This is a genomic window from Acanthopleuribacter pedis (assembly GCF_017377855.1).
In the GTDB taxonomy this organism is placed as follows: Bacteria; Acidobacteriota; Holophagae; order Acanthopleuribacterales; family Acanthopleuribacteraceae; genus Acanthopleuribacter; species Acanthopleuribacter pedis.
In genome coordinates this window covers 173,015-230,685 of the sequence record NZ_JAFREP010000007.1, presented here as the reverse complement: position 1 = coordinate 230,685, position 57,671 = coordinate 173,015, and the positions used below count along the sequence as shown (strand labels likewise).

Genomic DNA, 57,671 nt, shown 5'->3' with positions numbered 1-57,671 from the left:
ACGCGCCAAATCCAAGGTGTTGTCATTGGGGATGGTATCGTCGTCGAGCGACATCTGTAACAGCACCGTTTTGGGGGCGCCGTTGGCGAGGTTACCGCTCCGCATTTCGGCACCGTAGTTAAAGCCGTCGGCATCGTCCAAAATCGTTTGACCCACAAAGAAGTACAACTCGGCGAGGAAGGAACCCTCGGGAATGCCGAACGCACCCAAACCGGCCGCGATCTGCGGACCGAACACCTGGGAATTCCGCAAAAGCGAAGCAATACGACCGCCGGTCACGTTGAAGGCCGCCACGCCAATGTTGGTCTCCGTGGCGACAAAAGGCGCCGCGGAAACGCCCCCCAGCGATTGCCCCAGAAAGGTCAAACCGAAGGTGGCCGCATCAGCACCGCCGTCGCCGTTAAAATCCGTATTGCCGCTGGTGATCACCCGCGTCAAGGTGTAGAGGTTGCTGACCGATTGGCGAATGTTGTCGCGGGACAACAACAGGTTACCGAGGTTCACGAAGTTGGCGCCGGAGGGATCTTCGATGCCGTCGGGGCCGGGAAAACCGGTCGCGTTGTCGATCAAATCAAGACCGAAGGTCAGGTCGCCGTGCAGCCACATATCGATGCCGATCACGCCGACCCCGTTGGAACAGGGACCGTTGGCCAAACCGAACATGTCTTCCTTGGAACGCGTGATCGCGTGCTGGAAAATCATCATCGGGGTCGCGGCCTGGGCGCCGAGCGGCATACAGGCGATGAACGGAATGGTCACCTCGCCGCGCGAAAGCGGCAACCCGTCGGCGCCACCGGGCGCAAAAGGTTCGGAAGTGGGATCACCAATCCAGCGGGGCGCCTGGAAGGCACCGATGTACACCGCGCCGATGGCGTCGTGGGGGACGGCGCCGGCACCAATCGCGTTAAAGAAGGCGTCAACCGCGGCGCTGCCTTCCACGGCTTGTAAAATTTGAATCGGCGTATCGCGTTTCTGGACATCGCGCCGAACCGCGGTCATGGTTTCGAAAAGCGGTTGCGTGGTAAAAGAAAAAACCAGCGGAATGTAGCTGCGTTGCAAGCCGGTTACGGCCTCCGCGGCTTCCCACAAGGGTTGAAATGCCTCGCGCAAGGGTTCCAGGCCGGCGGCCTCACTGTCGCCGAGCCCGTCCACGGCGGAACGACCCTGGTCGTCGACCAACGGAAAGGCGTTGCGTGTCAGCAGGGTGATGGCCTGGGCCTCAACCGGGAAGTTCTCCTCGTTGTCGCCGATTACCCCATTGGTCATCACCACCACGTGCGTACGTCCTGGCTTCAAAGGCCTTACGGGACGCGCGAAAATGGTGGGGTTCCCGGTCGTTGGATCAACGACCACGGAATAGGTCATCTCGCGAATCGGATTAATCGCCTGCCCGGTCTGGGCGGCGGCGAGGTCTTCCAGATCAACAACCAACAAGGTTTGGGCGTTGACGGTTTCAGCACGAATGCCGCCTTCCATCGGGATAATCAAGGGGCCCGAGGTGGAAAAACCCGAAAGCGAGTTGAACTGGGCGATCAGCGTATCCACGGCGGGATCGTTCAGGGAAGGCACGGCGTTTTGGCCGGTGTCCGGGTCGCGCAGCAAGTCGTTGGGCAGCGGGATACGGGTCGGGTCGCCGCCGAGGGGATCAAACAAGGCAAAGGTGTAATCGGTAAAAATCTGCCGCTCTTGGAGTTCAATATCCTCGTCGTCGTTGGAGCAGCCCCAACACGCGAGGGCGACCAATGCCGCCAAAAATAGCTGCCGTAAACGCAGGCTCATAGAACACTCCATCAAGTTAATCTCTATTAAAATCGCGATTGTCAAAAGGTCTGGTTCCGCTTCGATCCAGACCGAAACCCTCGGGGCACCTCGTCCGGTCGCGTCGCACAAGACAACCGTTCGCAAAGGTAGCGCGTGAATCGCTTCGAGGCGCGGTAACATCGTTCATTTGCGGAACGTTGGATTTAACCGAGAAGCACGATCAGTGCGAGGGGTTTTGGCTAAAGATCTGGAGCGAAATGGCTTTAAAAAGCGAGCCGGGGTTGCGCCCGACCGCACCAGGTGGTGCGCTGAGCATTTTTAAGGCCGTTGCAGCCCAGCGGCTTAGCTAAAACAACCGTGACTTTTCGCGGTTCTTAGGTTTAGCGTCACTATAACCTATGACAATCGGCCCTGACAACACCCGCTTGAACAATTCCCCAAGCCCTCATCAAACGCGCTCAACCCCTGGGGCCGTTGACTTTGCCGCGATTGAAGGAAGCTTCAAAAACGGCCTAAAGCCTAGAACCGCAAAGCCTTGAAAGCTAACTGGTCAGGCCAGACAGCCTATGCCGGGTGACGATGAAACCGTGCCGATGACCGCCGCATCGATTTCTTTTTTTCGACAGTCGCGCACCAAATCCTCGGCCGCATCCGCGCACAACGCAAACAACAGACCACCGCTGGTCTGGGGATCAAACAAAACCGGCGCGTGCTTTTCGAGCACCGCGTCTTCGATTAACCCGTGCTCAACCACAAAAGCACGGTTGGTCCGCGCCGCGCCCGTTTTCGCCCCGACCGCAACCGCTTCATCCACCGCGGCGAAACGCGGGATCGCATCAACCCGAACCCGCGCGCCCAAACCGGAACCCGCCAACATTTCCACCAAATGCCCGAGCAAGCCGTAGCCGGTAATGTCGGTGGCCGCGTGGATCGGAAACTTTTTGGCACAGGCGGCGGCATCGCGGTTGAGCCGTTTCATCGAAACAAGGGCATCCTCAAGCGCCGTGGCGGGCAACAGGTCGCGTTTGACCGCCGTCGCCAGAAGCCCCGTGCCGAGGGGTTTGGTCAGCACCAGGGCATCGCCGGCCCGCGCGCCTTGGTTGCGCCACACCTGATCGGGTGCCACCCGGCCCGTGATCGCGTAGCCGAACTTAATTTCTTCATCGCCGACGCTGTGCCCACCGACCACCAAGCAACCTGATTCGGCGATTTTCTCGGTGCCCCCGGCCACGATCTGCTGCAACAGCTCGAGCGGCCAGGTCTTGTAGGGGTACATGACCAGGGAAAGCGCGGTCAGCGGTTGCCCGCCCATGGCGTAGACATCCGACAAGGCATTGGCCGCGGCAATCGCGCCAAAATCGACCGGGTCGTCGACGATCGGGGTAAAGAAATCGACGGTTTGCACCAGGGCCGTTTCCGTGTCCAGTTGGTACACGGCGCCGTCGTCGCGGTCTTGATAACCCACGAGCAAACGTTCATCGATGCCTGGCCGCATCGCTTTAAAGACATCACCCAAAACCTTGGGCGGAATTTTGGCCGCTCAACCGGCGGAGCGGGCCGCTTGGGTCAGACGATAGTTCACCATGGCCGGTCCTCCTTGCGCCGTTTGAAACGGGAATTGGGTTCGCTTGATCGCGCTTCTTAGGTTAAATCCCTATGTTGTAGGCGTAAGCCGCCAAACCCACCAGCACCACCACAATGGTGATGGCGCCGACAATCAAAATGTTCTCAATCTTTTTTAACTGCATAACACCCAGCTTAACCAATTTGCCCGGCCTCGCAACAGAGACGACACGCGGGCGACCCCCATGTTACCACTACCCTACCCGCAACCAACCACCGGTTTTGCGACCCTTAGCCTGGCCCGCATTTCTCACAAGGATTCGTCGCGAGAAGCAGCAAGCCTTGTGAGAAATACAGGCTAGATCGGCAAACGCACGATGAACTCGGTAAAGGAACCTTCTTCCGAATTCACATAAAGCTGCCCGTTGTGGCCCTGGGTAACGATTTCGTAGCTAATCGAAAGCCCGAGCCCGGTGCCGTCACCGGTGGGTTTGGTGGTGTAAAAGGGCATGAAAATTTGGTCGACGGCGTCCTTGGGAATGCCCAACCCGTTGTCGCGAATCACCACATCCACCGAATCCGTGTTTTTGCGGGTTTCCACCAGCAGCCGCGGCTTGAAGATCTCGCCCAGGTTGTTTTTCTTCTCGCGCAAGGCGTAGCAGGCGTTTTCCACCATGTTGATGATGACGCGGCTGATGTCGTTGGACATCACCTCAACCTCGCCAACCTCGGGATCGTACAGCCGTTCCAGGTCGACATTGAGCTGGGGATAACGGGAAATCACACCGTGGAAGCCGAAATTCACCGATTCTTCCACCAGTGAGTTCATTTCCTTGCGTTGTTTTTCGCCGACGCCGGTACGGGAGTGGTCGAGCATGCGTTGCACGATATCCTCGGCGCGGTGGCCGTGGTGGGAAATGCGCGAGGCGTTTTCTTCCAAATCGGAAACCAAATCGTTGATCTCCTGAACCGTTTCTTGATCAAGTTGGTCCATGTGGTCGGCCAGGCTTTCTTTGAGTTCTTCGGCCAGGGAGATGGAGAGCACCGAGAAATTGTTGATGAAGTTGAGGGGATTGCGAATTTCGTGGGCAATGCCGGCCGTGAGCGCGCCGAGCGAGGCCAATTTGGCCTGGGTCACCATTTGTTTTTGCGCTTTGAGAATCGCCTCGTTTTTGTACTGTAACTCTTGCAGGGTACGCGCCTTGTCCAGGGCAGAGAGGACGTGGCCGCGCAGGCGGAACAGCTTACGGGCGTCCAATTCGGTGAAGGCGCTGGGATCGTGATCATTTTCGAATACCAAAAAGCCCTGTTTTTTCTCGTCAATCACCATCACCAACACCATGCTGGATTTGCTGAGCGGTAGTTCGCGCATGCGCTCCGGCACATCTTTGAGTTTGGTGTTACGGGTGATGAACACGTCCTCGTGGGCGTGGTTGATATCGCGAACGTAGCGTTGGTCCAGTTCGTCAAAAGTAAGCGCAAGCGCGGGAACTTTTTCGGTGCCTTTACCGGCCCAGGCCACCGGCTTGTAGGAAGCGCCGGCGGCATCGAGCATCCAAAACTTGGTGCGTTGCGCCTGGGGGAAAATTTGGAAGCCTTGGCGCAGAATGGTCGCCAACAAACTGGGCAGATCGGTTTCCTGGTTAATCACCTGAACAATTTGGTCCAGGGTCTTTAATTCAATGTTACTGAGTTCCAACTCACGGGTACGGTCCTGAACCAATTGGTCCAAGTTGCGGTTGATGTGAACCAATTTCTCATGGGAGGCAATTAAATCGCGGTGCAATTCCAACATTTTCAGGTGGACGCCGACCCGAGAGATCAATTCTTCCTGGGAGATGGGTTTGGTGAGAAAGTCGTTGGCACCCGCGTCAAAACCTTCCACGAGATCGCCAACCTGGTTTTTGGCGGTCACCAAAAGAATGGGTAATTCGTCGGCTGAATATTCTTCGCGAACGCGTTTACACACCTCGTAACCCGATTGTTCCGGCATCATGATGTCGAGCAGCACCAAATCGGGCGGAATTTCGGAAAAAATGATGTCCAAGGCCTCGGCACCGGAGGAAGCTTTAAAAATGGTAAATTTGCGCTCCAAAACCAAACGGTTCACCAACACGCGTTGGTTGACGGGATTGTCATCAACCACCAGGATTTTAAAGATGCCGTCCCCGGTAATTTCCATTTCGAAATCGCGGCTGCGCATCATCGCTTCTTCTTCAAGCGAAGCATCAAGGTTGTTCACCTTGGAAACCGTTTCCAAGCCGGGCAAGGTATATTCGGACAGGGGAACGGTGGAAATCGGCAGCCGCACGGAAAAACAGGACCCGCGACCGACCTTGGATTCCACCTTGATTTCCCCATTCTGAAGCTCAATAAGCTGCTTGGTAACCGCCAAACCGAGGCCGGTACCACCAAACTTCCGCGAGGTGGAGCCGTCGCCCTGCTCGAAGCTCTGGAAAATGCGTTCGAACTGGTCGGGATTGATGCCGACACCGGTATCTCGAACATCAATCCACAGATGTTCCCCATCACGACGCGCACCGATGCGCACGGATCCCCGCTCCGTAAATTTAATCGCGTTCCCCACCAGGTTATAGAGAATCTGCTGTAAACGGTCATTGTCGGCAAGCACATAAGGACAGTCGGTCGAGAGTTCATTAATAAGAACGACATCCTTATCGCCGATCAAGTGTTTCGACAAATTAAGCACCATCGAAACAGACGAATAGACATCCTGAGAAGAGAGATTCAATTCAAGTTCGCGGGTCACCATCTTGGAAAAGTCGAGAATATCGTTGACGAGGTTATTCAAACGAATACCACTTGAAACAATCATCAATAAATTATCACGCTGGTCATAGGAAAGTTGTCCAGTAACCCCATCCAGCATCGACTTAGCAAGGCCAATCATACCGTTCAAGGGTGTTCTTAATTCGTGCGACGTGTTAGCAAGGATTTCATCTTTAATCTTATCAACCCGTTTCAGCCGGTCGGCAACCAACTTCTCATTAAGTAACTCTTGTTCGCGTTTCTGAATCTGAATTTTATAATCACGCTCTCTTCGTTTAACAAAAGCCGTCGCAGCGGACACACCCAAAACGAGATAAACCGAATAAGCCCACCAAGTCAAATAAAAAGGAGGAAGCGATTTAATCTTCAACACAAGTTCTTTTTTTGACCAAACCCCATGATGATTAGTCGCTCTAACACGCAATTGGTAAGAACCAGCAGGCAATTCGGTAAAAGTAACCAACCGGTTTTCTGGCACAGGAAGCCATTTATTAGCATATTTTGTCATTTTATATTCAAAATCGACCTTGCTCGGATTGTTATAATCATCGGCCGAAAACCGAAAAGCAACCACAGATTCCTTATGCGATAACTCTATGGGAACAGAAGAGTCAAGTACTTTGTTATTCTCTGCAACACTTGCATTAAAAACCTCAAGATCAGTAAAAATCACCTCGGATTGAAAATCGGAAAGCAAAACATCTTCAGGCTTAAAGTAGTTCATACCGAGATCACCACCAAAATAGAAAGTGCCATCGCTTGCACGCAAAAAAGAACCTGCCTGAAAATCTTCTCCTTGAAGACCGTCTCGTGAATCGAAAGCACGTATATCCCGTGTTCTCGTATTGTATTTGGCAATCCCGTTCGCTGTACTCACCCAGAGCACATCTTTTCCTTCTGGTAAAAGGCCACAAATATTGTTGTCTATGAACCCTTCTTTTTCGGTCACATACTCAATTCGCTTTATATCGACGCCATTTTCTTTAAAAATAATTCGATTTAGACCTCCACCATAAGTGCCAACCCACATTTCCTGGGGGTTTAAGGATGCGAAGGCGTCCACCATGGAATGGGACAGCCCAATCCCCTCCTCAGGGCCCCGTATCGGTGGAACCTGGCGAAAATCTAGGCCACCGGATTTAACCTGGTAATACAACCCCTCATTCAAGGTTCCTATCCACAAGCGATTCCTTTGATCCATTTTTAGATTGAAAGTATTCACAGTTTTCGAATCATTTTGAACCTTTCGAAATTTCCGCAAATCTATCGCTTTAAAATCCTGAGAACCCGGCTCTCGAAGAAACAAACCTCTTCGAGTTGCTACCCACAATCGTCCATCAGGACCTGAAAGGATCTTGAAAACCGTTAATAAAGTTTCATCGGTTTTTGAAGATAGAGGTATTTGGGAAAACTTCTCAGATCTTGAATCATAAAATACAAGACCACTTCCAGATGTACCTATATAAAAGTCATCGTTCTCGTCCTGATAAATCGAGCGAATCGATTCCCTTAGTGGAAATTCTTGCTGACCAACTAACGCGGTTCTATAAACACGACCAGTTTTCGGGTCAAGTAAATTAATATCAGAACCGCAACCGATCCAAATCATCCCTCGTCGATCTTCATCAATTGACCAAACTTTTTTAGACGACAAGCTGTTATTAATATGTGGATAACTAGTCAAAAGGTTAAACATCTGTCGAGAATAGGAATATTTGGATATCCCAGATCCTGTAGTTGCAATCCACACTACCCCAGAACGATCAACCAACAACTCAACAACATTGTTACCCGAAACGCTACTTGCTTCAAATCGATCCGCACGATAGTGTTCAAAGGTCCCCTTCTTTCGTCTATAACAAAAAAGGCCTTGCCGGGACCCAATCCAAAGATTACCAACATCGTCTTCTCGGAACGAAGTAAATGAAAACTCACCTGCTTCCTCAAAGTGAGAAAACAAGGATAATCCTTTAACAAAACGATCTCTGGAGGGTTGAAATAAATATAAACCCTGGTCAGAGCCGATCCAAACCAGTCCGTTTTGATCCTGATACATCGAGTTAATCAAACGAGGCGCTATATCAATATGCCCCTCCGGCATCTCTCTTGTAACTAGGACTTTTTGAGTATCAATGCCCGACAAGATCACGATACCGTTATTTGTTCCCAACCAAAGGGAGCCGTCTGGCCGCTCCAAAATCGATTCCACTCGGTTGTTTCGCACAACGCCCTCAGCCAGAACATTGTGCCCTGAAAAAACCTGCTCAAATTGGTCAAGCTGTTCTCGGTAGAGATACAGCCCGTTCATAGTTCCTACCCATAATCGTTCTTGAGAATCGAAATATAGGGTACGGATAGATGCAGCCTTGTCACTAAAGGACATAGGGTAACGTTTAAAAGATCCTGATAAAGGATTAAACCTATTTATCCCTGAAGATAGGGTTCCGATCCATAGAGAGCCAGACTGAGTTCCTGCCAAACAGGTGATATAATTGCTCGATAGACTCTCAGTATTCCCAAATTCACTTCGGTAGTCCTTAAAAATAGAGCCGTCATAACGATACAAGCCGGTGGGCGACCCGATCCAAATAAACCCATTAGGACCTTGAAAAAAAGACGTCGCGCTAGAGGGCTTAAACCCCTGTTTTCCATCAAGTCGCTGAAATAAAACAGTGGTATTTTTTGCGAAACTGAAACCAGAAAACAAAAGGACAAGGTGAAAGAAAAACAGCCTAAAATATAGACAAACAGCCTTTTGATGCATAAACACGCAACTTCTTCATTTTGAGATCAGAAGGACTCAATCTTGGAGATAGCACCTAAAGACACCATGCCCTTAACGGGTTGTCAACAACTAAAAAGCTCTTCCAGAGCGATCAACCTCTGAAAGAGCTTTCCTTGGATCATCGGACTTTATAAAGAAATCAGTCGACTATCGGGACATCGTTAGTCGGAGGCCCGAAGTCCTGGGAGGCAACCTCGAGTGCTTCCGCTGAAAAGGAAACGGAGTCATCGGTGTCGAAACGGCTGACGGATTGTGCTTGTTCGCTACGGGGGGCGTTCTGGGACGCGCCTTGGACCTGACCCTGGCTGCTCACCGCGTTTGGATTAAGAGCGGATAAGGCTAAAGAAGAATTTTCGATCATGGCAACTCCTTGAGGACGAGACGATGGTTAGTGTTCGCAACATGATTTCAATCGACGGCAATCAATGCAGGATAAGAGCAAACAGGAACCGAGATTTTCGAAAATTGTGCCAACGTTATGAGGAAACGTCAAACAGTTTGATTCCTATTCCGTCGATGAACGATGCGTTGTGAGCCTTGGAAGCATCGGGTACTCTCCAACTCGGTGGACAGAAGTGACACAGGTCACATCAATCAAAAAACCTGTGTCGGGTCGACCCACCAGAAACAGGCTTTCCGAACGTGAACGCCTGGTTGTTCCTGATGTACCCATCCTATCGACGCTTCCCGAGGAAAACTTGACACCCCATCAAAGTTCGCGACACACCACTTCGACCGCAAATCTCGAAAAACCGTTTCAGGACAAGGCGTTAGAACCCTGACAGGTTCGTCGCTTTTTTTACCATTCTTCGATAAAAAAAACGGAAAAGGTCGTCCTTTTCTGGCTGAGTTGCCGTCAAAAGCGTGCTTTTTTACGATTCATCGCGACTTTGCCCGGCGCGAGAAGGCAATCAAGTTTCACTCCAGACTTGAGCTAGGTCACATTACAGCACACATGCGACCTTTTTGCCATATCACGACGCCGTCTTTTTCCCTCTTGTATAACTTTTGTCTAAAACGCGAATAATCAACTTGCCAAATTATCACACCAAGATATCCCCATCTAGCCCGCATTTCTCACAAGGATTCGTCGCGAGAAGCTGAAACCCGTGTGAGTACGAAGATTACGACCGAGAGACGGCACAGGCGTAGCAGCGCTACGGCGAAGGCGGCTCGACCGAGTAAGCGAAGTAATCGCACGGGTTTCAGCTTCGCAGCAGAACGCCTTGTGAGAAATGCGGGCTAAAGCGGTCCCCACCCACTATTTGGTAGGAACCACCAAACACCGAACCGCAAACAGGCTGTACAACACCGCTCGCGACAGCCCTCCCCCGGAAGGGTGCACCGGCAGGACCCGCCGGCGGCCTTTTTCCTTACCCGACACGCGGGGCCGCGATTCAAGCGGTTGCGCCTGCATCAATGGCCGGCGATCCCACCGAGGCAGAAGCCCGCCGCAAACCCGCCCTCAGGTGAGGCTGTTGTGAACAAGATCACCCCACACCCGGCCAAACCCTGCTCCCCGACCGCTTGATCCATCCTCCGCCAAGCTTGCGGTTGGTTTTTGCCCCGGCCTCCGTTAAAATAAATCTGTTTTTCCGTAGAGACCGCCCCGACCCCGCATCGCTCCCTGTTTCCGCCCCTTGCCCCTATCGACCTGAAATAAAGAAAGATGTGATTCATGCTCGATTCAAATCGCTTCTTGGTCATCCACCGCGATACCGCGAAGGCCCAACAAGTCAAAACTGTTTTGGAGCGCGCCGGGTTTCGTGCCGCCTGTATCCATTCCGGTATGGAAGGCGTGCCTAAATTCGAAACCTTCAAACCCGGTATCGTTTTGATCGAAACCGGTCTCACCGATATGCCGGTTCCGGTGTTGGTGCAGGCCCTGCGTGAAATGCACAAAGAGTTCCCTATTTGGTTGCTCAGCGACGATCCCAACGAGGCAACCCTCGACGAGGCCCGCGCCATCGGCGCCTACGGCGTCTTGCAGTGCCCCATTTCCGTGCGCGATTTACCCCGCCTGAACACCCAAGAACTCGAGGATCTCTCCGACATCAGCGACGAAACCCTCAACGATTTCGTCCCCAATCACATCTGGCAGGAACAACCCACCGCCCAACACCACACCCGCCTGATCGCCACCGAGGTCATGCAACGCGGCAGCCTGAAACACAAGGGCCACCTGGTCATCATCGGCGATTTGGAAGGCGTCAAAAACCTCTACGTTGACGGCGATCTCAGCATCCAGGGCAGCGTGCGCGACTGCCACATTCGCTGCCGCGGTAACCTGCTCATCACCGGCGCCCTCAGCGACTGCCGCGAACCCGGCGTGTTCGCCCGCGCCAACCTCAGCGTCGGCCAGATCCAAAACGCCCACGTGGTAGCGGGTAAAAACCTGTTCCTCAAACACCACTGCATCAAAAGCGCGGTTTACGTCATGCAACACATGGTGGCGTTCGGCGAAGATTCCCGCTTGGTGGGCGGCATCATTCGCGTCTGCGAACACATCGGCTTCGCCATCGTCGGCGACGCGGAACAAACCCACACCCAAATTGAACTGGCCCCGCCCCTGCTCCACGAATCCTGGCAACGCACCAAAAAACACTTTTGGAAACACGCGGTTTCGATCAACAACAAACTGGCCAAAACCAAAGGCAAGGCGATTCGCAAGCACCTGGAAGATCCGCGTTTTTACGTGATGCAGGCGGAACTCATCGCCTCGCGCGTTTACCCCGGCGTCAGCATTCGTATCGGCAAATTCGAAGACTACATTTTTGAGTCCTACCGCGAACCCACCCGCATTTTTGTCGGGCTCAAGCACAAAAAAGCCTTCGGCATTTGCGCCCGTCCCCGCAAAAAGAAAAAAGCGCACCTGCTGAAAAAGGAAGCGTGATGTGGCTCGGCCTCTTGCTGCTGCTGCTCCAACAACCGCCAACCACGCTCAAACTCCCCGGGCACGCCACGCCGACCCATTGTTTAACCCCCGCCGACGGCATCTGGTGGGTCCGTCAACCCGACGGCGCCTTACCGGAACCCTGGCACAGCGGCGAACAAAAGGCCTACACGCCGGCGACGGAACTGCTTTTTATCACCGGTGACGGCAGGCAAACGCTTTACGGCATAACCCGCGAGGGTTTGGTAAGCCTGCGCCCGGAAGCGGGACGCCTGGTCCCCGATCAGCAGCTCATCCCCTTTAAAACGCCGCTAAAGTACACCCACCCCTGTCTGATCGCCCCGTCCTTCGCCTTGCTCTCACGGCGTTGGACATTGATCCAAAACGGCAACCGCCTGCTGGTGCTTGCCCTGGAAAAAGACGGCCCACGCTTTGAAACAACCGCCGTCCCCATGCCGGAAAACGACGACCCCGACCAGCAGCAGTTCCTCCAACCGGTTTTTCTGCAGCGCGGCACGCTGTTCTATGCAACCGGACCCGCCGCGGTGAAGGTGCTTACCTTTGACAAAAGCGCTGAACAGATCACCCTCACCGCAAGCGAGACGCCCTTGCCCGCGACCCGGAGCCTGGAACAAGTGGTGCCCATCTGGCTTTCCAACCAAAAGGAACCCTATTGGCTGAGTTACGGCGGGGAGTTTGGCAAACTCAACCAGTTCGGTTGGCACCTGGATACGACGGACGGCCGTCGCCTCGCCGCCGGCGAAGGCATTTTGGTCAAACACCTGCTCTTGGATAGGGCGCCGACACCGCGCCTGCTGGTGTTCACGGTCGCCAACCAACTCACGGCCCATGCGATGTCGCGCCTGCGCGGATTCACCAACTTCCACTGCGATACGGTGGTTTTTGAACCAAGCAAAACCACGCTCGGCCAATTCACATTCAAAGGTTCCAAGGACGACGATAAGCCGCGCCGCCCGGTCGCGATGCTGCCCGTCCCCGACCGCAACCAAGACGGTTTTGAAGAACTCCTGATCTCCGATGCGCGCAGGGACGCCCGCGTTTACCTCAGCAAGCCGGACGGTAGCTTCGAAAAAAACCCCGAAAACGTGGCGCACCAAGCCTTCCACCGGGCGATTCACAACGGCGACCGCCTTTGGCTGGCGTGGCGCCGTGAGGACCACTGGTTCCTCCAGCAGGTGTCACCGTGACCGCCGGCCTGCTCCTCCTGTGTTGCCTGTGGCTGTCGCCCGGGGAAAGCGCGCTCATTCCGCGCGGGGACCGCGTGTTTTTCCAGGAAGCGGACGACCTGGTGGTGCTGAATCCCGCCGCTGAACCGATCCGCCAGGTGCTTGCGCAAACACAACTGATCACCGCGGTAGGCGACGGCTTGATCATTCGCGATAAGGATGGGTTCCAGTTCTACCTCATTGTGGACGGAAGCCGCACGCCCCTTCCCGATCCACCCGCGCCGCCCTTAATGATTGAATTGCCGTGGGTGAAGGGTCCGGCCTTTTTGAGCCGGGACGCACTCCACGTCTTGCACCAAAACCGCTGGCAGCGCTTGGCCGTCCCAATTTGGTACGACTTCACCGCGGCGGTCCCGGCCACGGGTGCGCTCCAGGGTTTGGTCGGCCGCTTTCCGCTGATCACCAACGGAAACGGTGGCTCTTGGCTGGTTTACCAACCCAAATCAGGCGAAACCCTGGTTTGGCGACCGAGCACCGGCAAGGTCCGACGGGCCCAAACCAAGGACGATTTACGGTTGGTCACCATCGGTAATCAGACGCTGTGGTTGGGCGCCCCCAACGACCAGTGGGTTTCCCAGGTGAACTGGGCCGATCCCGACAGGTTCGGTGAAAAAACCCGCGTTCCAGGGCTCAATCGCTACAGTCCGCTGCTCGCGGCCGCGGACGGCGTGTGGCTGATTGGGTTCAGCGACGGTTGGCGCGACATGATGGCGGCCTGGAAATCGGGTCGCACCGATGTGACGCTAAATTTCCTCCAAGAAAACTACGGACAACCGAGCAATCAAACGATCAAACTCAGCGAGATGCCCTTGCACCTAAAGCTTTCCACCTCCAACAGCGGTTCGCCGCGAACCAAGGTGCAACCGAGTTTTTCAGTGGTCCCCGTGTTGAAAAACGGCGAGGTGGCGGTGGTCGACAGCGAACAACTCGCCATTTACCGCGCGGGCCGGGCCACGCCGATCCTGCGCACGCGGCGCGGCGAATGTGCCCTGCCCGCGTTAATTTTCTACCGCGCGGACCGCTACATCGCGGTGGATCGCACGGGCCAAACCACGCCCCTGGAGGCGTCACCATGAGTTGGCATGAATCCGAAATTGTCGTGCGCTATGCCGATACCGATCAAATGGGCGTGATTCACCACGCCTCGCACCTACTTTATTGTGAAATGGGCCGTATCAACTTCTGCGAGCACCTGGGTCTGCCCTACCACGTGCTGGAAGAGGCGGGTTATTACCTGATGGTTTCGGAACTCACCGGCCGCTACCGTGCCCCGGCGCGTTATGGGGAAAAACTGTATATCAAAACGGGCATCGCGGTGTTGAAACCCAAGCTGATTCAATTCAAATACGAAATTCGCAACCGCGAGGAAAACCAACTGCTGTTCACCGGCACATCCAAACATCTGTTTAGCCAAGGAACCAAAGCCGCGGTGCGGTTACCGGCCGAGTTTTTCGCTTTTTTTGAAAAAGCCTACCCAGCCGAGAACCCATAAAAAAAAGCGGCAAAACGCCGAAACGTTTGCCGCAAAGTTGCGTCCCCTTCGCAACCAATTTTTGGTTATGATGGGATGTTATTTTTGAAGATCATGATTGATGCGATCCATGAAAGAAGGGCGGATGATTAACCCTTGCCACGCGGGAAAGGGTAGCGAAAGAACTGATCCCCCATGGGATTCCAATACTCGGGCATGATGTAGTAAATGCCGGTTGTGGGGACCCCCAAAGGATCGGACACAACCGCATTGGGAACAGCGGCTTGGGTTTGTGAAACGGGTGCGGATTCTGCCGAAACAGCGGCGGGTAAAGCGGTGGGCGGGGCGGTTACAAGCGCGGTCAACAAGCTTGTCAAAGCAACAAACATGAGCAATCTCCTGTGGCTTAAAAAGAGTATGTGATTAAGTTAAACAAAGCTTTGTCTGAACCATCGAATGATCGTGTTTCAGCGTACGTGTCAGCATTAACACGCGGATATTAAAATACTCACATTGATTCACGTAAACCTTTCAACAACATCAAAAACATACAACAAACCCATTAAAACCAGCGCCGATAAGTTAGTATGTAAATATCCCTTAAGCGATGAAAGAAACGACCGCACCAAGCCTCACCTCGAGTTTTCAGCACCGACCCCCGGCCCGAACGCCTTGCGCGCTGGGCGATTCGCCCCGCCAAACCACTTTGGCAAAACATCGCACTAATCCTTTTTGCTATGATGGGCGTATGCATTTCCCGGGTACAGACTTAACCACGGTGACCGGTGTTTCGCCCCCTGTCCCTTCTTGAGCGGCAATCACGCCGTGCCGACCAACACGGCCGATTCAACGCCCATCAAGGACCCCGGCGTAACCGGCCGACTTTATTCCATCCCTTCCTACCCATCCCCATTTTTATGTGATCGGAGCAGCATGGCGTCTCTTTTTTCCATCAGGTGCTTTTTTTGTCACGCCCCTCGATGCTCGGCAGACCTTTGGCGTGCAAGCCGGACTGACGACCGACATCAAACCAAGTACGACGAGGTGATTGGTTGCTACTAGAAATCAAAGACTTCTCGGTCTCATACGGCAAAAACCGAGTGTTGAACAACATCAACTTAAGTTTGCCCAACGCGGCGGTCGGTCTCCTGGGCCCGAACGGCGCGGGCAAAAGCACGCTGATTAAAGCGGTTCTCGGTTTGATCACGCCCGACAGCGGCAGCGGTCGCTTCCTGGATTTCCAGTTGGGAAGCAACGACCGCCGCATTCGCCAATACGTGGGCTACATGCCCGAAAGCGAATGTTTGATTCCCGGCTTCACGGCGGTGCGTTACGTCTCCTACGCGGCCCAACTCAACGGGTTACCCAAACGCGAGGCGTTCAAACGCGCCCACCAAGTGCTGTACCTGGTCGGCCTCGGCGAGGCCCGTTACCGTGATCTGAGCACCTACAGCACGGGCATGCGCCAGCGGCTGAAACTGGCCCAAGCGATTGTCCACGATCCCTACCTGGTGTTTTTGGACGAACCCACCAACGGGCTCGATCCCGAGGGTCGCGAGGAAATGCTCGACCTGATTCGCCAGATCGCGGAAATCGAAGATCGCTGCATCGTACTGAGTTCTCACCTGATGCGCGATGTCGAACGCTGTACGGATTACATCGTCATTATGGACCAAGCACAAATTAAGTGTTCCGGTTACCTCAAGGACCTGTGCGCCGGTCAAGCCGACCGCTTCAGCCTGCGGGTCGCGGGCGACGTGCAAAAAGCGGCCGCCATTTTACAAGAACAAGGGCTCAAGGTCGGCCATGTTCACAAGCGCGAACCGGTTTTTGAGGTCACCCTGCGCGAGGGCTACCGTGCCCGTGATTTGTTCAAACACCTTGGCGCGGCGGAAATTCAAATTCGCCAAATGAAACCGCGCACCTTCACGGTCGAAGAGATCTACCGCAAACACGTGGCGATTGGAGGTCAAGATGGAAGCCAAGAGTGAAATTTACTCGCAGGGTTACCGCAAATGGGAAGGCGAACGCAAACAACAAACGCCGCCCTGGTTCCTGATCGGCGAGGCCGGATTGGCCAACCTCTTCGAATCGTCGGGTAAAAAAACCAAATTTTTCTTTTTCTCGCTGTTCCTGTTTTACTACCTGGGCTGTTTCGGCATCACCGTCCTGCGCCTGCAAGCCGATAACCTGCGCTCGGTACCGGCCATCGCCCCTTTCGTCGAGGCCTTCGCGGGACTCAACTTGGATTACCCGGAAATTTGGTGGCACGCCTACATGCTGGCCAACCCCACCGCGGCGTTTGCCTTCATCGCCATGATCATCTACGGCGCCCAACTGATCTCCAAGGACAAAGCCGCCAACGCCTTGCAAATCTACTTTTCCAAAGCGGTAACCCGCTTTGACTACATCCTCGGCAAATTCTTCGCCATCGGCTTGATCATGGCATTGGCCACCCTGGTCCCCAGCGCGATCATGCTGGTTACCGGTCTGGTGGTCACCCCGGACTTTATGAAATACATCAGCCAAGCCTGGTACGTCCCCTTCATCATTACGGCCTTTTGGCTGCTGTACACGGTGACCTATGGCTCCGTCATCCTGGCTTTTTCGGCCTCTCAAACCAGCAGTACCCGCACCTCGGTGCTGTTTTTCGGCTTTCTGATGGTGGTCGAGTTGGTTCCCCTCCTGATCAGCAAACTGATGGGCGCAAGCGATTTTATTACAGCACTTAGCTGGAGCGATTCCATCAAAGGTATTGCCGACGCCTTGCTGGCCCAAGAAGCAGCCGACGGCGGGTTGCTCTTTTGGCAAAGCGTGATGGTAACGGCCTACACGGTCGCCGCCATGGTGTTTTTGTCACGCCGAATCGAACCTGTAGCGGTGGTGAGCTAATGGAAGCATTTCAACAACAAGGCCGACACACCATTGAAATTAACAAGGTCTCCAAATGGTACGGCGACGTCTCGGCCCTCAACGACGTCTCCCTCACCATCGGTCCCGGCGTTTCGGGCCTGCTCGGCCCCAACGGCGCGGGCAAATCCACCCTGCTTAAGTTGATGAGCGGGCAACTGGAGCCCAGCCTGGGCAGCGTGCACATCCTGGGTCAGCGCTTCCAAAACAACCCCGGCCTGTTCCACCACATCGGTTTGTGCCCGGAACAAGACAGCCTGTGGGAAGAATTGAGCGGCCCCTCGTTTTTGACGGCAATGCTGGAACTCCAAGGTTGGCCGCACCGCGACGCCCACAAACGCTCCCACGAGTTGATCGGCCTGTTTGATCTGACCAAGGCGGGCACACGCCGCGTCAGCGGGTATTCCAAGGGCATGCGCCAAAAGCTACGCATCGCCCAGAGCTTGGCCCACCAACCCAAGGTGCTCTTTCTCGATGAACCCATGAGCGGCCTCGACGCCACCAGCCGTACCCTGGTCGCCGACATCGTGCGCGAACTGGGTGAAACCGGCGTCACCGTGGTCATCAGTTCCCACGTCTTGCACGAGGTTGAAAACATCACCAAGGAAGTGATCATCATCAACCAAGGTTCGCTGCGCGCGCGCGGCAACGTGTACGAGATACGCGAGTTGCTGGCGGATCACCCGCTCCAGCTCGAGCTGCGGGTCAGCGATCCGCGCCGCTTCTCGCGCGCCTGCATGGCCAAAAACCACGTGGTCAAGGTGGAACTGGATCCCAACGAAAAAGACCGGGTCCTGGTTTTCACCCAGCACCAAAACCAATTCTTCCAAGACCTTTACGAAATTTTGGAAGCGGAAGATCTGGCCATCACCAGCCTGCACGCCGAGGACGAGGATATGGAAGCCGTCTTCAACTATCTCATTAAGTAAGGGAGCCTTGCATGAGTACGACCGCCGTCCCCGAACCCCGTCACGCGCTTGCCGCCGGTCCGCAAGCCAACCTGAACCCCGTCTACCTCACCCTAACCCTCGCCAAACTCACGGCCAAACGCATCCTGTCCCGTAAGTTGTTTTGGATCATGTTGATCCTCGGCCTGGGCCCGACCACCATCGCCGGTTTTTGGGTGGTGGTCAACTTCTCGCCGGATATCGGCGTCCACACCCGCCCCTACGGGATGTTCCGCGACATCTTGGGCCAATACTTCCAAGGTTTTTTCCTGCCGGTTCTGGCGCTGGCCATGGGGTTGGGGGTGATTTCCGAGGAAATTGAATCCCGCAACATCACCTTCACCTTGGTCCGTCCGATCCACCGCATCGGCATTGCCGCCGGGCGCGTGCTCGGTCACATGCTGGTCGGCTGGCTGATCCTTATAACCGCGATTACAGGTAGCTACCTCGCCAACATCATGTTCCAAATCGACGAACTCTTCGCCACCCTACCCCATCTCTTGAACATCATGTTTGTGCTCTGTTTCGGCTTTGCCGGTTATCTCTGCACCATCGCGATGTTCGGTACCTTCTGGAAGAAACCCGCCGTCTTCATTTCGATTGTGTTCCTGCTGATCGACTGGTTCTTCGCCAACCTGCCCAACAAAACCCTACTGTTTGTCAGCATTCGTTACCGCATGATGAACAGTTACTGGGAACCCTTGCCGCGCTTCACGCCCAGCCTTCAGGACATCACCACCGGGGTCGCCTCGCTCAACGCGCTGATCGTCCTCGCGCTTTTCGTGGCGGTCCCGCTCGGCATCATGGCCTTCCGCCTCAGCCAATTTGAAATCGTGCTGTCCGGCGGGACGCAGGAATAGCGGGACGCGGGAATAGAGACCAAAAAAACGAGACCGACACAACAAAAAAAGCGCTTGGCTCCGAGGAGTTCAAGCGCTTTCTTGTGGGATGAGACCGACAATTCAAAGGAATCACCGGTTTGAATCGCAACCCCGTGTGAATGGGCCATTCACACGGGGTTCACTTTGTTCGGACACCAGTTCCGCAAACCGTGGCGAGGGGTCACTTACGGGGAAGCGTTTTAACCAAATTTAGGTTGTGGCGTCTGCTGGCTGCGGGTTGTTGAATTGTTGTTGGCCGGCGGCGTAGTGTTTGGCGAAATGTTCACGCATGCCGGCCACATCAAAGTCCAGCATGTTACCGCCGGTCTCGAAATGCTGGGTGAAGGTTTTGCCAACAGCATAGGTGAGGGCGCCGGCAAAGCCGGGCAACGCGAAAAAGCCCAGAGCAGGTCCGATCACGGGCAGACCGCGCAGCAAAGCGCCGGCGGAGCCAAACGCCAAAGCAGGTGCACCTACGCTGGCAATCAAACCGGCGATGATTGATTTTCCGAGATCTTTGCGGAAAGGAACCTCGTACAGCTCAGACAATTCGTGGATCATCTTGAGTTGAACAGCGGTCAAACCAACGAAGTCGACAACAGGGATGGGGAATAACCCAACACCGGCAGCCCACAGAACGTTGCGGCTCACGACGCCGTTGGCCTTTTCCTGGTGAGGACTGGCGTAGCTTACATTATCTTGAGTGTCTGTCATTTTTTGCCTCTGATTCTGGAAATGTTAGGGAGGCCGAGACCTCCAACTGACCGAACACGATTCAGAACCCCACCAAAAACCAAGAATGCATCGCAAGAACAGGTCGTCAGTGAGAAGGAAACAGAAACTTAGGAATGAATCGCGATGAGCGGATTATACCATGCAAAATACCGCGAGATATCACAAAGGCGCAAGAATCGCCCGCTCAAAATTACTAGCAAGTACAGATAATTCCTTTACTCACAAAAGAAGACATCCCTGCACGATTGCAACCAACCAGGAATCACAACCCACTTCAGAAAAACTCGCAACAACACGAAGAAGGTACAGGGGCCTCGGCCGCGGCGAATCATCACCCTAACCGAAACCCGTCGCGTTAGGGTTTGATGCCCGCGTAGGTCACGGGACGTTCGCCGCTCGCGGCGCCGTAGGTTTGTTGGAAAAATTCGCGCATGGCTTCCGGGTCGAAATTCAGAACGTTGCCGCCCGCTTCGAAATGCTGCACAAACACCACCCCTAGCGCGTAGGTCAGGACGCTGGAGGTCGCGGCACCGGCAATCGCACCGGAGACCGCGCCAACCACCGGAATCATTTTAACCAGGCTGGCGGTGCACGCATTAATCGGGGATGAAACCAAAGCCCCGGTCAAGACCGCGATCAGGGTTTCCACCCGCGACTTGCGAAAGGGTAGATCGTAGACTTTGGCGAGTTCCGAGATCATTTTGACCTGGACCCCTCCGACCAACAGCAAATCCACCACACCCAATGGCAGTAAACCAAGCGCGGTGGACCCAAAGGAGTAACGGTTAACAACTTGCATTGCCTTTTTTTGGCGTTCTTCAACATCGACCGATTCTTTTTGCTTTTGACTCATCATCTTCCTCACTATCCATTACAACGAGAGAATGTCGCTTTTTTGTTCATTGGATTCACGTTTATTACCCATTACTCAATACGCCAATCTTCAACATAACTACCGCGCAGGTACTTGGGATAACCGGGGTCAACACGGTATTCCGTCATATCAAAACGTACATAGGCGTTGTCGCGGAAGAAGTAACATTTGTTGCCATTCCAAGTATCCACCGCATCAATTCGCTCAAACGGGAGCCCCGCCCAATAGGGTTGCAATGGACGCGGATAGGATTCGTCTACCGAGCCGTCGGTCAAATCAATGCGCACATACTGACCCCCGGAGAAGAGGTAAGCGGTCCCGTCGCCCCAGTTCACCGCGGCGTCAATATGACCCAGCTCGAGGCCCGGCCAGTAGGGATTACCGTATTCATCAAGCGCATTAATCTGCTTGGGATATCCTGGCTCAATGGCGTTGTCATCCATGTTGAAACTGAAGAATTCGCGCCCTTTGAAAAAGTAGATTCGGTTGCGGCGATGGGCCGGACCCGGATCGTTTTTATGCCAGGTAAAGGATGCGTCAAAATGAAGGCGGTCGGGCATGTCGGGCCATAAGGTGCTGTAGTCCCCCGTTTCCTCCACCTTGTTCTTCTCAAGATCGTAGCGCGAATAGACCGAACCCCGCACAATGAACAGATCGTTGTCTTTGAAGAACAGCGAGGAAATTTCCTCGAAGGTCACGGCTCGGTGATAGGCCTTGGACAACGCCTGCGCCTTGTCAGGATCGCCGATCAAGTTCCAAATCCCAACCAACTCCATTTCGATAACCTTGGGGTTGTCCTTGATGGAGGCCACCCACGCATCAAACCCTTCTTGGCTCAGGGAACGCAGCGCGCCCAGCTTCAATTTGTCACCACCCTCGCCAATCACAACCACATCGGAGTTGGATTTCAGGTTCTCGCGAACCTCGCTCAAGTGCTCTTGTTCGGAAACCGAGCCGGTGGTGGTTTTCATATTGAGTCCCTGGCGGATTTCATTGGAAGAAACCTGAGAACTCTCGCGCATTACCAAGGTGATCATGGCGCGACCACCCACCCAAACCCGTTTTACCGCGTGGGTGCCGAATCGGTTAAAAAAGCGGTCGTATTCCCGCTTGTGTTTGGGGTCAAAAGGAACGGGAATATCGATGTCAAAAATGGCATCATCCAAGGTATACAAATCGGGAATGTAAATCTCGTAAAGCGGAATGAAATTTTGGTTCACCGCGTAAGAGACTTTTTCATCGGTTTTGAGTTGCGCAATTTGGGACGCATTCATATCCACGGAAAAGGAGCCGGCCTCCGCGGCAACGGTGCTGTCGACCTCGAGCTGCTTGCTGAGGTGTTCGAAAGACTCGCTAATTTGGGTTTGTCCCAGGGCCGCGTTGTTGGGCATGGGCGGCGACGGGTTGACCTCGATGTTATCCGGCACCCCGTAGCACAGCCCTGTATCAACACAAGAAAACTGTTTCAGTTGCTCACCCAACCGCCAAACATGCGCCTTGAGTTCGTAGGGTTGACCTGGCCACAAACATAAACCACGGCCGATCAATTCAATACCGGGTACCATTTGTTGAGAGGGCGTTGTTGAAACCGTATCAGACATGATAAACCTCATTACTAGGTGTTAATGGGATGGGTAACCAAGGTGAAAACCGGCGGTCACGGGCACAAAACCAACCCACAAACACCGTTCGAGGAAACCAACTTAGGACGGGACATGGACTTAACAACGGGACACCAAGGTACGCGCCATGTGGACAAATTTAAGCTGAGCCAGCTTGCCGATGGTTTTGACACGGAAAGACTCATCCAGCGCTTGGGCCCGTTTTTCCCCAATCCCCTTGAGCGCGGTCACCGGACAGTTGGGCAACGCCTGAAGCGGGGTCGCTTCAAAGTCGGCGTCCAAATAACGGGCGTTGAGGGTGTTGTCGGGTAAGCTGGGATCGTCGGCATGGGCGACGGCTTCACACAAGGTTTCGGCCACCTCGGTCCAGGAAAAAGACGCAAATTCGGCCACGGTGTGGACGGCAAATACCTCGCGCAATATCTGAGCATCCCGATCCGATACACCGTAAACCGCATCGGTGGGTCCGGCGCAAATTTCGCCATAACTGGTTTGGCGATAAGCCTTGACCACCAGGTCTTTTATTTCCCAAGTGGCCGGGACCGACGCTTCTTCAGCCGATTCCTCCGCTGATTCTTCAGCCGGTTCCTCCGTCGCTTCTTCGGTAGGCGCCACCGCTGATTCTTCAGCCGGTTCGTCCACCGTTTCTTCAGCCGGTTCGTCCGCCGTTTCCTCAGCCGGTTCGTCCGCCGTTTCTTCAGCCGGTTCGTCCGCCGTTTCTTCAGCAGGTTCGTCCGCTGATTCTTCAGCCGGTTCGTCCGCTGTTTCTTCAGCCGGTTTGTCCGCTGTTTCTCCAGCGGGTTCATCCACCGTTGCTTCAGCAGGTTCCACCGCTGATTCTTCCTCTGATTCTAAAATCGTTTCTTCAGATGACACCCGGGGGGCCGAATCGGCGTCTTGGACCACGGCGGGCTCATCGGAAGACGCCGGCGAGCCCTCGGCCCCGGCCATGCCCTCCCGGAAACGACGGCCGAATTCTTCATGCATGCGGTCGACATTAAAATCCAACAAAGTGCCGCCGGACTCAAAGTGCATCACAAACAACGAACCCACCGCGGTGGTCAGTGCAAAACAGGCGGCGGGACTCACCAACAGAAGCGGCCCCCAACCGACTACCGGCAAAAATTTGAGCAGCGAGGCCAGCATCCCGAAAGCGACCACATTGTGAACCCCGGCGGCAAGTAAACCGGCAACCAAGGACTTGGCCAAGCTGGGATAAAAAGGACGGCCGTAAATCCCGGCAATTTTCTCAATCATCAGGACCAGCAAGGCGGTGAGCGCCACAAAATCAAACACCGGGCCGGCAACGACACCAACGCCGACGGAGGCCAAAGCAAATTTTCGCACCAAACCCAGAGACTTGCGTTCGCGTTCTTCCGCATTCATCTCAAAGCCTCCGCAAAGCGGTTTTTTTGTCATACAAGGAATTTCGCGTCCATTATGTCATTGCGCCGCTCAGGATTCAAGCGAGGATTCAATTAGAAGCCAATCCTAACAGGAACCAAGAATTATCTATAAGTTATTCAAAACAAACATGGTGCAACCATCCAGCCCGCACTTCTCACCAGGAATTCTACTACGGGGCAAGCCATGCGATGACGTGGGGGCGGCCTTCCGCATTACTCGGTCGGGCCGCCTTCGCCTCAGCTGCTACGCCGATAGGTCGGACCCCGATAGGTCGGACCCCGAATGGTCGCACCCCGATAGGTCGGACCCCGAATGGTCGCAACCCCGCGCCGGCTCTCGGTCGTAATCTTCGTACGCACAAGGCTTTCTGCTTCTCGCGACGAATCCTTGTGAGAAATGCGGGCTAGCGAAAAGGCCCCGCGCCAACCGCCGCCCCATCACTGAAAGTTTAAAAACCGCGGTTGCGCGCGGGCAAACGAGACGTCCCCACTCAGCAACCAAAACCTTTCGCCATATTCCTGCGAAAAACACCAAGCCCTTTTTACCATTCGCCAACTCCCAATCGCGGGACTAGCACAACAACAGACCCAAGTGATTCATTTAAATAGCCTTAACTCTCCATTTCAAGTTTTGGCAAGCTATTCGCTTTAAGCCGCGGTGTGTTGCTACCGGAGGTTTCCATGGGTGTTTTTTCACGAATCGGCGAGATCATTAACGCCAACATCAATGCGATGCTGGATAAGGCCGAGGACCCCAACAAAATGGTCCGATTGATGATCAACGAAATGGAAGATACGCTCACCCGCGTCAAATCATCCGCGGCCGAGGTCATTGCCGACCGCATTCGTTTGTCCCGCGAACGGGACGAATTACGCATGCGCGCCGAGGACTGGGAGAACAAGGCCACCCTTGCCGTCACCAAGGGTCGCGACGATCTGGCCCGTGAAGCGCTGGAACAAAAACTGACCTACGATCAGCGCGCCGCCGAGGCCGGCAAAAAAGTCACCGAAATGGAAGACGTGGTCCGCAAGTACCAACTGGATATCGAACGCCTGGAAGCTCAGCTCAACAGTGCTTTCCAACGCCAACGCGAGTTACAGGCGAAAAACAAGCAGGCGCGCAACCGCAAGCAGGTCGATTCCTACCTCAACACCCAAGATGCCTTCAACAAATTTGAGCAGTTTAACCGCCGCTTGGACCGTCTTGAGGCCGAAACCGAGGTCATGGGCTACGGGCAAAACGAAGAGCAGAGCTTGGAACAAAAGTTTGCCGAGCTGGAACAATCCTCGCGCATTGAAGCGGAATTACAAAAACTCAAAAATCTGAAAATCAACATCAAACCGACCGAACAAAAAGATTAAAACGGCGGCGCGCCCAAAACAGGCGCGCGCCCTGAGGCGGCACATTATGTTATCCCATTTGGCCGGCGCGGTCCTCATCGCGGCGTTGGCGGCCCCTGCTGTGATGATTGTAACGGCCTGGGTTTCCATCAATTGGTTTGCCGGCAAAGCCTACACCGAAATACCGGCGCAGGAGCAAGGCGCGGTTCGCATCGCAGAACCGACCACCACCCCCTTCTCCTCGCCGGGTTCCCCTTAAACCACGGACCCATGTCCCGAAACCCACTTAAGCCGTAGGGTTTACCTGTCAGATAGGCCGCCCGCCTTTTTCCGTGGCACGCCACCACGGCCGAAGCGAACAGCGCCCGATCAAGCCTTCCGAAAAGACACGGGTAAACCCCACGGGTTAAGGCGGCTTCTCTTTCTCCAATTCATTTCTTGCCTTGTCACGCGCACCTTTCTAAATTGGAAGAGAGAAGCCGCTTCTTTTTTACCTAAATTGAGCGATTCTTGGCGGCGCACTTGAGCAACCTGTTGGGCTGCAAGGTGTCGTAAAAATGCTCGACGCACCTTCCAGGTACGCGTCGTGCGCGACCCCGGTCCGCTTTTTCCAACACCCTTCGCGCCAACCCTCGGCGCGTCCTGCGCCGATACTTGCACAATTGCATCCACCCGAATCGGACACTTTAGGTTTTAACGAAAAGGCACGATTTCACCCAACATAATCACACGCTTTAGGTTGCACCACGCTTAGGATCCAACCAATCGAGGTACCTCAATGGAAGATATTTTTCCCTTTATATTCTTGATCAGCGTTGCAGGCATGTTTTTCGCCTACAAAACCACCAAGTTGGTTCTGGAAACCAAGTACGGTCCCATCGAGCGTGGCGACAAGTCAGTTGACTTGCCCAAAAAACAGCGCGGCAAATCCTCAAAACTTGAGGACGGCGATCAGTTCGACCGGCTCCAACAGCGCTCGGCCCAGCTCAACCAACGGCTGCAAAATTTAGAAGAAATCCTCAAAGCCGAGCGCAAACAAGGCAATTAAGCCGCATTTGAGGTACCTCGCTTACGAGGATTCGTCGCGAGAAGCTGAACGCCTAGCCCGCATTTCTCACAAGGATTCGTCGCGAGAAGTTGAAAGCCTTGAGTGTACGAAGTTTACGACCGAGAGGCGGCATAGGGGCCCGACCATTCGGGGTCCGACCTATCGGGGTCCGACCCGGGGTCCGACCTATCGGGGTCCGACCCGGGGTCCGACCTATCGGGGTCCGACCCATCGGCGTAGCGGCTGAGGCGAAGGCGGCTCGACGGAGTAACGCGGAAGGCCGCCCCCTCGTAATCCCATGGCTTGCCCCGTCGCAGAATTCCTTGTGAGAAATGCGGGCTAGTGAGCCATACGGGTTAAGCCCATTCACGGTGTTGGCACTCGCCGATGTAGCCCAAACCGGCGGCGGGATTCTCAAGGACCTGGCGATTGATGGCCGGATACAGCCGCACCTCGCCGACCTGTGCCAGGGGTAGCCAGGTGAAGGATGCGGCACTGGTCTCCGCGGGGTTGAGCTTGGGTTCACCCGCGAGGATCTCCGCGCGAAAAACGACATGGAGCGTTTGCGGAATTTTGGGTTGGGCCATCATATCGGCCACACAAAACAGCGCGCCGAGTTGAATGTCGAGGTTCAATTCTTCCTGGAACTCCCGTGTCACCGAGGCCGCCAGCGTTTCGCCCTCGTGCAAACCGCCACCGGGTATGGCGTACACATCGCCTTTCGGATAGTGGTAAACCAACACCAGTAACCGACCGTCGCGAATGATTAGTCCCGCGCCACGCACACGCATAGTTCCTCCAGCCCATGTTCGGCGGACAGGGAAGGATCCCACGCCAACCGCTTCGCCCTTGATGGTTTGGCCCATACTACAGGGTTCCCCTCTGAAACGGAACCCGGTTGATGCGCGGATCCGGCCGGAAATGTGCAAATCTGGGCGGCGCTCGACCCTTAGCCCGCATTTCTCACGAGGATTCGTCGCGAGAAGCTGAAAGCCTTGTGCGTACGAAGATTACGACCGAGAGCCGGCGCGGGGGTCCGACCAATCGGGGTCCGACCTATCGGGGTCCGACCTATCGGCGTAGCAGCTGAGGCGAAGGCGGCTCGACCGAGTAACGCGGAAGGCCGCCCCCTCGTCATCGCATGGGTTGCCCTGTAGCAGAATTCCTTGTGAGAAATGCGGGTTAGGGTTTGGACTGCAACAGAGGACGGGTCGGACGTGGCCCCCGCGATGAACGCGGGTTAAGGACCGGCCTGGTTTTTCACCAGGATAAAGGCCATCTGGTAACCTTGCTCGGCTTTCTGCCAATGGACCTCGATCACCACGGCTTCGCCAAACTGAGCGCGCCATATGATCCGGCCCGGCCCTTCCAGGCGCATCGCCTGGGGTGCGAACGCCGTTTCTTCAAATTGCTGTTCCCAGAGTTTGTGAAAGTTGGGTCCTTCAATCACAATCGCGGTGACGAAACCGCGGGGATTGGTTAGATAGGTGTAGTCGAAGGGGCCGTCGACACGGAAACGCGACTCGCGTCGAATCTCTTCTGCCACAAATACCTGGTAGTCCAGGCCGGGCGCGGCTTTTTCAGAAATCGGCTGCTCCGGTAAATGGCGGCGTTTCACTTGTTTTAACGGAATGTTTAGCGCATTTTGAACGACGGGCAGGACCAGGGCGTTGAAATTGGGTAACGCGCGTTTTCGCATCAACGCGCGCAAGCTTTTCGGGTCCTCGGGGATCGGTTCCGGCCCAGATTTCGCGCGCCAAATCTGCAGACCTTGAAACACGCCGAACACTCCCGCGCTAACCAGTGCCAAAATGAGAAACATCCCAAAAACACGTGCCGGGGATCGCTTCGGCGGCCCTAAGTCCCTAACCCCGCGCGGTTCACGGGCGGGCACCGGTCGGCTAACGGGCGACCCCGCGACCTGCTTGGGCACGGGCCGCTCGGCTTCCCCGGGGGAAACATCCCGCTGCGCGGCGCGCGCTTCCGTCTTTTCGACCGCCCCACGCGCCTGCTCCATCTGCTGCAACCATTGATGCGCGGACATCACCACCTGCCCACCGTCTGCAACATCGATCAGGGTTTGCGCATGGATCTGGTGCGCCTCCTGCATCGCCTTAACCCGCGCTAAATCATAAGGCCCCTTGCGTTCCGAGCCCTGCAGCAAATGCACCGGTCCTTGCGGTACCCGGTCAACCGGCTTGTTGAAGGAATTTAACAACGACGACACGTCCGCCGCGGCGGCGTCTTCAGCCGGATATTCAACCGGGGTATCCCCTTTAATCTTCCCGGTTTTAAACAACAAACCCAATTGTTCCAATTCAAACGGCCCTTGGCTACGATCCGCTTCCTGTAAAAAGAAGTGGGTCGGCAAAGCACCGGCCACCGCGGGCTCGGCCTTGCCCGGCGCGGGTTTGGGTTGTGGCGCGGCTGCTTTTTTCGCTTTTTTGGGCGGGGCAAGATTGTCGATTTGGGCAAAGGGAACCGCGCCGGCCCCGTCCGCCTTGAGGGAAACCTTGGTTTCCTCGCTTATTTTGCCGCTGTCAAAGTATTGCTGAATCTTTTGACGCGAAAACGGTCCGTAGTACTTGCCTTTTTTTTCGAGGTACCAGCCTGGCTTCGCCATGGAACGCCATCCCTCACTGAACGTCGCGTTTCATTCGTTACGCGGGGTTCTTGCAAACACTGAATCCCGCTCGTGCACCGAGGCGCACGAACGGGACCGCCGAAACACCCCGGGGTGTTTCGGCATTTCCACGAAGTTAGGGTTGGGGCACCACTTCCAGGTTGGCCGGCGCAAGCACCGCGGTCCCGTATTTGGGTGACCCGCTCGGGGCAAGCACCATGCCACCCTTGCGCGATTTCCCGCTCATCGTGGTTTGGATATGGAACACCCGCACGTTGTCCAGGTGTAACACGTTGTTGGTTAGCTGGGTGAAAATCGCCAGCGAGGTATTTTGCAGGCCCGGCGTCAACGACAGACCGGCGCGATTTCCCTGCTTGGCGTTGGTATAAGGCCACCAGAAGGAAGCGTTTAAGGTCGTATCGCGATAGGCCGTCGCAATGGTCGACGTCTGGAAGGCGATGCCGGTGTCGACTTGGCTGAACTGGCCGTCGATCACGGTGCCAACCCCAACCGTCGCCGTCGCCGCATTGGCGCCTTCCGAACCCCATAACACTTCAAAACCGAACAAGGTCACCCCGTCGGCGGGAACATTAAAGGGCGGGGACACAATCCCGGTTTGTTCAACGCCCGGCGTCGCCAAGGAATCGTTCTTCAACCCGTTGCCAAACAGCGTTGAACCGAATTCGGTCGACCCCGTCCAGTTGGATTGCCCGTCGGCATCGTCGGTAAATTGCAAGGTCGACCAACCCGGGGGTACCGTACCGGCGTCAAAGGTTTCGAACAACAAGGGCGCCTCGGTAACAACCAACCCGTAATCCGTCGCCGGTGTACCCGTGCCGTCAAAGTAGCTGACCAGAATGAAGTAGGTCCCAGCCGGAAAGACGCGGGCCACGTTTTCGTCCCCGGTCGCGGTTGCACTGAACATGGAGTTGGAGAAGGAGTTGTTGTCCGAAACATTGTAAAAACTGAAGGATTCATAGGGTCCGTTGGTGACAATCAGATCGAGGTCGACGGTTGAATTGTTGGGAGCAACCCCAATCACCAGCGCGGTCGGTTCGTCCAAGGTAAAGGTGTAGATATCCTCGAAATCATCGCTGAAACCGTTACCGTAGACATTGACCGGCGAGGTGCCCGCCTCGTCCAAGTTACCCACCACGTTAATGTTCCATTGGTCGCCGCTTTTGCGCAGAACCTGGGCGGTGGCAAAGGTATTGTGCGGCTCACTGGTTTCCATGATCAGGTTGCCGGAGGTTTGCGCCGAACTTTGCGCGGTGATACCCGACAGGTAGTTCCGCTCGGGCACCAAGTGATCCCCCCATAAGGTGAAACCGGCCCAGGTGGAACCATCGGCCACGGCACGAATCCAAGCCCCGTTGCTCAAGGTATCCGCGTTGGGGAACAAACCGTCCAAAACCGCGGTAAATTTCGATTTGGCGTTGACGGCCATGGCGGCGCTGCGCTGGAGCACGCGCCCGTCGGCGGACATCGCCTCAAAAACAATGTTCGCCGCGCTATCGCCGAGGTTGGTTGCAACCAAGGCGGTGAAGGTGGTGCCCTGCATTTGGAAATGCGGGTAGATCAATTCTTGGCCGCCTTGGGTGTTGCCCTGCAACCCGGTGAAGGTATCGTTGGCCGAGGTGACCGGTGTCCCAAACAACTCGTAACCAATTAATGGCTGATCCCCGGATACTTCTACCCAGGAGGTGCCCGCGGGAACCCGATCCTGGTTGTTCGCATCAAAAAGCAGCGTGATTTTGCCGCCCGCGTCCAGGGGTGGCTGTTGGCTCGAACGAATCACGTTGCCGGAAGCATCGTAGTAGGTTTCGGTGATGGTTGCGGCGCCGGTGCCGACATTAATGTAAACCATGCCGGTCCAGAACTGGCCGGTATCGGTGGCAACGTGCAAGAACTGCAGGGTATTGCTGCTTTGGTCGTTCAACCCCAGGGAGGCAAACTGGCTGCGGTTGGGCAAACGGGTAAAATACTCCATCGCCGAAACCGAGGCCTGACTGCTGTTGATTTCCGCCCAAATTTGATCGCTGCCCAGTTCAGGGAAATAGTCCTGAATCGCCCGCGACTCACGTCCGTAGGCCAGATTCAAACCGTCAATGCCGGCGGCGTCGCCGTTCGGTTGGCGGGTAATCGAGGTCACGGCCGCGTTATCGCCCACATTAACCGAGGACAACACCGTTTCAAAGTTAGTGGTATCAACCGCGATATGCGGCATAAAGGTGCGCGTGTTGCGGCTGTCCGCGGCCAGATAGGCCGAACGTACGGTTGCATTTTGGATTTCGGCGTAAACCACCAGGGGCACGGTGCTGCCGATTTGGATCCAGGTCACCTCGGAGGCCGCGCTACCAAAAACCTCGGCCGAGTTCACCCACAACTTACCAAAAGCGGGGATGGAGGTGAGGTCGGCCGCGCGCGCGATCACCTCGCCACTGTCGTTAAACCCGTAGACATCAATATAAACCGGCACGCCGCGGCTGTTTACCACACCGAGCCAGGTTTGCTCGGAACCGTCGGCGGCGTTGCGCACCTCGGCGACGGTGTTGACATGGGTCAACCCCGTCCCACGAACGGTTGAACCCAGTAGCCGGTTAAAAATGATGTCAATCCCGGGTGTGGTTTGATCGGCGACCGTGGTCACCAACGCCATGGTGCTGGGATCGTCCGTATTGGGATCGCTGCTTTCATCGGCACCATTGTAAAACTCGGTCAGACCGGGGAATTCACCAATCACGCGGTTTCCGGGAACCTGACGATCCGAACGAATCGGCGGGCTGTAGGCGCCGTTACTGCTTTCGGATATATCACGCACCTCGACGCTGTACTGCCCGGGCGGCAGCAGCCCGATGTCGTACGTCCCGGTACCCGGCGTTGCAATACGCGAGGCGGCGTTTTGGAACACGGTATCGGAACCACCGGAACGGTCGCGCGCAATCACGTTGACCCCGTCCGCGGGGGAACCGCCGTCAGGCATCACCACACGACCGGAAACAGCCGACATCCCGGCACCGCCCTGGGCATGGGTGCCGTAAAGCGCCAAAAAGGCGGACATGTCGTCGCGGGTTAACCCCGTTTGCAGCGCGGTCCGTGAACCATTGCTCACAACCCAGTACATAATTTCGACGGTGTTGGCGGGGGCACGACCAAAGCTTTCATACTGCTGCCCACTGGAATCCAAATCGCCGTTGACAATGGAGTGACCCAAACCGAGCAGGTGACCAAACTCGTGGATCATGATACGGCGCACGCCTTGATCCTGGAAGCTGCTCATGGCGGGGCCGCCGAAAATAACAAAACCCACACCCAAGTATTCGGAACGCGCGGTGGTATGGGACGCAAAAGCCAACACCTGGCTATCGGAACCAAATTCTTCAAACAGCGCGCCGTCTTCATCAAAGACGATGGTGTTGCGCCCGGCCGCGATGGCCGCGTTCAGTTGCGCCAAAGTCGCGATGTCTTCCGGGTCTTGCGCGCCGGCCTGAATTTGCAACGTGCTGCCGGGTACCGCGTTCCAGGTCGCAAACCCCTCGTTGGTAAAGCGGTTGACGACTTCGTTGTTGTAAGCGGTGGTTAAGTTACCCGATTCCACATGGAAAACAAAGGGTCGCGAGGGGTCTTGCTTGAGACCACGACCATCGGGCAGGTATTCGACAGGACCGCCGGCAATAAGCAGCGCGGCGCAAAGAAGCAACAGGGGGACAATGGTCTTTTTCACACTCATTGGTCACCTCCCAGGCGCGTCGGCGCGGTAAAGGCACCACGCACCAAATCGCGAACCATCGCTTTGAGCGCGGTTGCTGAAATCCCCTCCGCGCGTTTGCCACTGCTGGGCAGGGGGGTTTGCTGGGCGGCCAGAATCAGGGATTGGTGGGGACTGTTTTGGTCGGAAGCCTTCATCTCGGCAAAAATATGGGCGTTGGAAAACCCGTTGTACGCCTCTTGTTCGCGAATCACAAAAAGGCCCTGGGCCAAGCCGACCGGCAAGCACAATCCACTTTTGCTCAGACCACCGAGGAAGATCAGGTAGGTTTCGCCTTTGCTGTACTTGGGAACACCGATTTTGTCAGCGGAAATAGGAAAGTGAACACCGTTCACCGCATTCCCCAATTGTTGAAACACAAAGGTTTGGGATTGTTTGCCTTTCAGCGAATCAAGAATCTCAAAGGTGTAGCGCACCGCGGGTAAGTCAACCTCGCCGCGGCTGTCTTTCACCGTAATGTGTTCAATTTCCAAGCAACGGCCTTCGAAAATATGGGTCGCGGTTTTCGACAAATCGGCAACATTTACGGCGGCAACCGTGGTTGCCTGTAGCGGTAATAACGCAAAAAACAGCAGGCACAAGCCCAACCGGCAAAACCTCATTCTGTCCTCCAGGAAGATTCGGCAGAACCCGACGGCGCCAAGCACGGGCCGGCCGCGCGGGTTCACATCATTCGTATCAGTCCCCCACCTTCCATTCCGGGGCGAAACCCGCGCCGTTCCGCGCGTTTCCAGCACCTACCGGCAAGGAAACCACGCGGTGGGTTCGTTCGACCCACCCGGCGGATGAAACGATCATCGGCGTGCCGGGAATAGGGATCGGCAACCAAGCGGCGCTGCCGCAACCCAAACGGTCAATGGTAAAGGGGGATGACTTCATTATTGTACTGCAAAACAGCGCCGTCCACAGCAAGCACGCACATTTCCTAAGGCGTTGAGGCGCCAAGACCCGAGAACAACCCGGAACCAAGCGTTCACATACTTCCAGCAGAACCCGCATAAACAACGCATATTCACGAGCTTACAATCATTACCCAAAGTGTCGACGGGACGCAAGACGAAGATCGCAGCGAAGCGGCGTGATGAGCACTAGGAATATTGGCTAAAGATCTGAAGTAACAGGGCTTGGAGGAAGGCAGGCCGCACCGCCGGGTGCGACGAGCATTTCCACAGGCCGTTTCAGTTCAGAGGTTTAGCTAAAATCACCGCGGAAGATCGCGCATCTTAGGTAAAAGTCCCGCGAAAATCGAAAAGGTGCGCCCGTTTGGCCAAGCCCCTTTGTTCCGCTCGGCCAAATCTGCAAAGTAACGGTAGCCCTTGCCTTCACGCGGCGGTATGATGACGCCGAATCCCCTATCCAACAGGCCCGGCCCACGTGGCCCCCATTCAGCCACCTCATCCATCGCGGGAGCGGGCCAAGCGCACAAACAGGAGCTCACATGAAAGGTATTGTTCTGGCCGGCGGCTCGGGAACCCGTCTTTATCCCATCACCATGGGCATCTCAAAACAACTGATGCCGATCTACAACAAACCCATGATTTACTACCCGGTTTCGGTGCTCATGCTCGCCGACATTCGCGATATTTTGATCATCACCACCCCGGAAGACAGCTCCAGTTTTCAGCGTTTGTTAGGCGACGGCACCCAGTTTGGCGTCAACTTCACCTACGCGGTTCAGCCCGAACCCAAAGGTTTGGCCCAGGCTTTCACCATCGGGGCCGATTTCCTCGGCAACGAAGGCGCCTGCCTTATTTTGGGTGACAACATTTTCTATGGTCACGATTTCACCAAGGACCTCGCCGCCGCCTCCGCCCAAGAAGAAGGCGCCACCATTTTCGCTTACTGGGTCGCCGACCCCGAACGCTACGGTGTGGTTTCCTTTGACGACAACGGGGTCGCCACCAAAATCGTGGAAAAGCCCAAACAACCGGAGTCCCCGTTCGCGGTACCGGGTTTGTATTTTTACGACAACAGCGTGGTCGACATCGCCCGCAACCTCAAGCCCTCACCGCGCGGCGAACTGGAAATCACCGACGTCAACCAAATCTACCTTGAGCAGGGCAAGCTAAAGGTCCAAAAACTGGGCCGCGGCTTGGCGTGGCTCGACACGGGCACCTTTGAATCCCTGGCCCACGCCTCAACCTTCATTCAAACGATTGAGGAACGCCAAGGGCTGAAAGTTGCCTGTTTGGAAGAAATCGCCTACCACAAAGGTTGGATCAGCGCGGAAGACCTGGAAAAACGCGCCGCGCTCATGGCCAAAAACAGCTATGGCCAATACCTGAAAGCCTTGTTGACGATGCCGGATTTCGAATAACGCCCTCGCCAGCGCAGGCCGCGCGCAAAACCCTATGCCGAACGCACCATCCCGAACGGGATCCGGCCACCGAAACCCGGACGCCGCCCACCGGATGTGCCGGCATGTTGGTGGTGGTTGCGCCGCGGTCGGCGGTCGGTGCCTTACTCGTCTGATCCGCCGGCAGGGTCGGGCTGATTCGGCGTGGACACGCTCGGTTCGTCCACACCCGCGGTTTCCGGCCGGGTTTCCGCTTTCCCGGAAGACGGCTCCGACACCGTGCTGTCCGGGGTCTCCGACCCCGTCGTTTGCGCGGGCTCGGGCGGCGTTTGTAAAGGAATATCGCGGTGTTCCGCCGCTTCATTATCACCCCGCACCACCTCAAAACGGGTGCCGCCCAAGTGCTGTTGCGCGGATGTCGTGACCACGATTTGCCAGGTACCGTAGGGCTCGGCCGGAAAATGTTCTTTGAGGCTCCACGAACGAAATCCCGCCTCACGGCCGCCGACAATCGGCAACTCGATTCGGTCGGTCAGCTTGCCGTTCCAATACCAGGTGTGGTAAATCGGCTCTTCCAACCCACGCGGCGCGCGAATCGCCGAAAAAACGTAGATCCCACCCGCCAAAAAATCGGGGGTGAAGGTCGTGGATTCAAGCGGTTCCGCGATTCGCGCGGCCGCATCAAGTGATTTGGCGGGGTACAGCACCGTCGCGCGAAAGTTGGTCGGCGGAATAATCGGGCGTAATAGCCATACCGATAACCCGATTACCAGTGAGATGCAAACCGCCGTGCCCACGCGTTTGAACCAGTGCCCGGAAACAGCCCGGAAAAAACTCGGCAGGGTAATCAGCATCATGATGGTACAAGCGATGACGAGGCTGGTGGTCGTGGTTAAAAGCATAAGCTGAGGTAGCGAAACAAATATGACCAAAAAAGAAACAAACCCGTGTAACAGCGCGCGAACCCAGCGGCGCGCCACCAGCGGGAAATAAACCGCATCCAAAACCGAAATGCAGGCCAACAGGATCACGAATCCGGTGAACAGCGCGTGCGACGTATTCCATGCCGTATGAAAAAACAGAAAAGGAATTACGAAGAACAGCGTCTCCTGGTGCAGGCTTTGCGCGGTAAAACCAACCACGAAGTCCGGTAGCGCACGGCCCCAAAACCGCTTTACGATCTGTGACACCCAGACTTCGGCTTCAAAAAACAGCCATGTTAGGAGCAGGAACACCAGAATCCCGGTCGCCATTTCCTTTTGACGATCAACAAACAAAAAACTGCAGACGCCGGCGATAAAACTGATGACCGGCAACCAGTGTTGGCGGCGCCGGCAAAAGCGGTAGACCTTAATGAACCAAAGTCGCGCCCGACTTGCGCCGGCCTTGGGTACGACACCCTCAAGGTCGACATCCTCGACCCCTCCCGACGCCGCGGAAGAACGTCCGTCTGGCGATGATTCCATTGAGTGACCTTTTGTGGCCGCGGTCGGAAGTTTCGCGATAAACCCGAAAACGCCTAATATGAAAGGGGCCGACCGAGGCAGGTGTTTTTTTCAAAAAGCCTTACCATTCTAGGCCGCCCGATGGGACCCTTCAACGAAAACCAGGGCGAAACCGCTCGAAAAACGCGGAGCGGACGGCAAAAAAACCCGGATGCGGGCACAAAAAAAGGATGCCTCGGCATCCTTTTTTGCGCGATATGTTCGGGGACACATCGCCATTGGTTGAGTCAAACACGTGCGCTTAGCGGACTTCCTTGTGAACGGTGTGACGCTTCAAGAAAGGATTGTACTTTTTAATTTCCAACCGGCTAGGCGTATTGCGACGGCTTTTGGAGGTGGAATAACGTGAAGGCGGTTTGCCTTCTTTGCGCGCTTCCGTGCATTCAACCAGGATGTTAATGCGGTTACCTTTTTTTGCTTTAGCCACGGTGGTGTCCTTCGAAATCGCACAAAGTGTGCGGTGTTGCTAAGGGAAGCGGAGCTTCCGCGGATGCAGCCACATGCGGCCGCGAAGCGTGATCATAGCTTTTGCCCCCAAAGAACGCAAGAAAAAATAAGAAAAAACTTCCGGGCTCGCGGTCATCCCCCGGCTCGGTTACAATGAACCATCACGTTTTCCGATCCCTATCGTTTTTCAGCCACCCCGCGCGCTACCCGACGTGCGTGACCGGCACCCTGACCACGCCCGCGGCCCACCCTGTCGCCCGGCCACCCCATGCAGGAGGCATCCGGCTATGAACCGCATCTTAATCGTCGATGACAACGAAAGCATTCACGCCGATTTCCGCAAGGTCCTGCAAGGCGGCGCCAAGGACAAATTACGCAGCGTCGAACTGGAATTATTCGGCGAGGACGCGCTCGGCCCCGCGCCCAAGGTACACGCCTCCTACCGCCTCGACGACGCCTTTCAGGGCGAACAAGCCATAAAAATGGTCGACATAGCCGCCGCGGAAAACGATCCTTACGCGCTTGTATTTATGGACGTACGCATGCCGCCCGGCATGGACGGCATCAAAGCCGCGGGCGAAATTTGGCAGCGCCATCCCGAGGTGGAAATGGTGATCTGCACCGCCCACTCCGACTATTCGTGGAGCGAAATGCTGACCCAAATCGGGGTCAGCGACAAGCTGCAATTTGTGCGCAAACCTTTTGATATGGTCAGCATCCAACAACTGGCCCTTTCGCTTACCAAAAAATGGGAGCTGCAACGGCAAACCCAGGCCACCATCGAGCGCCTCGAGATCGAGGTGCAACAACGGGAATTGGCCGAGGGCAAATTGCGCGCCCTCAACGAAGATCTGGAATCCCGCATCGAAGCGCGCACCCATGAAATCCAGCAAAAAAACGAGGCTTTACAAGACGCGCTCGGCCATCTGCGCGAAGCCCAGGAGCACATGGTCGCCAGCGAGAAAATGGCCGCGCTCGGCGGCCTGGTCGCCGGCATCGCCCACGAAATCAACACACCCGTCGGCATCGGTGTGACCGCCACCTCGCACCTCACCCAAAAAACCAACGACCTCCTGGAAGCCTACCAAAACAAAACCATGAAACGCTCCGACCTGCACAGCTTCCTGCAAACCGCTCGGGAAGCAACCCACATGATCATGAGCAACCTCAACCGTGCCTCGGAACTCATTCAGAGCTTTAAACAGGTCGCCGTCGATCAGTCCAGCGAAACCCGGCGTACCTTCCAAGTCAGGGAATACCTCGAGGAGGTGATCCTCAGCCTGCGCCCCAACCTAAAGAAAACCCATATCGAAGTGGCCGTCACCTGCGATCCGGCGCTGTCCCTCGACAGTTACCCCGGCGCCTTCGGCCAAATCATCAGCAACCTCACCATGAACGCGGTGTTGCACGGCATCGGCGCACAAGCGTCAGGCCGTATTCGCATTGATGTAACCCCCGACGGTGACGGTATCATCCTGGTTTTCGAGGATAACGGTCGCGGCATCCCCCAAGACCATCTCAAAAAAATCTTCGATCCCTTTTTCACCACCAAAAGAGGTGAAGGCGGCTCTGGTTTAGGTCTGCATATCGTTTATAATATTGTCACTCAAACCCTTGGCGGCACGATCCAATGCGAAAGCGTTCCCGACGCTTTCACCCGATTTACCTTGCGACTCCCTTTTTCACCGCAACCTGGAGGTCCTCATGGTCGAAACCAACCTATTTGACGATGATGACGAACTGCTGTTTGCGGATGAGGAAGAAAACGAGGTTGTGAATCCCCATCGCGATCCATGGCGGGTTTTGATCGTCGATGATGAGGAAGAAGTCCATTCGGTCACCAAAATGGTCCTGGCCCAGTTCGAATTCATGGGTCGCGCCTTGTGTTTCATCGACGCCTATTCCGCCCATGAGGCCAAGCAAATTCTGGCCCGCGAGCCGGATATTGCGCTGATCCTGCTCGACGTCGTGATGGAAAGCGACGACGCCGGCCTCAAGCTTGCCGACTTCATCCGCAACGAAATGAACAACCATTTCGTGCGCATCGTGCTGCGTACCGGCCAACCCGGCCAGGCGCCCGAGGACCGCGTCATCCTCGAATACGACATCAACGATTACAAGGCCAAAACCGAACTGACCGCAACCAAGCTGTTCACCACCGTGGTCACCTCGCTGCGTTCCTACCGCGATATCATGATCATCGAACACAACAAACGCGGCTTGCGGCGCGTCATCGACGCCTCGCCGACCATTTTCAAACTGCAATCGCTCAACAACTTTACCCGCGGCGTTTTGGAACAGCTTACCACCTTACTCAGCATGGATAAAAACTCCCTGTTCTGCCAAGGCTTTACCGCCACCCACGAGGCCAGCGAACTGCGGATTGTGGCCGCGACCGGCGATTACGAGGTGATGATCGACCGCCTCGTCAAAGAAACCGTCCCCGATTCCGTCGCCGTCCTCCTCGCCCAAGCCTTGGTCGAAAAACGCAACATTGTGCAAGGCAGCCACTACGTCAGTTACCTGCCAGGCCGCGCCGACCAGGAGTACATTATTTATGTAAACGGTTGGGAAGAACTCAACGAATGGGACCGCAACTTGGTGTCGCTTTTTTTCACCAACGTGTCCGTGGCCCACGACAACATCATGCTACAAATGGAAATCGAGGAAACCCAAAGCGAGGTGATCTACACCCTGGGTGAAATCGCCGAGGCCCGTTCCCGCGAAACCGGCAACCATGTCCGTCGGGTCGCCTTGTACTCCGAATTGATGGCCAAGCTCTACGGCCTTACCGACCACGAGGCTGAATCGCTCCGCCTCGCCTCGCCCATGCACGACGTGGGCAAGCTGGGCATCCCCGACAACATCCTCAACAAACCCGGCAAGCTCAGCCGCGAAGAATGGGAAATCATGAAAACCCACGCGGGTATCGGCAATGAAATGTTGCGCCACTCCAAACGCCCCCTCATGCAGGCCGCCTCGATTGTGGCCGGCCAACATCACGAACGCTGGGACGGCGCCGGTTACCCCATGGGTTTAAAAGCACAAGAAATCCATATCTTCGGGCGCATCACGGCGGTGGCCGACGTGTTCGACGCGCTGAGCGTGTGCCGCGTCTACAAAGACGCCTGGCCCATCGACAAGGTGATGGCTTATTTCCGCGAGGAAAAAGGCCGCCATTTCGATCCCCGCCTGGTCAACCTCTTGGAAGAGCACCTCGACAAGTTCCTCGCCATTCGCCAAAAATTCTCCGAAAGCTGGGAACGCGGCGAGGTCTAAACCCCACCGACGCCGACACATGCACAACGGAATGCCTGGATCTACTCTGATCCATCGCACCACAACGGGGGCGCACACCGAAACCCGCAACACCAAACCCATCGCCACACAAACCCACCAACCCCCGCAGGCATTGACCCCTTTTCAGGACACCCCCAATTCAAACCGGAACAGGTCCTCTACGGAGCTTAACCCCCGCCACCACAAATATTTGGACGTCCCATTCAGAAGCGGCACGGGCTTTGCTCAAGGCAAGGCGACGCGTTGAACCCCACGTCCCGAGAGGTGGCATTATGAAATTCTTTACCTTGTTCTTGTGTGTTCTGTTGACGGCGCTTCAGGGCGTTTCCGCCGAAGACCGACCCGCGACCCAGCGCAAAAAAGTGACCTTGGCCCCTCCGCAAAAAGTGGAAGCCCACCGCGCCACCCGGGCCCCGGAACCCGAGCCCATGCCCAACCAATACTTGCCCCGCGTGCAGGTTCCCGACGGCGACCGCGCCGAATCCCGGGGCGACCAAGCCGAATCCCGGGGCAAACGCGGCACCCGCGTCACCCGTGACCGCGACGGTGTTACCGTCCCCGGCCACCCGCGCCGCATTCCCGACGGCTGGGAAGAAGAAGCCCGCCGCGAATCCCGCTGGGCGGCCAAACGCCTGGCCGGCCGCGCGGCCTACCGCGCCAGCTTTCACCTGGGTTACTACCGCGCCTTCAAACGCATCGCCCGCGATCAAAACCGCTTGTTCCAACACGACTTACGCGAAGGCCGCTACGACGGAGAGCAAAACCAAGAGGCCCGTCGCGAGGGCCGCTTGATCGGCCGCGAGGACGCCCAAGGTTTCGCCTCGGAGGACGCCGCCCACCGGGTTCGCGAACAGTTCATAAACCTGAACCGCACCCCCTTACGCAACCCCTTGGTCCCGCGTGCGCCCGTCCCTAACTACGCCGAGCTGATCGATTTCGGACAAGCCACCTCCCTGGAACACTTCATCAATGATTACAGCCGCCAATATCCGTTCGAACACAACCACCCGGCGCTGAACGGCTGGACACCCGGCACGCCCGCCGAACTGATCGCCACCCGCTCCTACCGCAACTTGCCCCGACCCCGCACGCCCCAAGCAACCCGTGCCTTCGAATTCTGGTGTGACTCACGTCGCGGCCGTCACATCTGGGAACAGTTGCCCTCAAGCGCACGCTTGACCTTCAAAAACATCTTCATGCTCAGCTTCCCGCCCTACTACACCAACGCCTTCCACCGTGACAGCCGCGCCTACCGCGACGGCTGGCACACCGGCTGGGACCACGCCGCCAACCTGTACGCCACCTACCATTACCAACTCGGCTATTACGAAAACAGCCAAGCAGCCTTGCTGGAAGCCGCCAACCAAAGTTTCCGCCGCACCTATGACCGTGCCTTCCGCCGCCACTACGACCAGCACTTCGATGATTGGTACCACAATGCCAAACCCGAAATCGGCACCTTGTCCCTGCGTGACGGCAACGACGACGGCGTGTTGGCGCCGGGTGAAACCTTCGAGGTCGAAGCCGAGCTGATCAACTACGGCGGGCGCGGCGGCTCCTTCGGGCTCGATTTGGTCAGCCAAGCCATGCACCGCACCGTCCAGCAATCGGTCCGCCTGGACGCCCGCTCCACCATGCGCATTGTGCTGAAACGCGGCACGATCCGCGACAACGTCCCCTCCCCTACCCTGGCCCAGTTCACCCTGGACCTCGGTGCCGCCCGCCAAGCGTTCGAACGCCGCATTGAGTACCCCGTCCAACTGGGCGAGATTCACATCGACCAGCGTTCCGACCTGCGCGGTAGCATCCGACTGTCGATCCCCGTGCGCAACGTCAGCAACCGCAACCAGCGCCGCATTCAACTGACCATCGACGGTCGCCGGGAACAAATCCCCAACCTGCATCCGCAACAAGAAGAATGGGTCCAATTCGAACGCAACGATCTGGCCCCACTCGATTTAATTGCGGGCACGGTACGGTTCCCAATCGAACTCACCGCCGGTCGCCACAGCCGCGAACACCGCGACTACCAAATCCCACAAAGTGCAACCGACCTGCAGCGCCGCGACTTGCTGCTGTACATGATCCAATTGGCGGAACAACCGCGTCGCGGTCGCCACCACCACGCCGCCGTTAACCGCGCCCAGGACTTGATGCTGGAGCGGATGCGCGTCGACTGGAAAGCCGCCATTGCAGCGCGAGGCAACCCCTACAAAAAAGACCGCAAGGATGGTTCAAAACGCACCGCCTTGGGCGACTTGGTCCACACTTTCAACCAGCACCGCCGTGACCTGGCCCGCCCCGAGGTCTTCACCGACATGCAACCCAAACTCGACGCCCTCTCGCGCAGACTCCCCGGCACCCATCCCTTCCTGCGCAAGCAGTTCCGCCGCCTAGCCCGCGAACTCGGCTAGCCCACAATTCGCCTATTCCTTCGATCCTTCCTTGGCGGATCGGCCTCCCGGCCGGCCCGCCTTTTTTTTTCATGCACCAACCCCGGAACGCCGCTTTTCGTCCCGAGGGTTTCAAACGTAAAATGGGAAGCACCCGACGATTCGGTTACCCACAAAGGAACAACCCCTTCATGAAACTCCTGAAATCGATGCGACTTCGCTTGGAAAAGGCCCGCGCAAACGCCCATGCATTAAACCGCAATCCCATCATCGCGGACCTACCCGCTTTCGAAGCGGCAACGACCTTGAGCGAAACCCTGACGACCTCGGCCCTTTCCCTGGTTGCCGACCTCAAAGTGCTGCGCAACCTTTCCCTCCAATTGGCCAAATCCGTGGCCGCGCAAAGCGAAACAGTTCAAGCCCAAATCCAAGCAGGTGAATCCTCGGCCGCGGAGGACCCGCCCGCCGAAAACAACCCCGACCCATTGATCCTCGCGCGCCGGTTGGCCGATATGAACCTGGCCACCCATCCACGCATGCACGCCAATCTCACCTTTTTGGTCGACAGCCGCCAATGGCTCATCGCCTATGCACTCTCCCTGGAAACCATCACCGACTTGCTCGCCACCCATGAAGCACCGACCATTGCCGACGCCTTGTTGCAACGTTTAACCGCCGTGGCCGATACCCTCGAAGAACAGCGCGCGGTCTGGGACCAAGAAGCAGTCGTTATCGCCCAATTGGAAGGCCTCGCCGAGGCCGCCGCAAACATCGCCCAACCCTTGGCGGCCGATCGCATCACCCCCTTCGACACCTATTTGCAGGTGCTCACCCTATGGACCGAAATCAGTTCCACTTTCCAACAACACCTCCAGGAGCTCGCCACCCAAACCCAACGCCATTTGGAAGCAACGCGGGCCGTAGAACAGAGCCTCGGCATCCCCAACGATTAAACCAGCCAAAGTCGGCCGGCTCCCGTTGGTACAACCTTCTTCACCAGGGTTTGCGCCCACTTAAACGTGAAAAGGCCCCGGTTTTAGCCGGGGCCTTTTTATAGGATGCGTGGTACGTCGGGAAACCGATAAGGGGTTTCAAATTAAGCCGACGCTGCAAGGTTCACAGGAAACACTCGCGGGCAGCGATCTAGTGATCGTTGACTTCGTCTTCAGCTTCGATGCCGTCTTCGTTGTAGCTGTAAACAACGTTGCCGTAAACCATTTTGGTGGTGTGCTCATCGGGGAAGCTGTCGCTGTCGGGCAGGTACACATTGCGCTTGGTGACGCCGGAGTAAACGACTTTCAAACGCTTAAACTTGATGGTGAAGTAGTTGACCATGTCGCCGTTGGTGATGTCGGGGCGGTAGAACAAGCACTCCAACTCGGGGATTTCAACGTTGTTGAACAGGTGTTGGAACGTAACGGGCGTGTGCTTGCCCATTTCAGAAACGTAGGTCAAAGGCTGACGTGAACGCTTGGATTTAACTTTGTTGTCCAACTCGGAAACAGGCAAGTTGGAGCTGAGGTGCAATTCGTGAACGCGGATGTGGGCTTCGTGGCCGGTTTCTGCTTCTTTGCCGGGGATGGCGCCGCAGTTGATAAAAGAATAAACAGTCATGGGGGATTCTCCTCAAAAAGTTCGTTTCGACGTTGAGGCATTAATGCAGGCACCGTGCCAACTTTGAAAACACCCAATTTGGGGGAATTTCCGGCCAAAATCCCGCGTGGACACGGTGATTTGTTTGCTTCCCCAAACAGCCTGTTCGCCATTCGGGAACCGGGGAGCGCCGCGAGGTATTCAGAATGCGAACAACATCGTTTCCCAATCAAGACAGGGCACCCTGCCCCCTACCACGGCGAACACCGGGTAGTGGCGGGTTGTTTTTGGGCGCGTTCGTCTCGGCGCGCCGACGCCGACACATACAGAAAAAGGCAGGCGAGCCCGCTCCGCCCCGACCCACAAAACAGACCCAGCCCGCATTTCTCACAAGAATTCGTCGCGAGAAACTGAAAGCCTTGCGCGTAAGAAGATGAAACCCGAAAGACATCACAGGGGTCATACTTTCGGCGGAGCAGTTGAGACGAAGGCGGTTCGACCGAGTGATGCGAAAGGCCGTCCCCTGGTCATCGCGAGGGTTGCCAGGTAGCAGATCTCCTTAGGAAAAGGGCGGGCCGGGCCTTCACAAGAAAATGACTTCCTTTCGGTACCAGGTCCAATAAAAAATATGCCCCTCGCCCTGCTCCGTAAGAAGCGGAATCTTTGTTTCGAAGATGTATGCATTCTCTTGGCACTCATTGATACCGCCAACGAAACCATTAATCCAAAGCGGATGCATTTGAAGATGAGATTCATGCTTCTTAACGACGCCCCGAATCAAACCGGTGAGGTCGGGATCAATGGTTATCTGCAGGCTTTCTAGATCGATTAGATGAGACCGCTCCTCAAGCGCCACGACATCATCATGATGGCGCGGGCTGTTTTTGGGGAGCTTCCTGAAGCGAAGGTAAACAACATGGGCAAACGTTTCGGCAGCAAGCAAATCATGAAGCACCGGCTCCTGGCTGGGGTTGATCGAAATGTTGAGATCGCAACGTTGTTCCGCATTGAGAAATTGCCATACATAACCATCGATTAAGGTCACAATGCCTCGCTTTCAATCAACTTAACGTGTCTAACATTGCTATAAAGAGTCGAGGATAAGAAAAAGGTTGAACGTTCTTTAGCGCTGTCAAAATTCGTTCCCGCATCAAAGAAGAATCGTCTTTAGGTAGTTGTTTGGCATAAGTAACAAGGTTGTGCAGAGTGAGCCCATCTCGTCGTTCATCAAAATCTTTAGAAGAACGCAATGTGGCAGGAAACCAAACCGCCATAGGTTCCGTGCGATGTTCTTCAGTATAATAAATCCTTGAACTTTTAAAGAGTTTTCGAACATCCGACATCGTTAAAGCTTCATGCATTAGAATAGTTAAAAGAGATGCGTCAAAAAAGGCGGCAAAAGCGCGTCCCTTTAATTCCAGGACATCATCATCGAATTCGATGTCATAGTTCCGGGCAGCGCGTTCCAAAGCCTTTAGACTCTCAGAACAAGTGTTTACATGGATCGCACCAATGGAGAGGCGACGTTCCGTGAATATGGCACCTTGCGCAAGGTAGCGCTTTAAGAAGTAGCAGTGTCCGACAAACAAGTAACTTCGATAGAGCTCGATTTTCATCTCAAAGTCGATGGATTGCCAATAATCGGAGATCGAGACAACCAAGTGCGCGCTCCTGCGATAATAACCTAAAAAAAACCGGAATACTCAAACAAGACCAGAAAAACCTTTCCTGCTTAAAAGAAACAAAATTCACCGGCAAACCCGATTCAACTCCCGAACCTCTGAATAAACAACATAATGTGTCTTAATAAAATATTCAGCAGGACTCATTTCTTTTGAGCTCTTTTTCATAATTCCATGGATATCAAATGACGACAGGTAATTAAAATAGGCCTCAACATCACTCTGAAAGTCTTCAATCGATTTAAGGCGTTGGCCGTCGGGCGCAATCAGTTTTGAGCGGCTTGCCTGATCGAGTTCCTGTAGGCTCATTTCTACCTCTCACTCCTGCTGATTCTGTAAAAGGGGTAAAAGAATTATACCCACATACGTATAACAAGGTCAATTCGAGACAGGGCCAAGTAAGTTTCCCTGAACTAAAAAAACCACCAAGCCACGCATTTCAAAAAACTTAGCTACGGGTGAGCGATGACGATCAGGGTGCGGGCGCGGCGGAAGACGCAGGCCATGGCTTGGCTCAAGGTTTCTGGGTCGAGGGCCGCGAAACTCTCGTCTAGAATGAGGATCTCCGCGTTTTGCAGCAGCGCGCGGGCGATGAACACGCGGCTGGCTTCGCCGTGGGAAAGGCGCCAGCCACCGTTGCCGCCGACAAGCTGCATCAAACCCGCGGGCATGCGGCTCAGCAGCGGACGCAAGCCCAGCTCTTCGCAAATTTCCTCGGCCTCGGCTAAATCCTCGGCGAGTGGCGGCCAATGGCGGCCCATCAACAGGTTGTAGGCCAGGGAGCCGCTGAATAGGTGGTTGACATGGAATTGCGGGGCGCCCGCAACCCTGGCCCGCCAACCCAGGTCACCCAAGGTGTGGTAGTCGAGACCGTGAATCAACAACAGGCCCGATTCCGGGAAACGCAGGCCCATCATGAGCGCGGCAAAGGTGCTTTTCCCACTGCCCGAGGGTCCTTCGATCAGCACGCGGTCGCCCTCACGAATGCGGAAATTGGGGATGCGCAGCATGGTTTGGCCGGTGCGCGAGTAACGGAACACGACGTCATGGGCCTCCAGCAACACGTTGCGACGGCGGATGCTCGCGCTCAGGTCCACCGGCGAAAGTTCGCGCGAGGGGTGCGAAACAACGGGGCTGCGACCGGCGGCTTTCATCAACGGCAACGTGTTCTGCCAGGCGTTGAGGGCGCTAACCAGGCTGAGAAACCCATTGCGTTGCTTGAACAGGGCGCGGAATGCAAGCAAGATGCCGCCCAGGCTAAAAACAACGGCCTCGGCGGTGGGGTCGTACCAGGCGTAAAGCGGAACCAAACCACCAATCCCCAGTACAAGCCAGCCGCGGCTGCTGAAATTCATCAGTAGGTAGCCGTGGAGTTCCATATTGAGCGAGAGTTGGAAATAACGGGACAGGGTCCAGTCCTCGTCAACGTGCCAGCGGTTGCGGTTTTCTTGGGCCAAGCGGGTTTGGTGACCGTTAATGGCTTCGACCAGGTCGTTGGTCATTTGCAGGCGCATGTCGGTCCAGCGCTGCCAACGATTGGCAAAGTTTTGGAAGAAAAAACTGATGGGGATCAACCACAAAACCAACAACCAGCCGAGCCACCAGGCATCGGCACGAAACAACAGGGTCATGGCAATCCCAAGTTCAACCAGCGAAAACAGCGCGGCGAAACCGGCATTTAGAGAAAGCGACTCGAAGGTACGCGATTCAAGCACCAATCCCAAAAGTTGGCCCCAACCGCGGCCGCGGATTTCCTCGGGTTCCAAGCGTTGGATACCGCGCAACAGCCGTTCCTTGAACACGCCGCCCAAACCGAGCGAAACCATGCCCTGCGCCCAACTCGCCAGCATGGTAAAGGGGATGATGGAAAACAACATAAAAACCCAAGCCAGAACGGTGGCGGAATCGAGACGGCCGTTGAGCACGGCTTCAATGAGAACCCACCAGGAACCCACATAAAGCAAATGGCTAATGGTGTAAAAAAGCAGCAAGGCGCTGCAATGATGCCACAGACGCGCGTGGCGCAGGTGTTTCCACAGCGGCGCCTGAGCGGGAAGCCGCAGCATCCAGACGCGCGGTAGGCTTTGTTGGGCCAATTTGGCGCGAGCCATGCGCGCACGAGCCTCGGCGCGTTTGTGATCGGGTATCCCAACGACCTCAAACACGGTTTCGCCAAGATCCTCGTTTTCACGACAATGGAGGTCTTCAAACCAACGCACCATCTGGAGAACGGGTAAGCGCAAGGTTTGTCCGTTGGGGCCCAACACAAAAACGGTGCGTCGGGTGCCGCGGGATACAGCGAGGTAACGCAAGCGGCCGTTGATTTGAAGTTCGAGAATTGCGGGTCCGCCGGTTTGGAGGAAGTGTTGCAAATGGTGGAAGGTAACGGTGACAGCCTCGGTCTCGACACGGAGCCAACGCGCGGCCCCCTCAACCCAGCGATCACGACTCTCGCGGCCCGCCTCCAGGACGCTGAGCGGCATGTGGGGGGCCTGCACCAGTTTGGGGGCCAGGCCGGATTCGCGCGCCATCATCTCAAGGCAATCGCCGAGTTTGTCCAACGGCCAGGTCCATTCGCGGTAGTTGTCGATGATTTTGTTGGCGCTCATGGGGTGTCCCCCGCGGCGTTTTTATCGACCAAGGTTCCTTTTTCCAGGAATTCGCGACGCCAACTCGGGGATTGCCATATTTCTTTTTCCAGCCATTCCTCGGCCTGGATCAGTTGGTTGAGACGGCTGCCTTTCTGTTTAACGAGCACGCGTGGATCGCCGTCCTCGGCCAAAGTCCCGTCACGCATCACCAGCACGCGTTTAAAAGACATGGCCTCGCGCACGTCGTGGGTAATAAAAAGCAAAGTAGCCTGGGGCCACCAACGGCGCACCGCGGTCAGCAACCGTTGCCGCGAATGGCGGTCAAGACCGCGAAACGGCTCGTCCAAAATGACGAGTCGGGCCAAGGGACGCATCATGCCGCGACCCAGGCGCACCCGGGCCCCCTCGCCGCCGGAAATGAAGGTCCCTTCCTCGCCCAACTCGGTCTGCAAGCCTTGTGGCAATCCTTCCAGAACATCGTAAAGCTGAGATTTTTCAAAAACCTCGGCGAGGGAAAGACGGACGGACTCATCGGAACCGTATTGCAGGTTTTCCAACAAGGTTTTGTTCCAAAGATGAACCTCGGGACTGACCCAAGCGGTGGTTTGGCGCAGCTGCTCCAACTCCTCGCCGTCGAGCATATTACCTTCCACCAAAACCCGGCCGGCCTGGGGCTGGACCGTACCCAACAGCAAATTGGCCAGGGTTGATTTCCCGGCACCGGACGGCCCAACCAAAGCCACTTGCTCCCCGCGCGCCAACTCAACATGGACGTCTTTGAGGATGGTTTGTCCGCTGGCCTTCACGGAGACGTCGCGGAAACTCACGGCAACACCCGGTACGGTCTCCATTTGCATGCGCGGATCGTAGGTGGCCTCGGTGGGTTCGACGAAGTTTTCTTCGTCGGCGAACACGGCCTCCATCAGCCGTAATGTTCGGTTGCGAATGCCGGGATAACCGCGAATACCGGCGATCAGGGTTTCACCAACGACGGGCACGCGCAGGGCCCAATAGGCAAACAACAGCACGGAACCGGCTTGGGCGGCGTCGGTCTGCAGGTGGAGAACAACCAAGGTGGCGGCAAGGGCGTAGCCGGACAAGGTGGTCGCCCCCTCAAACCACACGGCGCGCCATTGCAGCGCGCGGCCGGAACGGGTCCATTCCCCCAGCAAGCGGTCGTGTTCACGGGCGACGGCCCCCTCGGCCCCGAGACTGCGACAGGCAATCAAACCCTGCAACGCATCCAAGTAATAGGTGGTCAGGCTACCGCCGTGGGTGCGGTTGCGCATGTCGGGCACGGAGAGGTAGGGCGCCAAAGCAGGTGGCAAAATCAAAAACAAACTGGTACCGACGACGGCGGGCACGGCGACCTTGGGATCCAGCCAAATCAGGCCGGCGGTGGTGAGCAACAGGCCGAACCCATTGTTCACAATGCGGCTCAACACGGAGGAGATCTGGCGAATATCGGTCACGCTGTGGCACCGCTCGGAAATGTCGCCAAGCGAGAGCGTACTCAGGTAGTTATTGCCGAGACGGGGGAGTTTTGACAAAAAGGCCATACGCAGACGGCTCTCAATCTTGCCACCAATCCGCAAACGCACCTGGGTGATGAGAAACTGGAGAACGAGCTGCACAATCAGGAAAAACAGAATGATCGAAATCCCGACAAACCGCTGGCCGGCGGTGAGGTGCAAGCCCATGTCCAGTAATCCGCGAAACAGCAGTGCCTCAATGATGGTGCCCATGGCGAGCACGGCCAGCGAGACCAGGTACAAGACGGGCAGGAACCAACCGTCTGCCAGCATCAAGTGCATCAGGTAACGGAAGGGGGGCGGCATCCCGGCATTGCCCGGGCCACTTTTGGTTTGGGTTTTGCGGCGTTCTTCCGGGACGGGGCGAACATCCACGAGGCGAAGCAGCAAAATACCGCGCTGGCGCAGCCGCGGTCGCCCGGTGGCGTCGGGGGGCGCGCTAACGACACTCCAATATTCGCGGGGAATCAAATCAAGGGCCTGGCGCGGCCGGTCGAGGCAGCGTTGAAACAATTGCACGAGCGCCCGCGCGGCGGGTTCTCCCCGCTTTAAGGCACCACAACTACAGAAGTTCAACATCAAACGGGTGGCCGCTTCCAAGGCCGCCAGACAGAACCAATCCGAACCACCCAACACGCGTTTGCGCAACTGTTCCCGCACGGACTGGGCAATGCCCAGCGATTCATGACAGCGTTCCAGGGCCAGCAAAAAGTCGACGTCGCCGGCCCAGACACGCCAAGCCTCGGCGTCGATCAGGCGTTCTTCCTCGCGCAGATGCTCGCGAAAGGCACCCACCTCGGGCCAATAACGACCGCGAAAGGTGTCCATAATTTGCAAACGACGGCCCAACCCACCCCAGTACACACAGAAGTGGTTGGTTTCACCGCCACCGCGGGCTTTTAGAATCAAGGGCCCGGTATCGTCGTGATCGAGAAACAGGAATTCAAGCGGCAGGTATTCTTCTTGAAGGACCACGCCGTAGCGGGCGGCCAAACGCGCCAACTCGGAAAGATCGGTCCCGTCGACCTCGGTTTGACTGAGTCGGCGCAACTGATCGAGCCGTACATCGATTTTGAGACCGGCAAACAAAGCCATCAAGGCGGCGGGCCCGCTGTCCATGGCGGAGTTTTGGATGTATTCGGGAACCAGCCAAGCGCGCCGATTGGGGATACCCATCAACGACTCCCGTCCACGGCGACCTCTTGCTCGCCGAGTGCAACCTTGCCCAACATCCGCCACAAAAGCTGGGCGGGCGAAACCCGCTCAACCTCGATTTCAACGAGCCCGGGCTGGCCGTGTTGGAGGGGTGCCCCGTAGGAAGCGGCGTCTTCCAGCGCCATCTCCACGCGAATGCCCTGGCCATGCACTTCTCCGGCAATGCGTTCGACGCGCGCGGGCAGGTAGCCGAACTGGGTCCAGGGAAAACCGTCGAGTTTGATGCGCGCGGACTGGCCCAAGCCTATGCGGCCCAAGGCCTGGTGCGGCTGAAAATCGGCGACCGCGGTCAGATGACCGCGCGGCAACAGGGTCGCCACGGTTTCACCCTCTTCCAAAAAAGAACCCGCCGGAAAACGCCCCACGGCACCCAACACCCCGTCGCTGGGCGCGGTAAGTTGCAAGCGCGCCAATTGGAAATCAAATTCAGCCAGGCGGCCCTGCAACACGCCCACGCGCGCCTCGGTCTCGGCGATCTCCCCTTCCAAGGCGTAAATACGCGCCTGGAGCAGCGCGGTCTCGCGATTCTGACCAACGCTCTCGCGCTCCACGCGCACTTGCTCGGCCTCAAGCCGCGCGCGCAGCCCCTTCTCCTCACTGTCCAAGCGCGCGGATTCAACGGAGGGCAGCAAACCCTTTTCGGCCAACGCCCTCGCCGCCTGCTGCTCCAACACGGCTTGGCGGGAACTGCTTTCCACCTCGCGAACCTGGGCCTCATTTTCCACCCGCTTCAAACGCGCTGATTTACGGAGCAGCAGCAAGGCCTCGGCCTCGGCTTCCAAACGACGGCGTAATCCGGTCAACTTGGTCTCCAGCAGTGCCGATTCAGCGGCGGTGGTTTGTTGTGCCAGTGACAGGCGGCGCCCATCCAGGGTAAGCAACACCTCGCCCCGCTGTACCTCCCGTCCCAGTTCGAGGGTATGACTCGCCACGGACCCTTGGATTTCGGATTCAATGCGCATGGGCGCGGGCCGCAGTTCGAGCCGACAGGCGGCGGACGTTTCGTACAACACAATCGACGACTTGAAAAACCAATAGCCCCAAATCGCCATCACCAACAAAATCAAAAGTTTGCCTGCAATTAAGTACTTTGGATGGTCGGCGCGCATGGCGCGCATCGTCTGTGTAAAGAGAACAGACATCGAGTCCCCACGATCTAGAATCTCAAAAGGAAACAGGCGCAAGCGAACCAAGCACAACGGCCGGCCCCATTCACCCAATTCAAAAAACGAGCACACCCTGAACACGAGAACCTACAAGGCACGCTACTTAGCTCTGATTTTCAAGAAGCACCTGAATAACAACGGCTTAAAAAAAATCTACCACATGGTTCGAGCCTCTTAGGTTGAAGGTATTTAAAAACTTATCGATAAAAACCCGCTTTGGCATAACCCACGCAAAACATCACCCTACAGCGGGATCGTGAATTTTATCAAGCTGTTTTCCGCCAGTTCTTTAGCTTTCGGCGAGAATTAAACGAACCCTTAGTTTCCCCCTAAATGCACCGGCAAGGGAATTAAAGAGCATCCACGAGACCCAAAAAAACCAGGGACAACAGAAAAGACCAGTGCCAAAACATCGTAAATCCCTGTGTAAAGCCCCGGTTTAAAAGTGCTTCGCGGAGATTCCGGCAAGCGACGCGCTCGGCGTGGGCCTAACCCGCATTTCTCACAAGGAATTCTGCTAGGGGGCAACCCATGCGATTACGTGGGTTTGCCTTCCGCCCTACTCGGTCGAGCCGCCTTCGCCTCAGCTGCTACCCCTCTACCGTAGCTTGGTCGTCATCTTCGTACTCACAAGGCTTTCAGCTTCTCGCGACGAATCCTGGTGAGAACCACGGGCTAATCAACCCATTTCAGGTCGTATAAAACAGCCGCTTCACCTTTTTTCGCAATTTTCTTTTCCAAGTGACGAACCAACTTGGCGCGGCGCTTGAGCAAGCTCCTGATTTCGGACTTTTTCAAGAAGGGGGCCAACAACTCGGCAATTTGGTCGTCACCCACTTCCTGCAAATTTTTGAAAAACGTACGATCACAGCGGTGAATGTTCTTGGCGTCGCGCAGGGTCGGGTTGCGGTCAAAAGCGCGCGTGTGGTCGATGTACCAAAGGTTCCAATTGTGATCGAAGAGAAAGTTTCCCTGATTGCGATCAAGATTTTGGATCAAGGCGTCAAACACACGCATGCTCTGGTCTTGCAGGTAAAAGCGGTCCTCGTCGGGAATGGCGACGCCTTTTTCAAGCCGAACGGTTTCGGTCATGCCGTTCTCAATCCAAAACTGAAAAGAACCCTGGCGGCCGCCGTGGTCGCGCAGCACGACGGGCGGCACGCGGTACAAACCCATCAAACGGCTGAGATGGTAGGCGGCAACCTCGTACCCGTAATGGTCGTTCACGCGGTTGGCAACACCGCGTTTGAATTCCCCACCACTGTCCACGGTGCGGAAAATGGCGCGGAAGTGAACCCCGTTGTGGCGCATCTCGGCGCGCCGCGGCAGGGTTTTGCCACTACCCAGTTCTTTAAATCGCCCGATCTCGGCCTCACGCAACAACTGCAACACCTGGTTGTCGCCGCGAAACGGCTGCGGGTTCCCGTCTTTGGTGATGTAGGTACGCTCGTGATCCGGTGTTTTTTCCATGGCGACTTTGCCGTTGGTCAGCACACCCACCCCGGTCCAGATCGCGGGGACGGGCGGAATAATCGACTCAATCGGCCCCTCGCCGACCAATCGGGGTTCGCCCGCGGGCGCGGCGTCGCGCAACAAAACCTCGGTCCGATCTAAATAAATGGCCCGAAAGGTGGTGTCGATGATTTCCAACGCGGCGGGCTGACCGCCGTAATGGGAATGCAACATGCCCGTATCCACCAAAATGATACGCCCCCCGAACCGCATCGCAATCCCCTGACCTTGCGGGGTGTGACCGGCAACGAAATGGCGCACCTCGTCGCGTTTAACCAAAGTCTCCACCTTGGCCAGATCGTTGGTTTCGTGCCAATCGGCGAAGCCGCGGAACCACAGTGCCTTTTTGCTGTTGAGTTGGGTCATCTCGGTCTGAAACTTGATAAAAGCGAGCAGGGTCTCGTTGTAAGCCCGTTCCTTGGCACTTAACCGCATGCGGTTGCCGCGTGGATCGCGTTTGGGGTTTTCCAGATGGCGCTGGGCGGACCCCAGCATTTCGGAAATATCGTCGTAAGGGGTAATGCTCCCAGCCTCGATCATGGCGGCGCGAAACGCATCGAAGGCGGCAATATCCGCCCGCAAGTTTTTGTTAACCTCGGCCTCGGTCCAATCCTCGCCGTAGGCATCGGGGTCAATCCCCCCGTGGACAAACACGGTATGCCCCACGCGCAGCACCGCGTTTTTACCGCGCAACCACTTGCCGTAAACCCCGTCGGGGCTAATCGCGTCGATGTATTCTAGGTAACCAAGCGGACGTCGTTCATACCATTCTTTCTCAAAGGCTTTGGAAAAATGGGGAGCTTGTAAGCCCATGACGGTATCGGACTTACGGCGCAACCGCTTAAAAGCATTGTAGGCTTTTTTGCGTAACTTCTCGGCATTCTCGCCGGCAAAGGCCGCGTAACTCTCGCGCCCCACATCCCGCATAAACAGTGACAGGTTCATGGTTTCGTGGTTGCCCAGCAACACATGAACCTGACCGCCTTGGGCGGGCGCCTGTTCTTCTAAGGCCATCAACAAATCGAACACCTTGCGCACATCGGGACCACGGTCGGTCATATCCCCGGTTTGCACAAAAATAGTGTCACCACCGGTCCAATTGCGTTGTTCATCAACCAGACCGGCCTTTTTCAAAATCGAAACCAAGGCGTTGTAATCACCGTGGATATCGCCGACGGCGACTATTCGTTGGCCGGGTTTGGGCACCACGACATCGGGGGCAATACCAGCGACAAGGGGGAAGAAACACAACAACACAAGCAGCAAAATTCTGTTCAAGGGAACGCACCTCCGGCGCGTGAGGGAATGGTTAGCTAAACCCAAAAAAGCGCATTGGGTATGATTTTTCATCGAAAATGCGGGCGGAAAACCTAATTATCCCGCCACGAGGGATCAAACAAACCGGGGTAGATCGACGCCTAGCCCGCATTTCTCACAAGGAATTCTGCCGCGAAGCCGAAAGCCATGCGATTACGAGGGGGCGGCCCTCCCTTTTACTCAATCGAGCAAGACTCGACGTAGCGCTGCTACGCCGAAAGGTCGGCCCCGCTCCGTTTGCGCTTGGTCGTAAGCTTCGTAATCACAAGGCTTTCAGCTTCTCGCGACGAATTCTCGTGAGAAATGCGGGCTAATCCCATGCGGTAATTACCGAATCGGTTGAAAACACACAGAGCGTCAGTCTACCAAACCATCGCGGGTAAAATCTCACCAAAATTTAACTCATGCAAGACGATAACGCGCCGTGGTTTTCGCTAAACCCCTAGGTTGCAACGGCCTGCAAAAAGACTCAACGCACCCGCCAGGTACAGCTCCGCTTGTTCCAAATCATTTTACGCCAGATCTTTAGAAAATTCCCCCTCGCTTCAGCGCCACGTGGGTTTAGAAGGCCGCAAACCCAAAGAACACCGGGGTCCACGAAGCAATCACTAACCGACCGCGGATAACACCTGCCGAAACAGGGCTTTAACAATGTCGATATTGTTGGACATCAAATCAAAAAAGTCCTCGGCGTCCACGATGATCAGGTGCACGTCGCGGGCCACCCGCGCCGTGCAGCTCCGCAACCGCCCACTGAGGATGTCCTGGTGGCCGAAGGCGTCATGAGGGCCGAGCGTTTGAGAAGAACCTTGGTCTTCAATCACCACCTCCCCGGAAACAACGCAAAACAAATACTCGGCGCTGTCACCCGGCGTGTAAATGGTTTTACCCGCCTCAAAATGGGTTTCTTCCGCCAGGTTGGATATACCGAGCACCTCCCCCGCGGTGCAGTAACGAAACAGGTTTACTTCGCGGAGGAAAAGGATTTTTTCGATTTGGGCCATGTCGGTCATAAGCGGCTCCCGGCGGAATGTTACCTAAGTTTAAGGGGTCGGCGATTTGCGCCCGGCACGTATTTGTTTCCACACCCACTCGGCGGTTTCAAGCACAAAATGGTTGGTCGCCTCCGCGGCCATGCGTTCGACCAGCGGATACAAGCTTTGGTGCTCCTCCGCGTAAACCCGGTACACGGCGGCGGCGGCAATCGCGTTCTGGACGGGATCGCCGGGATGATGCTCGAGGATCAGGCGTGTCAGCACCACCTCGAGCGGTTCCGATTCAATTTGGAACAACTTGGCCCCGGTTTTCAATTTGTCGCTAAGACGGGTGTCGCCGATCACGGCCATCATGAAGCGATGAACATCACCACTGATGGCGCTGTCCAAATACTCAACGGCATTGCTGCGCCGTTTGGGTTTAATGCTGACGAGGTTGCGTTCGGCGGCCCGAAGATCCTGCTTTGGATAAAGCAAGCTAATCAAACCCAGCAAGTTGGAAAGCTGGGATACCAGTCGCTCGGCCAGAAGTTGGTGTAACAGCGTCGGCTGACGCTCGCCGCGGTAGTTCCACTTCACGAGCGGGCCTTCCAAACGGCCAAAGCGCTCGAAACGCAACACATGCAGATCACCGAGCCTGCGCATGTAGCGCGAGGCCTCGCCATGAATCGCCTCGCGAATTTTGCGCGCGGCAAAGGTCATGTTGACCTTTTTGCCACACAAGGTTCCCAATGCCTCAATCACCTTGTGTCGCAGAAAGGAGTCGCGCGTGGTTAAGTTTTCGATGAGGGCGGTGGCCGAGGCCAACCCCCCAACTTGGGCAATGGTTTTGGGGATGGCACGACGCACCCATACGTGTTCCTCCGTGTCGTTCATAAAGTGAACCAGCGCCGGAATCACGGCTTCACCCGAGGCAACCAGGGCTTGGCGGCACACATGTTTTAGCCGCCGTTCGCGCATCAGCGAGATCAGGGTAGGCACGTACATGGGGTTGGGAAAACCGGTTTCGGCCCGTTCTTGCACGGCCCGAATCGCTTGACGCACCACCATGTGGTCTTGGTCGTAGAGGAACTGCACCAGTTGAATTTGGAAATGAGGATCGGGGATTTCTTGCAGGGACTTGGCAGCCTCGGCGCGTACCCGCGGATCGGCGTCACGGCTCATTTCCACCAAACTCTGACCGGCCTGCTGCACCATCTTCTCATCGCCGTAACAGGCCAAACAGGCAATGGCGGCGGCGCGCACCCTAAAATCGGGATTGGTCATTTCGGGTTGCATCAGCGCACACACATCTTCGCCCTGCATACCTGCCAAGGTACGAACCACGGTGGCACGCACCTCGGGATCGCTGTCACTTAAGCAGCGGCGAATCAGCGGCAGCGCCTCCTCGCGCCGTTCGGCGGACAAAACACCCAACACCCGGATGCGCACTTGCGCGCTCTCGTGGTGCAACAACAGGGC

The 57,671-nt window shown here is 56.0% G+C and carries 40 protein-coding genes and 1 pseudogene (2 of these 41 running past the window's edge); 16 read left to right on the top strand and 25 right to left on the bottom strand.

All coding sequences use genetic code 11. The features are described from left to right. The 4 genes and pseudogenes from J3U88_RS10150 to J3U88_RS35290 form a co-directional block, all read right to left on the bottom strand. Positions 1 to 1,779, bottom strand: the 5' portion of a protein-coding gene (locus J3U88_RS10150; RefSeq protein ID WP_207858599.1) for a hypothetical protein. The gene continues 303 nt to the left of window position 1, outside the view; 1,779 of the gene's 2,082 nt are visible here — the first part of the coding sequence; the start codon lies at positions 1,777 to 1,779; its stop codon lies off the left edge, out of view. A gap of 532 nt (positions 1,780 to 2,311) precedes the next feature. Then, on the bottom strand, positions 2,312 to 3,292 hold the full coding sequence (gene selD, locus J3U88_RS10145; protein WP_341535178.1) for a selenide, water dikinase SelD: 981 nt from the start codon (positions 3,290 to 3,292) through the stop codon (positions 2,312 to 2,314). Between the two features lie 390 nt (positions 3,293 to 3,682). Beyond that, positions 3,683 to 8,422, bottom strand: a complete 4,740-nt coding sequence (locus J3U88_RS10140; protein WP_207858595.1) for an ATP-binding protein — start codon at positions 8,420 to 8,422, stop codon at positions 3,683 to 3,685. Positions 8,423 to 8,560: 138 nt separating this feature from the next. After that, positions 8,561 to 8,878, bottom strand: a pseudogene (locus J3U88_RS35290) (hypothetical protein); the annotation flags it as partial. 1,699 nt (positions 8,879 to 10,577) lie between these two features. Between J3U88_RS35290 and J3U88_RS10135 the strand changes: the two are divergent. From J3U88_RS10135 to J3U88_RS10120, 4 genes are read left to right on the top strand one after another with little or no spacing between them, the layout of a single operon-like run. Further along, positions 10,578 to 11,792, top strand: a complete 1,215-nt coding sequence (locus J3U88_RS10135; RefSeq protein WP_207858594.1) for a FapA family protein — start codon at positions 10,578 to 10,580, stop codon at positions 11,790 to 11,792. Next, positions 11,792 to 13,000 carry a hypothetical protein gene (locus J3U88_RS10130; RefSeq protein WP_207858592.1) on the top strand — a complete coding sequence of 403 codons (1,209 nt, stop codon included), beginning with the start codon at positions 11,792 to 11,794 and terminating at the stop codon, positions 12,998 to 13,000. The genes J3U88_RS10135 and J3U88_RS10130 overlap by 1 nt, the downstream gene beginning before the upstream one ends. After that, complete coding sequence (locus J3U88_RS10125) at positions 12,997 to 14,115, top strand: hypothetical protein (protein ID WP_207858591.1); 1,119 nt, start codon at positions 12,997 to 12,999, stop codon at positions 14,113 to 14,115. The genes J3U88_RS10130 and J3U88_RS10125 overlap by 4 nt, the downstream gene beginning before the upstream one ends. Next, complete coding sequence (locus J3U88_RS10120) at positions 14,112 to 14,531, top strand: acyl-CoA thioesterase (protein WP_207858589.1); 420 nt, start codon at positions 14,112 to 14,114, stop codon at positions 14,529 to 14,531. Before J3U88_RS10125 ends, J3U88_RS10120 begins: the two co-directional genes overlap by 4 nt. 128 nt (positions 14,532 to 14,659) lie before the next feature. On the opposite strand, the gene J3U88_RS10115 is transcribed toward J3U88_RS10120, so the two are convergent. Continuing rightward, entirely contained in the window at positions 14,660 to 14,899 is a 240-nt protein-coding gene (locus J3U88_RS10115) for a hypothetical protein (protein ID WP_207858587.1), read from the bottom strand. Positions 14,900 to 15,562: 663 nt separating this feature from the next. Here J3U88_RS10115 and J3U88_RS10110 point away from each other — a divergent pair. The 4 genes from J3U88_RS10110 to J3U88_RS10095 are packed head-to-tail and all read left to right on the top strand — an operon-like array spanning position 15,563 to position 19,227. Continuing rightward, complete coding sequence (locus J3U88_RS10110) at positions 15,563 to 16,501, top strand: ABC transporter ATP-binding protein (RefSeq protein ID WP_207858585.1); 939 nt, start codon at positions 15,563 to 15,565, stop codon at positions 16,499 to 16,501. Then, entirely contained in the window at positions 16,485 to 17,402 is a 918-nt protein-coding gene (locus J3U88_RS10105; RefSeq protein WP_207858583.1) for an ABC transporter permease, read from the top strand. The genes J3U88_RS10110 and J3U88_RS10105 overlap by 17 nt, the downstream gene beginning before the upstream one ends. Next, positions 17,402 to 18,349: an ABC transporter ATP-binding protein gene (locus J3U88_RS10100; protein ID WP_207858581.1), complete on the top strand. Its 948-nt coding sequence runs from the start codon at positions 17,402 to 17,404 to the stop codon at positions 18,347 to 18,349. The genes J3U88_RS10105 and J3U88_RS10100 overlap by 1 nt, the downstream gene beginning before the upstream one ends. Before the next feature lie 11 nt (positions 18,350 to 18,360). Continuing rightward, the gene (locus J3U88_RS10095) at positions 18,361 to 19,227 is read left to right on the top strand and encodes an ABC transporter permease (RefSeq protein ID WP_207858579.1); all 867 of its coding nucleotides are present in this window, start codon (positions 18,361 to 18,363) and stop codon (positions 19,225 to 19,227) included. A gap of 231 nt (positions 19,228 to 19,458) precedes the next feature. Here J3U88_RS10095 and J3U88_RS10090 read toward each other — a convergent pair whose 3' ends face one another. From J3U88_RS10090 to J3U88_RS10075, 4 genes are all read right to left on the bottom strand, one after another. Continuing rightward, positions 19,459 to 19,962, bottom strand: a complete 504-nt coding sequence (locus tag J3U88_RS10090) for a YcjF family protein (protein WP_207858577.1) — start codon at positions 19,960 to 19,962, stop codon at positions 19,459 to 19,461. 376 nt (positions 19,963 to 20,338) lie between these two features. Further along, positions 20,339 to 20,836: a YcjF family protein gene (locus tag J3U88_RS10085; protein WP_207858575.1), complete on the bottom strand. Its 498-nt coding sequence runs from the start codon at positions 20,834 to 20,836 to the stop codon at positions 20,339 to 20,341. Positions 20,837 to 20,907: 71 nt separating this feature from the next. After that, positions 20,908 to 22,458 (bottom strand): hemopexin repeat-containing protein, encoded by a 1,551-nt coding sequence (locus tag J3U88_RS10080; protein WP_207858573.1) that lies wholly within the window; start codon positions 22,456 to 22,458, stop codon positions 20,908 to 20,910. 120 nt (positions 22,459 to 22,578) lie between these two features. After that, a complete protein-coding gene (locus J3U88_RS10075; RefSeq protein ID WP_207858571.1) occupies positions 22,579 to 23,865 on the bottom strand; it encodes a hypothetical protein in 1,287 nt (428 codons plus the stop codon). A gap of 701 nt (positions 23,866 to 24,566) precedes the next feature. On the opposite strand from J3U88_RS10075, the gene J3U88_RS10070 reads away from it, so the two are divergent. The 3 genes from J3U88_RS10070 to J3U88_RS10060 all read left to right on the top strand — a co-directional run bounded on the left by J3U88_RS10070 (position 24,567) and on the right by J3U88_RS10060 (position 26,274). Beyond that, positions 24,567 to 25,247: a PspA/IM30 family protein gene (locus J3U88_RS10070; RefSeq protein WP_207858569.1), complete on the top strand. Its 681-nt coding sequence runs from the start codon at positions 24,567 to 24,569 to the stop codon at positions 25,245 to 25,247. 46 nt (positions 25,248 to 25,293) lie between these two features. Next, positions 25,294 to 25,485 (top strand): hypothetical protein, encoded by a 192-nt coding sequence (locus J3U88_RS10065; protein ID WP_207858562.1) that lies wholly within the window; start codon positions 25,294 to 25,296, stop codon positions 25,483 to 25,485. A 519-nt stretch (positions 25,486 to 26,004) separates the two neighbouring features. Continuing rightward, the gene (locus J3U88_RS10060) at positions 26,005 to 26,274 is read left to right on the top strand and encodes a hypothetical protein (protein ID WP_207858560.1); all 270 of its coding nucleotides are present in this window, start codon (positions 26,005 to 26,007) and stop codon (positions 26,272 to 26,274) included. A gap of 356 nt (positions 26,275 to 26,630) precedes the next feature. Here the strand turns inward: J3U88_RS10060 and J3U88_RS10055 are convergent, their stop codons facing one another. The 4 genes from J3U88_RS10055 to J3U88_RS10040 form a co-directional block, all read right to left on the bottom strand. Beyond that, on the bottom strand, positions 26,631 to 27,065 hold the full coding sequence (locus J3U88_RS10055; RefSeq protein WP_207858558.1) for an NUDIX domain-containing protein: 435 nt from the start codon (positions 27,063 to 27,065) through the stop codon (positions 26,631 to 26,633). Positions 27,066 to 27,514: 449 nt separating this feature from the next. Beyond that, positions 27,515 to 28,897, bottom strand: a complete 1,383-nt coding sequence (locus J3U88_RS10050; RefSeq protein WP_207858555.1) for a DUF4339 domain-containing protein — start codon at positions 28,895 to 28,897, stop codon at positions 27,515 to 27,517. Between the two features lie 136 nt (positions 28,898 to 29,033). Next, positions 29,034 to 32,627, bottom strand: a complete 3,594-nt coding sequence (locus J3U88_RS10045; RefSeq protein WP_207858553.1) for a hypothetical protein — start codon at positions 32,625 to 32,627, stop codon at positions 29,034 to 29,036. Further along, positions 32,624 to 33,268 carry a hypothetical protein gene (locus tag J3U88_RS10040; RefSeq protein WP_207858552.1) on the bottom strand — a complete coding sequence of 215 codons (645 nt, stop codon included), beginning with the start codon at positions 33,266 to 33,268 and terminating at the stop codon, positions 32,624 to 32,626. The genes J3U88_RS10045 and J3U88_RS10040 overlap by 4 nt, the downstream gene beginning before the upstream one ends. Positions 33,269 to 34,104: 836 nt before the next feature. Here J3U88_RS10040 and rfbA point away from each other — a divergent pair. Further along, complete coding sequence (gene rfbA, locus J3U88_RS10035) at positions 34,105 to 34,983, top strand: glucose-1-phosphate thymidylyltransferase RfbA (protein ID WP_207858550.1); 879 nt, start codon at positions 34,105 to 34,107, stop codon at positions 34,981 to 34,983. Between the two features lie 143 nt (positions 34,984 to 35,126). Here rfbA and J3U88_RS10030 read toward each other — a convergent pair whose 3' ends face one another. Together J3U88_RS10030 and rpmG are read right to left on the bottom strand one after the other, a co-directional pair. Then, a complete protein-coding gene (locus tag J3U88_RS10030) occupies positions 35,127 to 36,428 on the bottom strand; it encodes a DUF5924 family protein (protein WP_207858548.1) in 1,302 nt (433 codons plus the stop codon). Positions 36,429 to 36,708: 280 nt separating this feature from the next. Then, positions 36,709 to 36,894, bottom strand: a complete 186-nt coding sequence (gene rpmG / locus J3U88_RS10025) for a 50S ribosomal protein L33 (protein WP_207858546.1) — start codon at positions 36,892 to 36,894, stop codon at positions 36,709 to 36,711. Positions 36,895 to 37,201: 307 nt separating this feature from the next. Between rpmG and J3U88_RS10020 the strand changes: the two genes are divergently transcribed. The 4 genes from J3U88_RS10020 to J3U88_RS10005 all read left to right on the top strand — a co-directional run bounded on the left by J3U88_RS10020 (position 37,202) and on the right by J3U88_RS10005 (position 43,560). Then, entirely contained in the window at positions 37,202 to 38,641 is a 1,440-nt protein-coding gene (locus J3U88_RS10020) for a hybrid sensor histidine kinase/response regulator (protein WP_207858544.1), read from the top strand. Then, on the top strand, positions 38,619 to 40,193 hold the full coding sequence (locus J3U88_RS10015) for a DUF3369 domain-containing protein (RefSeq protein WP_207858543.1): 1,575 nt from the start codon (positions 38,619 to 38,621) through the stop codon (positions 40,191 to 40,193). The genes J3U88_RS10020 and J3U88_RS10015 overlap by 23 nt, the downstream gene beginning before the upstream one ends. Positions 40,194 to 40,486: 293 nt before the next feature. Next, complete coding sequence (locus J3U88_RS10010) at positions 40,487 to 42,628, top strand: hypothetical protein (RefSeq protein ID WP_207858541.1); 2,142 nt, start codon at positions 40,487 to 40,489, stop codon at positions 42,626 to 42,628. A gap of 170 nt (positions 42,629 to 42,798) precedes the next feature. Further along, positions 42,799 to 43,560, top strand: a complete 762-nt coding sequence (locus J3U88_RS10005) for a hypothetical protein (RefSeq protein ID WP_207858539.1) — start codon at positions 42,799 to 42,801, stop codon at positions 43,558 to 43,560. 190 nt (positions 43,561 to 43,750) lie between these two features. On the opposite strand, the gene J3U88_RS10000 is transcribed toward J3U88_RS10005, so the two are convergent. The 10 genes from J3U88_RS10000 to J3U88_RS09955 all read right to left on the bottom strand — a co-directional run. Beyond that, on the bottom strand, positions 43,751 to 44,221 hold the full coding sequence (locus J3U88_RS10000; RefSeq protein ID WP_207858537.1) for a type VI secretion system tube protein Hcp: 471 nt from the start codon (positions 44,219 to 44,221) through the stop codon (positions 43,751 to 43,753). 562 nt (positions 44,222 to 44,783) lie between these two features. Next, positions 44,784 to 45,245, bottom strand: a complete 462-nt coding sequence (locus tag J3U88_RS09995) for a hypothetical protein (RefSeq protein ID WP_207858528.1) — start codon at positions 45,243 to 45,245, stop codon at positions 44,784 to 44,786. 16 nt (positions 45,246 to 45,261) lie between these two features. Further along, on the bottom strand, positions 45,262 to 45,861 hold the full coding sequence (locus J3U88_RS09990; RefSeq protein ID WP_207858526.1) for a hypothetical protein: 600 nt from the start codon (positions 45,859 to 45,861) through the stop codon (positions 45,262 to 45,264). Between the two features lie 87 nt (positions 45,862 to 45,948). Beyond that, positions 45,949 to 46,191 (bottom strand): hypothetical protein, encoded by a 243-nt coding sequence (locus J3U88_RS09985; RefSeq protein ID WP_207858524.1) that lies wholly within the window; start codon positions 46,189 to 46,191, stop codon positions 45,949 to 45,951. Between the two features lie 143 nt (positions 46,192 to 46,334). Next, entirely contained in the window at positions 46,335 to 48,491 is a 2,157-nt protein-coding gene (locus J3U88_RS09980; protein ID WP_207858522.1) for an ATP-binding cassette domain-containing protein, read from the bottom strand. Continuing rightward, complete coding sequence (locus tag J3U88_RS09975) at positions 48,488 to 51,181, bottom strand: ATP-binding cassette domain-containing protein (RefSeq protein ID WP_207858520.1); 2,694 nt, start codon at positions 51,179 to 51,181, stop codon at positions 48,488 to 48,490. The genes J3U88_RS09980 and J3U88_RS09975 overlap by 4 nt, the downstream gene beginning before the upstream one ends. Further along, positions 51,181 to 52,362, bottom strand: coding sequence for an HlyD family secretion protein (locus J3U88_RS09970; protein ID WP_207858514.1), 1,182 nt, complete (start codon positions 52,360 to 52,362; stop codon positions 51,181 to 51,183). Before J3U88_RS09970 ends, J3U88_RS09975 begins: the two co-directional genes overlap by 1 nt. 699 nt (positions 52,363 to 53,061) lie before the next feature. Then, the gene (locus tag J3U88_RS09965; RefSeq protein WP_207858513.1) at positions 53,062 to 55,176 is read right to left on the bottom strand and encodes a metallophosphoesterase; all 2,115 of its coding nucleotides are present in this window, start codon (positions 55,174 to 55,176) and stop codon (positions 53,062 to 53,064) included. A 647-nt stretch (positions 55,177 to 55,823) separates the two neighbouring features. After that, positions 55,824 to 56,228, bottom strand: coding sequence for a cyclic nucleotide-binding domain-containing protein (locus J3U88_RS09960; protein WP_207858511.1), 405 nt, complete (start codon positions 56,226 to 56,228; stop codon positions 55,824 to 55,826). 30 nt (positions 56,229 to 56,258) lie between these two features. Beyond that, positions 56,259 to 57,671: the 3' portion of an MFS transporter gene (locus tag J3U88_RS09955; protein ID WP_207858509.1), read on the bottom strand. 1,485 nt of this gene lie beyond the right edge of the window; the window shows 1,413 of its 2,898 coding nt (coding positions 1,486-2,898); its start codon lies off the right edge, out of view; the stop codon is at positions 56,259 to 56,261.

Bases quoted from the DNA above. Each gene is read 5' to 3' on its own strand.
- J3U88_RS10085 (WP_207858575.1), bottom strand. From the start codon at position 20,836: ATGAGTCAAAAGCAAAAAGAATCGGTCGATGTTGAAGAACGCCAAAAA.
- J3U88_RS10040 (WP_207858552.1), bottom strand. From the start codon at position 33,268: ATGAGGTTTTGCCGGTTGGGCTTGTGCCTGCTGTTTTTTGCGTTATTA.
- J3U88_RS09985 (WP_207858524.1), bottom strand. From the start codon at position 46,191: ATGAGCCTACAGGAACTCGATCAGGCAAGCCGCTCAAAACTGATTGCG.
- J3U88_RS10020 (WP_207858544.1), top strand. From the start codon at position 37,202: ATGAACCGCATCTTAATCGTCGATGACAACGAAAGCATTCACGCCGAT.
- J3U88_RS09975 (WP_207858520.1), bottom strand. From the start codon at position 51,181: ATGGGTATCCCCAATCGGCGCGCTTGGCTGGTTCCCGAATACATCCAA.
- J3U88_RS09960 (WP_207858511.1), bottom strand. From the start codon at position 56,228: ATGACCGACATGGCCCAAATCGAAAAAATCCTTTTCCTCCGCGAAGTA.
- J3U88_RS10045 (WP_207858553.1), bottom strand. From the start codon at position 32,627: ATGAGTGTGAAAAAGACCATTGTCCCCCTGTTGCTTCTTTGCGCCGCG.
- J3U88_RS10080 (WP_207858573.1), bottom strand. From the start codon at position 22,458: ATGTCTGATACGGTTTCAACAACGCCCTCTCAACAAATGGTACCCGGT.
- J3U88_RS10115 (WP_207858587.1), bottom strand. From the start codon at position 14,899: ATGTTTGTTGCTTTGACAAGCTTGTTGACCGCGCTTGTAACCGCCCCG.
- rfbA (WP_207858550.1), top strand. From the start codon at position 34,105: ATGAAAGGTATTGTTCTGGCCGGCGGCTCGGGAACCCGTCTTTATCCC.
- J3U88_RS10075 (WP_207858571.1), bottom strand. From the start codon at position 23,865: ATGAATGCGGAAGAACGCGAACGCAAGTCTCTGGGTTTGGTGCGAAAA.
- J3U88_RS10090 (WP_207858577.1), bottom strand. From the start codon at position 19,962: ATGACAGACACTCAAGATAATGTAAGCTACGCCAGTCCTCACCAGGAA.
- J3U88_RS10010 (WP_207858541.1), top strand. From the start codon at position 40,487: ATGAAATTCTTTACCTTGTTCTTGTGTGTTCTGTTGACGGCGCTTCAG.
- J3U88_RS10120 (WP_207858589.1), top strand. From the start codon at position 14,112: ATGAGTTGGCATGAATCCGAAATTGTCGTGCGCTATGCCGATACCGAT.
- J3U88_RS10130 (WP_207858592.1), top strand. From the start codon at position 11,792: ATGTGGCTCGGCCTCTTGCTGCTGCTGCTCCAACAACCGCCAACCACG.
- J3U88_RS10015 (WP_207858543.1), top strand. From the start codon at position 38,619: ATGGTCGAAACCAACCTATTTGACGATGATGACGAACTGCTGTTTGCG.
- J3U88_RS10055 (WP_207858558.1), bottom strand. From the start codon at position 27,065: ATGCGTGTGCGTGGCGCGGGACTAATCATTCGCGACGGTCGGTTACTG.
- J3U88_RS10100 (WP_207858581.1), top strand. From the start codon at position 17,402: ATGGAAGCATTTCAACAACAAGGCCGACACACCATTGAAATTAACAAG.
- J3U88_RS10105 (WP_207858583.1), top strand. From the start codon at position 16,485: ATGGAAGCCAAGAGTGAAATTTACTCGCAGGGTTACCGCAAATGGGAA.
- J3U88_RS10070 (WP_207858569.1), top strand. From the start codon at position 24,567: ATGGGTGTTTTTTCACGAATCGGCGAGATCATTAACGCCAACATCAAT.
- J3U88_RS10030 (WP_207858548.1), bottom strand. From the start codon at position 36,428: ATGGAATCATCGCCAGACGGACGTTCTTCCGCGGCGTCGGGAGGGGTC.
- J3U88_RS10135 (WP_207858594.1), top strand. From the start codon at position 10,578: ATGCTCGATTCAAATCGCTTCTTGGTCATCCACCGCGATACCGCGAAG.
- J3U88_RS10065 (WP_207858562.1), top strand. From the start codon at position 25,294: ATGTTATCCCATTTGGCCGGCGCGGTCCTCATCGCGGCGTTGGCGGCC.
- J3U88_RS10000 (WP_207858537.1), bottom strand. From the start codon at position 44,221: ATGACTGTTTATTCTTTTATCAACTGCGGCGCCATCCCCGGCAAAGAA.
- J3U88_RS10060 (WP_207858560.1), top strand. From the start codon at position 26,005: ATGGAAGATATTTTTCCCTTTATATTCTTGATCAGCGTTGCAGGCATG.
- J3U88_RS09980 (WP_207858522.1), bottom strand. From the start codon at position 48,491: ATGAGCGCCAACAAAATCATCGACAACTACCGCGAATGGACCTGGCCG.
- J3U88_RS10005 (WP_207858539.1), top strand. From the start codon at position 42,799: ATGAAACTCCTGAAATCGATGCGACTTCGCTTGGAAAAGGCCCGCGCA.
- J3U88_RS10050 (WP_207858555.1), bottom strand. From the start codon at position 28,897: ATGGCGAAGCCAGGCTGGTACCTCGAAAAAAAAGGCAAGTACTACGGA.
- J3U88_RS10095 (WP_207858579.1), top strand. From the start codon at position 18,361: ATGAGTACGACCGCCGTCCCCGAACCCCGTCACGCGCTTGCCGCCGGT.
- J3U88_RS09970 (WP_207858514.1), bottom strand. From the start codon at position 52,362: ATGTCTGTTCTCTTTACACAGACGATGCGCGCCATGCGCGCCGACCAT.
- J3U88_RS10140 (WP_207858595.1), bottom strand. From the start codon at position 8,422: ATGAACGGGCTGTATCTCTACCGAGAACAGCTTGACCAATTTGAGCAG.